Here is a 54,925-nt window from a genome sequence, read left to right on the forward strand (position 1 = left end):
GAGCCTGAGCGCCTGATCAACCAGATTGGTGAGAATCAGGATATCGGCGAGCACATCACCGACCTGATGAATCGCGGTCTGCGCGGCTCGCTGAAAACCGGTAACCTGGTGACCGGCGCACTGTATGTCGATATGGACTTCTATCCAAAAGCGCCGCCGATTACCGGTGTGCGTGAATTTGGTGGTTACAAGATCATCCCAACGGTAAGCAGCGGTCTGGCCCAGATCCAGCAGCGTCTCATGGAAACGCTGGATAAAATTAACAATCTGCCGCTGAACCCAATGATTGAGGCGGCGACAGGTTCGTTACATCAAAGCCAGGCGACAATGCAGCGCCTGCAGACCACGCTGGATAACATCAACAAGATTACTGCAAACCAGAGTATGCAGCAGCTGCCGCAGGATATGCAGAAAACGCTGCGCGAGCTGAACCGCAGTATGCAGGGCTTCCAGCCTGGCTCGGCGGCGTACAACAAGATGGTGGCAGATATGCAGCGTCTCGATCAGGTCTTGCGTGAACTGCAGCCGGTTCTGAAAACGCTCAACGAGAAGAGCAACGCGCTGGTGTTCGAAGCGAAAGATAAAAAGGATCCTGAGCCGAAGAGGGCGAAACAATGAAAAAATGGCTAGCGATTGCAGGAGCGATGGTACTCACGGCCTGTAGCTCCGGGAGCGAAACGAAAAGCTACTACCAGCTGCCTCTGGTGACGCAGGCGGTTACGCAAAGTTCCGCCTCGCAGGGCAACCGTCTGCTGTGGGTTGAGCAGGTCGCCGTGCCGGATTACCTGGCTGGCAACGGGGTGGTCTATCAGACCAGCGATGTACAGTACGTTATCGCCAACAACAACCTGTGGGCCAGCCCGCTGGACCAGCAGTTACGCAATACGCTGGTGGCGAATCTGGGCAGCCAGCTTCCGGGCTGGGTTGTTGCCTCCCAGCCTTTGGGAAGCGATCAGGACACGCTGAACGTCACGGTAACGGGCTTCCACGGCCGTTATGACGGTGCGGTTGTCATCAGCGGCGAGTGGCTGTTGAATCATCAGGGACAGCTGATTAAGCGTCCTTTCCATCTGGAGCTGAAGCAGCAGAAGGATGGCTATGATGAAATGGTGAAAGTGCTGGCTCAGGGTTGGGCGCAGGAGTCAGCCAGTATCGCCAGGGAAATTTCCCGGCTGCCATAAGTAAAATTCATCGTCAAAAACCGCAATCGGCCTGGTGCTGATTGCGGTTTTTTTTTCGTTTTTGCGTCAGGTTGTTACTTGTGCCGGGTCACAATTTTTGTACAAATGATCTTCCAGCTAGCTCACAAATATGACACCCGTATGAATTTTGAACATTGACGCTGGGACTAATTCGGGGTATTCGTTATCTGTGCCTGCGCATCTGGCGCGGACACTGTTTTCTTTCCACCAGACAAAAGAATGAGGGAAACGAGGCATGAAGAGACAGAAACGAGATCGCCTGGAACGGGCTCATCAACGTGGTTATCAGGCCGGCATCGCTGGACGTTCGAAAGAAATGTGTCCTTATCAGACGATAAATCAAAGGTCACAATGGCTTGGAGGCTGGCGAGAAGCCATCGGCGACAGGGCACTTATAGCCTGATAACGTCTCTTTAAAAAAAGAAACCTCCGCACTGCGGAGGTTTCGCCTTTCCGGGGTCGCTTAAAGCGATATCAGAACGCGGAAGTGTCCTGGAACAGACCCACTTTCAGGTCGTTCGCGGTATAGATCAGACGACCATCTACCAGCACTTCGCCATCCGCCAGGCCCATAATCAGGCGACGGTTAACGATGCGCTTGAAGTGAATACGATAGGTGACTTTCTTCGCCGTAGGCAGAACCTGACCAGTGAATTTCACTTCGCCCACGCCCAGCGCGCGGCCTTTACCTTCACCACCCAGCCAGCCCAGATAGAAGCCAACCAGCTGCCACATGGCATCCAGGCCCAGGCAGCCAGGCATTACCGGATCGCCAATAAAGTGGCAACCGAAGAACCACAGGTCCGGGTTGATATCGAGTTCTGCTTCTACGTAACCCTTATCGAAGTTGCCGCCGGTTTCGGTCATTTTCACGACACGGTCCATCATCAGCATGTTCGGGGCCGGTAACTGTGGGCCTTTCGCGCCAAACAGTTCTCCGCGACCAGAGGCAAGAAGATCTTCTTTTGTATAGGATTCGCGTTTATCTACCATGTTCTCAGTAAGCCTTATTTTAGTGAAGGACGCAGGATAGCTAACACGTGTACGCTGAACAAGTCCGATCAGTTCGAACTGAACCAGCCCAGCCAGCGTAACGGCCATGGATAACGATGGCGAGCATCCTGCTGCGTCGCCTGAGCAATGCGCTCCTGGATAGTCTGCATCAAAGTTGTCTGACCTTCGCCATCCCAAACCAGGTTTGTCAGTAAGGGTAGTGCATCCTCAATCCCTTCGATGGCCCAGATGGCGAATTGTTCCTGTTCAACCGCGTCCAGAATATCCTGGCACAGGCTGAGATGGCGTACGTTAGGCGCCGGAATAATCACACCCTGTTTGCCGTTTAAACCGCGCTGCTGACAGACAGAGAAGAAGCCTTCAATTTTTTCGTTCAGACCGCCAACGGGCTGAGCACGACCAAATTGATCGACCGAACCGGTAATAGCAATGTTCTGGTTGATCGGCACGTCTGCCAGGGCGCTGATTAAGGCGCACAGCTCCGCCATTGAGGCACTATCGCCATCCACTTCGCTGTAGGACTGCTCAAACGTCAGCGAGGCGGAGAAGGGGATTTGCTGCTCAAGCTGCAGCTCAGACATCAAAAATGCCTGCATGATCATCATGCCTTTGGCGTGAATGTTGCCGCCCAGTTCGGCCTTGCGTTCAATATCGGTAAACTCGCCGTCGCCAATATGCACAACGCAGCTGATTCGCGAGGGTTCACCGAACGCGCGCGGATGGCCAGGAAACTCGATCACCGAGAGGGCGTTGATCTGCCCAACGCGTTCGCCTTCTGTCTCGACCAGAATTTGTTCCAGCAGAATTTCATCCTGCATGCGGTCAGCAAGATAGCCTTCGCGCCACTCTCGCTGCGCCAGCATCTGCGTGAACTGTTCACCAGTAAACGCACCGTTACCACTGATCGTACCGACTTCACGCAGCTGCTTGCCGATCCAGAGCGGGCAGAGCGGCAAGGTTTCCTGGTCACCGGTATAGCGAACAGCTTCGCGGATTAAACCCGGCCACGCATCGGCGGCAGGCGCTGGCAATGCAAAACGTTCCGCTACGGCCATCACCCACTGACACCACTGCGCCATGTCGTCCGCATCGGCAATCTGAATGTTGTCTTCGTATTCGCTGTAAACTGCCTGTTCGGCCAGTTCCGGCTCCATCTCCTGGAAGTCCGCCAGCGATTCGCGGTCACCCATCAGCACGACGGTCAGCGACAGCGGCATTGACGGCACGGAGACAGGAAGAGGACGAGACTCGTCGTAACCGACCCAGTCAAAGCGCTGTTGGGTCACAACGGTTTTCAGACGCATCCACAGCAGCGGCTGCGAGAGCAAAGTGCGCAGAGAGATAATGAGCACGCCGCCGTTTGCACGATGGACCAGCCCCGGCTGCAGGGAAAGCTCGCCGTTAAACTGGCGCAGACAGCCAAACAGCTGTTCAGCCTCGACCCAATTAGCGGTAATTACCTCGCCGTTAGCAGCAAAACGACCGTCGGCCTGGTCCGCCGGTCCGAAGGTAATATTATGCCCCGCGATACGATACTGGCCGCCAAATACCGCAGTGGTGTCTGGCCGCAGCTGGCGCGTGGCATCCCCAAGCAGCGACAGATATTCCGCTTCTTCCGGGGCTTTCAGCAGCATGAAGGGCGATGTCGCCCACGGGCTTAACGTCTGCTCCAGCGCATAATGTAAGCGTGGTTGCGTATCGCTAAGGATGAATTCGTGTTCTTTTGCGAGATCGGGCTGTGCAAACAGTTCCTGATAGCTCTCGGCATCCGGAACAAGGTCACGCCATGCTAGTTTCGTAATGGTCAAAGTTGATGTTTTTTAGTCAGATGTAAAAGCGTGGAGTATACCGTAAGCGGGGGTCTCTACCCAAGCAGGATTGGTGTTTCAGCAGGCGGATTGGCTGCAGTCACTCACAGGATATGATTTCTTTTCAGCAGATTGCTAAAAAACTGATATTCTGAACAGAGTTACGTGGTAACACTGAGATCGCAATGAAATATCAACAACTGGAAAATCTCGAAAGCGGCTGGAAATGGAAGTACCTGGTCAAAAAGCACCGTGAAGGGGAGCTGATCACCTGCTACATCGAAGCCAGCGCTGCGCAAGAAGCCGTGGATATTTTGCTGACCCTCGAAAATGAACCGGTACAGGTCAATGGCTGGATTGAGAAGCACATTAATCCTGCGTTGTTAAACCGGATGAAGCAAACTATCCGCGCGCGACGTAAACGGCATTTTAATGCTGAACATCAGCATACCCGGAAAAAATCCATCGATCTGGAGTTCGTGGTCTGGCAGCGTCTGGCCGGGCTGGCACAACGGCGTGGTAAGACCCTGTCGGAAACCATCGTGCAGCTGATTGAGGATGCCGAACATAAAGAGAAATACGCCAACCAGATGTCGTCGCTGAAAAACGACCTTCAGGCGTTGTTGGGCAAAAAATAGCTTTTAGTTTTCTTCAGACAATAAAAAACCCCGCATGGCGGGGTTTTTTTATAAGACGATAACTTATGCCGCTGGCTGAGTTACAACGTCTTTAACGCCTTTAACTTCGATCTCTACGCGACGATCTGGTGCCAGGCAGTCGATCAGTGCAGCGCGAGCTTTAACGTTGTCACAGGTGTTGCCAGTAACTGGGTTAGATTCGCCCATACCACGTGGGGAGATCTTGTTAGCTGGGATACCTTTAGAGATCAGGTAATCAACAACAGACTGAGCACGTTTCTCAGACAGTTTCTGGTTGTAAGCGTCAGAACCGATGCGGTCGGTGAAGCCCAGAACCACTACAGAACCGTCTTTAGGATCCAGGTTGCTCAGCTGGGTGTACAGCTGATCCAGTGCCTGCTGACCTTCTGGTTTCAGGGTCGCTTTGTTGAAGTTGAACAGAACGTCAGACTTCAGAGTGAAGTGCTTGGTCTGTACTTCTGGAGCTGGAGCCGGCGCTGGAGCAACAACTGGTGCTGCATCTTCCTGCTGGCCGAAACGGTAGGAAACACCTACGCTCAGCATGCCGTTGTCTGGACGAACGCCAACGGTAGCACCGTCACCGATGTTGTTAACCCACTGGTATTCCAGACGGGTAGCGATGTCACGGGTCATAGCCCACTCAACGCCACCAGCGAATACTGGGGAAACGCCAGTGTCATGGTCGTCGCCAGCGATGTTGTTGCTGGAGTCTGCACGCCATACCATGCCGCCCAGACGGGTGTACACGTCCAGATCGTCAGTTACTGGGTAACCCAGTTTAGCGGTCAGCTGAACGCCCTGAGCTTTGAAAGCGCCATTGATGGTGTCGCCTTTGTATGGCATACGACCTAACCAGTCGTAACCCATTTCAAAGCCAACATACGGGTTAACCTGATAGCCACCGAACGCACCTGCACCAAGCTGGCTCTCGTGAGTAGGGCCATCGTTGTTCAGGCTGCTGTTGTACCAGCCAGTGTCATGGAACTGAGACCAGCCCAGTTTACCACCTGCATACCAGGTATTATCTTTCGGAGCGGCCTGCGCTACGGTAGCGAAGCCAGCCAGTGCCACTGCAATCGCGATAGCTGTCTTTTTCATTTTTTGCGCCTCGTTATCATCCAAAATTCGCCATGAAGGTCTCAAGAGAGAATCACGGTTAAATCCTTCACCGGGGGGCGTGGTCAAATATAAATCTACCGATATCTTCGGCTTAGGCCGAGCACCCCTGGCGATGTAAAGTCTACAACGTAGCTGAAAACTTACAAGTGTGAAGTCTGTCAGGCATATGAAAAAAAAAGTTCCGTATACCTATTATTTAACATTTTTAGAACGAATTTTGTGCAATAAAATTAAGGAGAACCGCACCAGACAAGCCTTGCCGCAATTTTGAGGCCGGGAACTAAAACCGCATCCTGCGGTCAAAAAAAATTCCAGGAAAAATCTTAATTTCACTCAATGATACAAATTTGAGTGAATTTTTAGCCCAGAAAGTTGTCCTTTGCGATAAGAATCTGGACGAACCGGGCGCATGATAAACCCGATCGCATTCCCTTCTTCAGCCGCTTCGGTCAGACGAAAATGTTCCTCTTCCGTCAATTCTTCCGGTAACCACCCGATCACCACGCTGTAATTTCCGGTGCGTAACGCACGAATCATCGATTCGACGGTATCGCAGGGAGAAAGCTGGTTGATCTGCATAACCTTTGCCAGCGGCAGGCCCGCAGACTGCACCCATTGGCGGCTCAGTTTTTGCTGCGGCGTCAGCCAGAGCTGCCAGCGTGATTGCTGACCAAGCTGCTGTAATAACGGAAGCAGCAGGAGTTGGGTCAACAGAGGCTGGTCTTCACGGTAAACCACTTCACTAATAAGCCCCGTCGAAGCACCCCCAACGGTGTTCTGCGCGACAGTGCCCGCGGTAGAGGAGAGAGAAGTTGAGCGATTTGCATAGCCTGAAGTGTACATATTCATTCCAGCCCTGTAGTTACTGTATGGATATACAGTAACCCCTGTATGCATAAAGATCAACCTCATTTTCGGAAAGCGACTCGCAAAATTCATTCAATGTTGATGCCCTTCGAAAAATCATCTTGCTCAACGACGCTAAGTTGCCTATTTTCCTGCTAACGGATCCGCTAGTAAGAAATTTCGTTGTTACTTTATGATTTTGAAGGGAAATATCATGAAAAAGATATCTTATGAACGGATTTATAAATCCCAGGAATACCTGTCACCACTGGGTGAAATTCATCATCGCGCGCTGTTCGGCGGCTATACCCTGGCAGTGGATGATGCGGTTTTTGCCATGGTGTCAGAAGGTGAGCTCTACCTCCGTGCCTGTGAAGAAAGTGCGAAATACTGTGTGAAAAATGCCGCGTCTTTTTTGACCCTGATGAAGCGGGGCCGTCCGGTGCTTCTCAACTATTACCGGGTGGATGACGGGCTATGGCAGGACAGGGAGCGTCTGCTTCAGCTCTCCACTTTCGCACTTAATGCGGCAAGAAAAGAGCGTTACCAGCGGCATCAGCGCAATCGACTTAAGGACCTGCCAAACCTGACCTTTCAGCTGGAAGTGTTGCTCGTTGAAGCGGGCATCACCAACGAAGAAACGCTGCGGGCGCTTGGCGCAAGGGAGAGCTGGCTGAAGATGCGGGCGAAAAATAAAGCGCTGAGTATCAAAGTGCTATTCGCGCTGGAAGGGGCGATCGAGGGGCTGCATGAGGCGGCACTCCCGGCCGGCATTCGCCGGGAGTTGACGGAGTGGTTTAATGCGCTGCCTGAGCCACAGGAGAATCACTCCTCCAGGTAGCGATTTGCTGTTGCAGCCGGCAAATTTCTGGCAGCAGGGCGATGAGCAGGCCAATCTGCTGTAACACCAGGGGCGCTTTGCTGTCGTTTCCAGGCTCAAGATGCGCAATACGTTGGGTAAGTTCATCCAGCGCCTGTCTCACGCGCGGTTCATCGGCTGGCCGGTGATGCAGTGCATCATCGACATAACAGACCGCGTCATCCAGCAGATTGAGGATGCCCGGGTTGGTGAGTTTTTCGCGGTGGGCGCCCAGCGTGGAAATATAGCTGGTGAAGGTATGGTTCAGGCAGAGCAGCCGGAAAGCCGTCTCACGAATCTCGGCCGTGGCGCGAGGCTCCGTTGACATGTTAGAGACCACCGAGGCCAGTTCCGCATCGCTGTTGTGCGCATCGCGGCGCGCTATCCGGTAAGCCAGGCGGTTATCGCGGCCCTGATGATACTGCTCAAGGATGGCATCCAGGTATCGGCAGTTGGCGTTCATAGCCCTGTCTAACACGCGCGGTAGATTACGGAAACGCCAGTCCGGCCAGATAAAGCTGACGGCGGCCCAGGCGATAGCGCAGCCAATCAGGGTATCGAGTACGCGGGGCAGGGCGACCTCGAACCCTTCACCCAGCAGGTTAAAGCAGAGCAGAACCAGCAGAGTGATGAACATTGTGGCATGGGCGTACTGCACGTTGCGAAACGCGAAGAACAGCACGCCGGTGATCACGATCAGGATCAGCTGTCCTTCAATGGACGGCACGAAATAGAGCACCGGAAGGCCAATGGCGACGCCGACCAGGGTGCCGATAATACGCAATGCCAGGCGGTGTCGGGTGGCGTTATAGTTCGGCTGACAGACAAACAGGCTGGTCAGCAGGATCCAGTAGCCGTGGTGCAAACCGGTTATCTGGATAAAAGCATACCCCACGCATAAGACCAGGGACATTCGCACCGCGTGACGAAACAGCGCCGACTCCGGCGTGAAGTTGCGGCTCAGCCTTAGCCACATATCGCTCACGCTGTGCACGCTGTCATCTGCAAGCTGGTTATCCACCTCGCTGCCCGGCAGTGCCATCGCCTGCTCGGACTCAATCGTCGCCAACTGAGCATCAATCGCCCGCAGGTTGTTGAGCAGAAAACCCAGCGCTTTGATCTGTTCCGGTGACGTTCCGCTGGCCTGCACGCGGTCGAGCGCCGCATCAAGATGGCTAAACACGCGTTCGAAGCGGGAGTCGTGCTGATAGGGCGTGCGCAAAAGAATGGAGCGCGCGAGCTGCTGGCATGCCTGTGACTGCATGGACAGCAGGCGCTGAAAGCGGAACATGACGTCGCTGTAGCGGAACTTCTCGCGCAGGGCGGCATACTGAACGTGCGAGGAGCTGGCGCGCTCATGAATGTCCTGAGCGGCAAAATAGTAGTGCAAGGTTCTGCGCGTGCCGCGCTGGCCGCGATCCCCGCGCAGACGGGTAAGCAGCGAGGCTTTCGTCTGGTTAAGGGTGGCGACCAGCTGGCCGTTTGCCAGCGCCAGATCGTAAAGCGGCGCCTGGCTTTCTTCCTCAATATCCGGGTCGAACAGCCGGGATTTCAGTTCCAGATAATGGGCTAGCTGCTCATAGCTGCGGGCAAGGTTATCCTGCAGAGGACGAACCGGGAAGATTAGGTGGCCGGTTAACGTCAGCAGGTTATACCAGATAGCGCCCAACAGCAGCAGCACAGGCTGCTGATACCACTGGTCGTACAGGGAAACGCCCAGCATGGTGTAGATGGCGATCAGCAGGGCCCCAAAGGCGATAGTGGCATAGCGCTGCCCTAGACCGCCCAGCAAAATAAACCCGCTGGTGGAGAGTGTAAGGCCAAGGGCAAACAGCCACGGCCAGGGGAAAAGTAACTCAACGGACGCGGAGGCGATAAAAAAACAGACGAGCGTAATGACCAGATTCCGCAAACGCCCGGCCAGGCGATCGTCCAGATCCGCCAGCGCTCCGGCCACCACCCCCAGCGTGAGCGGGATGGTGAGCTTGACATCATTCAGCCACCACGGCAGGGCAGCCGTGCCGCAAAGCGCGATAAATATCCTGACGTTGTAGAGCCAGGCGCTGTTCCAGGTATAACGGCGAAGCAGTGGACTTAGCATAAACGCGGCCAGTCCTTATTTACTGAAAACGACGACGTGCGTTCGCTTCACGCGCCGCCTGGGCCACTTCGACCGGAACCACCCTGCGCCCGACGGGCCAAAGGGCGATGGCGGCGATCTTAAAGTTCGCGAGCCCGACTGGAATACCAATTATTGAGATGCACTGCGCAATACCGGCAAAAATATGCATGATGCACAGCCACCAGCCGAAGAAAATCAGCCACAGAATGTTCAGCAAAGTTCCCCCCGTATTCATTAGGGCGCTTTTGCTCTCCGGGTTCAGCTCGTTAACGTGGATAGCTTCATTACCGTAGGGGATGAACGAGAGTTTCGTGATTTCCCAGCAGGAACGGGTCAGGGGAAGGGTGAAGATCAGGACGATGCTCACCAGCGTGGCAAAAAGCCAGGAAAGGGTGGTGGCAAAACCGCCCAGCACAAAATTCAACACATTCAGAACGGTACGCATAAACCCTCACTTCCTTTCGATAAAATTAACGCCCAATGATTGTAACGTTTTTTTAGGCTGGAGCACCTTAAAACTGGCAGTTAAACTGTCAGGTAAATTATCTCTTCGTGGATTTGGCGGGACATGGAACTGAAAGCAACTTCTTTAGGCAAACGCCTGGCGCAACACCCCTATGACAGAGTTGTTCTGCTCAACGCCGGGGTTAAAGTCTCCGGAGAACGCCACGAATACCTTATTCCGTTTAATCAGCTTCTGGCTATTCACTGCAAGCGCGGGCTGGTGTGGGGCGAGCTGGAGTTCGTTCTGCCTGACGACAAAGTCGTGCGCCTTCACGGTACCGAGTGGGCGGAAACCCAGCGTTTCCACCATCACCTGAACGCGCTCTGGCAGCAGTGGAGCCACGACATGAGCGTGATTGCCGCTCGGGTGCTGCAGCAGGTGCTGGACGATATCGCGCAAAGCAACGCGCAGCAAACGTGGCTGACGCGCCAGCAGACCGCCGGTCTGCAGCAAAAGATTCGACAGGCACTTTCGGCGCTGCCGCTCTCCGTGACGCGTCTTGATGAGTTCGACAATTGTCGCGATGCCTGGCGTCAGTGCCAGGCCTGGCTGAACGATATGGATAAAAGCCGGCTGGCGCATAATCAGGCCTGGACGGACGCCATGCTCACCCAATACGCCGACTTTTTCAGTACGGTGGAGTCTTCACCGCTCAACCCTGCTCAGGCGCGCGCGGTGGTGAACGGCGAGCAGTCGCTGCTGGTGCTGGCGGGGGCTGGAAGCGGTAAAACGTCGGTGCTGGTGGCGCGTGCGGGCTGGCTTCTCACCACCGGGGAGGCCGTTGCCGATCAGATCCTGCTTCTGGCTTTTGGCCGTAAGGCGGCACAGGAGATGGACGAACGCATCCAGGAACGGCTGCACACCCGGGATATTACCGCCAGAACCTTCCATGCCCTCGCGCTGCATATCATTCAGCAGGGCAGTAAAAAAGTGCCTGCCATCAGTAAACTGGAAAACGACGCGCAGGCGCGACAGGCGTTGTTTATTAAAACGTGGCGTCAGCAGTGCAGTGAGAAAAAGGCGCAGGCGAAAGGGTGGCGTCAATGGCTGGAAGAGGAACTCAACTGGGAGGTACCGGAGGGCAGCTTCTGGCAGGATGAAAAACTGGCTCGTCGGCTCGGCTCGCGTCTTGACCGCTGGGTCAGCCTGATGCGGATGCACGGCGGCTCGCAGGCAGAGATGATTGAAAGCGCGCCGGAGGCGATCCGCGATCTATTTTCAAAACGGGTCAAGCTGATGGCTCCGCTATTGAAAGCCTGGAAAACCGCGCTGAAAGAGGAAAATGCCGTTGATTTCTCCGGTCTTATCCATCAGGCGATCGTCATTCTGGAGAAGGGGCGCTTTGTCAGCCCGTGGAAGCATATTCTGGTGGATGAGTTCCAGGATATCTCACCCCAGCGTGCGGCACTGCTCTCGGCGCTGCGGGCGCAAAATAAACATACCTCGCTGTTCGCGGTGGGGGACGACTGGCAGGCCATCTACCGTTTCAGCGGGGCGCAGCTCTCGCTGACGACCGCCTTCCACCACTATTTTGGCGAAGGCGACCGTAGCGATCTGGACACGACCTACCGCTTCAATTCACGGATTGGTGAGATCGCCAACCGCTTTATCCAGCAGAACCCGCACCAGCTGGCCAAGCCGCTAAACAGCCTGCGGGCAGGGGATAAAAAAGCGGTCACCCTGCTGGCGGATGACCAGCTGGAGCCGCTGCTGGACAAGCTCAGCGGCTATGCGAAACCCGATGAACGTATCCTGGTGCTGGCGCGTTATCATCACCTTAAGCCTGCTGCGCTGGAAAAAGCCGCTACCCGCTGGCCGAAACTGCAGCTTGAATTTATGACCATTCACGCCAGCAAAGGGCAGCAGGCCGATTATGTGATTGTGGTGGGGCTGAAGGAGGGCAGCGACGGATTCCCGGCTCCGGCTCGCGAGTCGGTCATGGAAGAGGCCCTGCTGCCGGTGCCGGAAGACTTCCCGGATGCCGAAGAACGGCGTTTGCTGTACGTGGCCATCACCCGCGCGCGTCACCGCGTGTGGCTGCTGTTCAATAAAGAGGAGCCATCCGTGTTTGTCGATATTCTGAAGAGTATTGATGTGCCGGTGGCGCGGAAGCCATAACGGCGTCAGGCAAGATTTCCAGGCCGGGTAGACGTAGCCGCCACCCGGCAAAAAAAGCTACTTCAGTCTCTCGGAAAGATAGCGCTGATAGTCCGGAATAAGGATCTCAACCGGCGAGTTAAACTGCGGTGATTCAATGATGAAATCCGCCGTTGACAGGTTCGTCGCCACCGGAATATTCCACACCGTTGCCAGACGCAGCAGCGCTTTGACATCCGGATCGTGCGGAACCGCATTCAGCGGATCCCAGAAGAAGATCAGCACATCAATTTTCCCTTCGGAAATCTGTGCCCCGACCTGCTGATCGCCGCCCATCGGGCCGCTCAGCATCGCATTCACCTCCAGACCCGTTTCGCGCTGGATCAGGTTACCGGTAGTGCCGGTCGCCGAGAGGGCATGCTTTTCCAGCAGCGGCTGATGGCGGCGAACCCAGTTAAGCAGCATTTGTTTACAGTGATCGTGCGCCACCAGCGCAATGTGTTTGCGTTCAGGCAGCGTGCGTGTTGTCAGTTCCATAATCATATCCATCAGGTTAACTGACTACACGATGACGGGAACCGTCTGACGCTGCAAGAGAAAGGCGTAAAAAATGTGGCTTAAGATGAAGGTTGTTGCTTTGCCCACTGTAAAAACCGGGCCCGCGTGTCGGGATCGGCCTGCTGGAACCAGAATTTAAGGCGCTGTTCCGTCAGGCTCTGGGACTGGGGCGGAATGACGTCCAGTTCCGAGACGCCGGATAGCAGCGTACTGTCGTCCGCCATCATGGTGGCAAACTGCGGAAGGGAGGCGCGTTTGCCGGCTTTGTTATAGACCTGCGTTGCGGCCTCGTAGTCCGGGCTTTTTGTGGCGCTGGTCAACGCCAGAATATCCAGCTTGACCGGGATCGGCATTGCATTCCCGTCCAGCAGCTCAACGCGCGGCGAGGCGTCGAAGGCCGCTGATTCCTTCTCCGTTTCAAGGCGAGGCAGGGTAATGTTCACCTGGCTGATTTGCCGGGTATTAAAGCTGACAATCAGCGGCGGAGAGATGTACATCCGCTGCTCATGGTTAGTCAGGCCGATCGCTTTTTCGACCCGGAACACCAGCTGATGTGGCCCGTTATCTAACTCAATGCTGTCAGCCCCGCGCAATAACGAGCTGGAAACCTTTTTCCCATCCAGAACCAGAAGATCAATATCGCCAGAGAGCCGAAGCGTGGTGGCAAAAACGCAAACCGGCATCGCTAACGCAATCAGAGCAGTGGCAAAACCGGTTTTCATAGAAGGCTCCCGTCAGAGATACTGTCGCCGCATTAATGTATCTAAATCTTTCGATAATCACGTTTACTAACATATAGACATATTTTGCCGTTTTGCCCTCATACATCTGTATGGGATGGATGGTTGAGATGTGCGCTTTGGCGTACACTTTTAAAAAAGCCAGGAGAAAAACCATGAAAGAGAACGATATTGCCGAGATTCTGACATCCACGCGTACCATTGCGCTGGTGGGCGCGAGCGATAAACCCGACCGTCCCAGCTATCGGGTGATGAAATACCTTCTCGATCAGGGCTATCACGTCATCCCGGTCTCACCAAAAGTGGCGGGGAAAACCTTACTGGGCCAGCAGGGTTATGCCACGCTCGCTGACGTGCCGGAAAAAATTGATATGGTCGATGTCTTCCGTAATTCCGAGGCGGCGTGGGAAGTGGCGCAGGACGCGATTGCCGTCGGGGCGAAAACATTGTGGATGCAGCTGGGCGTGATTAACGAGCAGGCTGCCGTGTTGGCGCGGGATGCGGGATTGAAGGTGGTTATGGATCGCTGTCCGGCGATCGATATCCCCCGTCTGGGGCTGGCGAAATAATAAAAAAAAGCCCGTTCATCGGGCTTTTTTTACACGCTTAGTTCCGCAGGCGCGGAGCCTGTAACTGTTTGCGGATAGTCTGAGCAAGTTCATCCATCGTGGGTTGTTCCGGATGCTCTTCCTGCAGCTCGCTACTTAGCTGCGCTTCGGCAAGGTAGGTATGTACGGGTTGTCCGTCGTCACCTTCCATCACCACATGGTACCAGGGTGCAGCGCGAAGCTCTGCGTTCACCGCCAGTTCGTCCGCTGACGGTTCATCAAGGGAATACTCCGGGTCGATATCCACGACCACACCCAAATACCCAAGCAAAGTGTGGCGGACCTGCTGGCCGATACCGAATTTGCTGGCAATCATAGTCACCTCCCGGGAAATACGACTTACACATTAAGTGCGGGCAATATTTCTCTTTTCAAGTTACATGACGCGACAGGCAAACCCTTTCAGATACAGTCCTTCCGGGTAGGTAGCAATCACGGGGTGATCGGCTGCCTGACGGAACTGCTCTATAAATTGTACATCACGACCAGCATCTATTGCGGCATCGGCGATGATTTTTTGGAATAAATCGGTGGTCATCAGCCCGGAGCAGGAGAAGGTGAGCAGCACCCCACCCGGGTTCAGCAGCTGGATGGCCAGCATGTTGATATCCTTATACCCACGGCAGGCGCCCATCAGCTGGCTTTTGTTTTCCACAAACTTTGGCGGATCCATCACGATGACGTCGAACTTCTCGCCCTGATCGCGATATTTACGCAGCAACTTGAAGACGTCGTCGCGTATAAATTCGGCTTTGCTCAAGTCCAGTTTGTTCAGCTCGACGTTCTGTTTTGCCACGTCCAGCGCTTCCTGCGAGGTATCCACGCTGACCACCTGGGCACAGCCGCCCATCAGCGCCGAAACGGCAAAACCGCCGGTGTAGGAGAAGCAGTTCAGCACGCGTTTGTCGGCAACGTACTGACGCGTAGCCAGGCGGCTGTCGCGCTGGTCAAGGTAGTAACCCGTTTTGTGCCCGCCCTGAATATCCACCAGCAGCTTCATGCCGTGCTCTTCAATCGGCAGCAGGGCAGGCGGCAGCTCACCCTTGACCGGGCCCTGCGTCAGCTCCATGCCCTCTTTTTTGCGCACCGCCACGTCGCTGCGGTCGTAAATAGCGCATTCCGGGAACAGGGTTTGCAGGGCGCTAATCAGCGCGGCACGCTGATACTCCGCCCCTGCGCTGAGGAGCTGCAGCACCAGGAAGTTGCCGAAGCGATCGATGGTCACGCCCGGCAGGCCGTCGGACTCACCGGCGATCAGGCGATAGCTGTCCAGCCCGTCGCGCTTTGCCAGCCACTCGCGCCACTGCTGTGCCTGCTGCAGGCGGCGGACGAAGAAGTCAATGTCGATGGTTTCGTCTTTATCGAAGGTCCAGACGCGCGCGCGGATCTGGGAGGCTGGCGAGTAAGCGCCTCGCGCTAACCATTTCCCCTGATGGTCAACAATATCAATGGTTTCACCGAGGCTGGCTTTGCCTTCCATACGGGCAACTGCGCCGGAAAAGACCCAGGGATGACGGCGCAGTAATGATTTCTCGCGCCCTTTGGCTAACACTAAACGTACACTCATAATTTGCTGTTCTGTCGATTTCAGGGAAATGGCGCGTAGAGTAGCACATTCAGCCAGGCGCAATCATCTGCGGATGTCGTTGAGCGTTTCGGCAGATCGTGGAGGAGGTGAGAATGGCCGTGGCGCTGTCACAGTTACAGTCGACTCGCTTACCGATCGGTGAAATCGCATTACAATGTGGGTATCTTTCCAGCTCTCGTTTCACCGCCCGTTTCCGGCAGCACTATGGCTGTTTACCGAAAACGCTACGTTAAGGAGAAGAAAAATGTCAAAAGTCTGCACCATTGCCTGGGTCCACGGCCTTGTTCAGGGCGTCGGGTTCCGCTACAGCACCCAGCGCGAAGCGATGACGCTTGGGCTAACGGGATACGCGCGAAATATGGACGACGGCAGCGTTGAGGTGGTCGCCTGCGGCGACGCGGAGCAGGTTGAAAAACTAATGGCGTGGCTGAAAGCAGGCGGGCCGCGCAGCGCCCGGGTTGATAAGGTCTTAACGGAACCGCATCAACCCGGCAGGGAATATGTGAACTTCGGTATTCGGTATTAAATACACTTCACCGGTTTAGGCAGGCCGGCAATTTTGGTGGCCTGTTTTGCCGGGCCTTTCGGGAACAGGCGATACAGATAGCGGCTGTTGCCTTTTTCTTCGCCAAATTTGTTGGCCATCGCCTTGACCAGCATGCGGATGGCCGGAGAGGTGTTGAACTCGAGATAAAACTCGCGCACAAAACGGACCACCTCCCAGTGTTCGGGGGAGAGGGCGATACCTTCGTTTTCGGCGATTTTCTCCGCCAGCGGCTCGCTCCATAGCGTGGTGTCTTTCAGATAGCCTTCGCTATCGGTCTCAATTTCCTGGCCTGCAAAAATGAACATAGTGCTCTGTCGATAAAGTAAAAAACGCCCCTAGTCTAGCAAATAAGGGGCGGCGTGAGAAACCTCGACCTACAGAAGAAGCTGGAGCAGATTGTTGGCATTAAGCTTTTTCAGCGCGTTGCATTTATACGTCGACACCTGTTTTTCACTCATCTGCGTCATATGCGCGACATGCCGTACCGATTGTCCGTTCACCAGCCTGTCGAGCACGTTGAACTCCATGCCTGTCAGGCAACAATTCAGGGTGCGCACCCGGCGGGGCTCTCTGGCAAGCAGATACGCCGCATCCGCAACGGCAATCCGGTCATCAATGATATATAAGGTCAGCGTGGCAAACCGCTTTCGCAGATGGGTAGCCAGTGCCCAGCCTTTTTCATTGCATACCAGATACACCGTTCCTTCCCAGCGCCTGGCTTCCAGCTCCAGAAGAATGTCGACCAGCGCCAGATGCGTCCCCGCGACGGAAAAGCGGCAGCGAACAACGAGGGTGTCGCAGACCAGCAGCGAACGGCACCACTTTACCGTACCGCTCTCAACCTGAGTCTGAGCGTTACGGCGCAGAAGGGCGTAGCGCAACCCTTCGGCATAAAAACGATTGTTGTCGAGGATGGCGTAACTCACAATGGCCTCTTTATAAGGTACTGGGCGTATAGATAACGCGTAGGGTGCCGGTGTAATCCCCGGCATTTTTGCTGCTGGCAGCAAACGCGGGCGTTTTCAGAATGATGGGGGCGGGGACACAAAGTACGCTCTCCCGTCCACCCGGCAGCACAACCTGACGCAGATATTGCGGGTCATTAGTGCTCTGCCAGATCAGCGTTTTGCCATTCGCCGCGGTTTCTGCTGCGCCCGTTACCGGGTTGATCACCGTAACCTGATAATCGAGCCGATCCCGTGCTTCGGTCTGGCTTCCACCGCGTCGTCTGACGGAAAACGCTCCCTCAGTACGGCCCGTGGCCGCTAAACCGTCATCCTCAAAGCGCAGATAGACGCGCGTGCTGGCGCTGTTTTTACCGTCATACAGGCACATATCCAGCGCGCTCTCGCCCTGGATTTCGCTGCCGCCGGGCCGCCCCGGAAAATTGGTCAGATTGAGGTTAACCAGCGGGGTTGAGTGGGGGAACGCCGGCAGATAAATCTGCTGGTTACCCGGATCGACCACCTCAATGCGTATCGTCGCCTGCCAGCGGGCTATGGTGAGGTAGCCCGGACACCCGACGTTGACATCGTTAAAGTTGCCCCCGCAGTCGGCGCTTCCCCATTCGCGCAGGTTCTGCTTCAGCGTTGCGGTCCAGATGCCCGGCTGGGCGAGCTTATCCAGTTCGCCTTTAACGATGTAAAAATCAAAATAGGGTTCCCGGTTCCAGGCCGAGAGATCGGCGGTACCGCCGCTGACAAAGCTGGCAAAGGTGAAAACTTTGTTGTTGATAAACATATGTTTTTCCCCATAGACCTTCACATCTGCTGTTTTATTTGTCGACGTGTGGGTAAAACGCAGCGTAATGGCGTAGGGGGCGGCCGGGTTCGCGCTAAACCAGACCGGCGCTGTCATACACGCTCCGTTCGTCGGGTCGGTGCGGGACTCGCAGGTCAGGGTGTTGCGTCCCCACTTTTGCGGGTCGATAGTGTCGTAACCGCTCGGTTCATGGACCCAGATATCAAAACGCGCAGGCGGCACCGCGCGATCGTAGCTAATCCCTACGCTGGAATTTCTTCCGGCAGGGACGCCCGCCAGCGTCTGACAGCTCCACAGCGTCAAAAAAAGTAAAACAAAGAGGTAGTTGTTCACATCATTTCCCTTTGGTGAGGTGCTCTGCATTCATGGCCGTTGGCCCCGTAGGCACGTTCCGCCCGGCGAGCATCAGTTGCGCCTGGTGCTGGACCGAATCCGGCAGGGCGGAGAAAGTGAGTTCCCGACACGGGATCGACCCAACGTAACGCACCACGTCGCGCATGCTTTTCACGCTCAGTTCACACTGATAAAACTGCTGCTGACGCACCAGATAAAGGTTGCGCAGCAGGGCGTCGCTCTGGGCGCTGAAACCGCCATTGCCGAGATCGTTCCAGCCGTTCACGTTCAGCGGTACGCCGCCCACGAACGGCGAATGATGTTCGTCAGTGAGCTGGCCGAGCCAGGTGTAGCGGGTGGTGGTTTGCACGTCCCGGCGAAGCATTTTGCCCGGCACCATAAAGAGCGTCCGGCTCCCGGAACCCTGCGTGATTTCACTGCTTGCGCCTGATGAGACGTTCAGCGACTCATTAACTGTCAGCGTTGTTGGCTGATAACCCGGCACCGCAAAAAGGGCACGGCTGTTGGCCGGGATATCCGCGGTGCCGCCGTTATCCAGCGAGACGGCGACGCGTGAATCCCGGGAATCCTCAGGCGTAGCCACGTTTACCGCAACGGCAGAAGCCGGGCGTCCATCGCCCCAGCGGCCAAGCCACAGCCCTGAACGCGACAGGGCGAGGGTGGAGCTGTAGTTGCCGCTGCTGCTTAACGTATGGCGCCCATCCTGGCGGTCCCATGCGTCGCTCACCGTCAGGCTGGCGTTACCAAAACGTCCACCCTGGCGCGTATACGCCGAGGCATTGAGCGAATCGCTGTTAATCCCCGACGCGCTCAGCCCGTATTCATTCTCGCCGCGCGCGTCGGCATACCAGTTGTGCGCCACGTTGTAGCTCAGCTGGTTTTTCTGATGCTGCTGGTGCTGCCAGGTTGCACCAAGCGAGGTATAGCCTGACGCATCACCCTGACGCTTATGCGCCAGTGAGAGGCTAACGCTCAGATAGCCGCCTTTGTCTTTCCCGTCGCGAGAGTGGTCGTTGCGCATAAACAGGTTAATGCTGCTGTTGATGTTCAGACCGCGCGCGCTAAAGGTATTACTCAGCCCGCCCTGCCAGGCCTGCGTGCGGGAGCGGGTCATATACACCGGCTCCCACGGCAGGCCGGCATCGTGACGATCGTCATGGTCAGGCAGTTCCCGGCGCGTAACGTAGCGCCCTTCGTTGCGGTTATCCGAATACCCCAGGTTGGCGTACCACGAGCCGACAGGCACGGAGAACATGATCGAGAGGCTACGATAACAGCCGTTGACGGCGTCAAAACCTGCGCTGCGGGTATCACAATTTTCTGCGGATAACGCGTTGCGGTAGAAGCTCAGCGAAAACCCGTCGTTATAGCTGATTTGCTGAATATTGCCGCGTTGGCCCTTGCTGCCGTAGAGGTAGCTAAAGCGTGTGCTTAATACCCCGTCGATCGGGCCCGCGTTAAAGCCGCGGCTCCAGTCGAGGGCATTTTCCAGGAAGTGCTGCCTTTTCATGACGGTTGCGCCGCTGGTCAGCGCCAGCGTCGGGGTGACGGGCAGGCGTATACCCGACTGTGCGACCGGGCTGCGTTCATCATTGCGATCGTTATTAGCCGTTTCCCCTGCCTGCATAAACCACTCGACGCGGTCGAATGGCGTAATGCCCGTACGGGTAAACGGAACCTGCTCGGTACGCGTCAGTCGGTTGTTTTCGTATACTGACAGCGTCACGGTATAGCTTCCATCCGGAAACGCGCGCGTATCCAGAGTTTGTGCCCCGGCATTGAGGTAAAAGCTAGCCAGCAGCTCCTTGCCGCGGCGCGCGTCGATACGCGCATCGTGCGAAAGCAGCACCGTAATGGGCGTGCCCTTCGATTGCTGAACCGGGTTGATCCATGCCCGGGTCGAGCCCGTGCGCAGGCCACGTATTTTGCCCAGCGGCAGCTGGCTGAGGTTAATATTCCCCCCGGCGTTGCTGAACAGGTCGCGGGTATCCATCTCGCCTATCTGTAGATAATATTCACGCCATAAATCCTGGCGGAACCAGGCATTGTTAACGGTCATTTCCTGCTGCTGCTGATGACGCGAGCGTTGCCCCAGCCAGGTCCAGTCGAGGTTAAGATAGCCGTCCTGGGTCAGCGCCAGCGCCCCGTTGCCCTGAACGGTGGCAGACTGATAATCCCTGTCGGCAACGAAATTGATATTTTGCTGATGAATCAACGCGTTTTCGCTGTCCTGGGTGGGCTGATACCACTGGTTTTCCTCCGAGGGCTTTGGCAAAAAGCGCTTATCAAAAAACAGGTTTATGCGAGCATTGTTTTCGTCATAGATGATGGCCGCACGGCGGGTTTCGAGATAATCACACCCCGTTGCGGAGCCGTTGCTGCTGCAGGCCAGGTTGCCGTTACGGGCAAGCGGAACGGCCAACGCTGCGGAAACGGAGCCGATAAGGGCAGGATCGTCGTTAAACTGACGTTTGATGGCCGCGACCACGGTTTCAGGTGCGACAAAACTGACCGTTTCAAGATTGATATCGGTTTCGAAAAGGCCAAGCGACTCGCCGTATAAGCTCACCTCTGTCCACATGCGCTGCGTTTTCGCCAGGTCCTCGAATCCGGCCGGGACGGCCATCTCAGCGCAGGCGAGGTGGACAGATGCGGGTAATAAAGCAACAAAAAGGAGAGTATTTCTGTGAAACGCCATGAACGAGCCTCGACATCATCCTGACGTCAGAGGGCGGGCGCCCTCTGACGTTATTCCTTAGGTGCTATGGTGTTACGCACCGCCTTCCGTGGTGGTCGCCTGAGTCAGCATCAGGCTTACAACGCCGCTGTACTGGCCGGTTTTCAGAATGCCTTTGGTGGTCTGGGAAATGGTCAGAGGCAGAACCGCAGAACCGTTTTCAATGCTGCCCGGGAAAAGTTCGGTTCCGGTAAATTCGGCATCGGTGGTGGACAGGGTTTTATCACCCAGAAGAACCGTCATCGGTACAATCTGATCCCCATCCGTGTTGGTGAGCTTAGCTGCGCTAACGAGGCGTACTTTGACGTTACTGGTAGCGGAGTTGGACCATACCTTGGTGTTCAGGCGGTAGCTTTCCAGGCCCCGACCCGGCAGATACTGCATGTCGATGCTGGCTGGCAGCGGCGTGTTATCGGCCTGGGTCATATCCAGCTGTGAATCAACGCTGGCGTTGACGGTAATATCTTTCTGAATCGCCAGCGCGCTGGCAGATGTGGTCATCGCGGCAACGATCATCAGAGGTTTAATAAATTTACGCATTGATATCTCCATATTTTACAAATGAGCACCCTGGCTCTTTAAACAAACCACAAGGGTTTTTACAGTGACGTCGTGTTATTGCACGACGGGTAAGTCAGCTTCTTCAGCGGTTTTTTTCACCCAGTTGAAGTAGCGGAATTTGTATTTCTTGCCGTTTACCTGATTAAGCGTTTTTAATTTCCGCTCGGTATCCGGATAAATCGTGGCGTCTTCTTTAATCCATTTACAGACGTCGTCTGACTGACAAATACCGATCTCCCTGAGCGGCACGCGCAGGGTGCCGGCGTTGGTGACGGTCCCCCGTGCGGGATCGATATGCAGCGAAACGCGCTCCGTGGCAGGGGCCAGATGTACCAGCGCCCCCCAGATAACATTGACCCCAAGCTTTGCCGTCGCTGCCGTGCTTTCGGGCTGACCGGGAATAATGCTGTCCGGCTGTTTCACCCCTTCAAAATAGACTCGCCAGGTGGTCTCTTTTTCCGGCGGCGTCAGTGAAACAAGGCGCACCACGCGCATTGCGCCTGCCGCCAGGGCAAATTTATCGGGCGTCACCACGACGCCGCCTTCTTTCCACGAAGCAACGTCAATCTCTTTTTCCTGGGCCGTTCCGGGGTTAAGAATTTTCTTTTGCCTCACCCGAATGAACTGAATATCATCCGTTTTCGATGCCACTTTTATTTGCGCTGCGCCGGCGCTATCCACGTTAAGTTCCATGGGATAGACGCTCATATTGGCCCTTGTCATTTCTGAGAAAAATGACAGCGACAGCGCGGCGACATAAAACGCGGTTGTCATATTCACTTTTTGTTTCTGTTTCACATTCAGCCTGCCTGCTCTGAGTTCTTGTGCGGTTTTTAACACCAGGACACCGTCTGCTTTCGTATCGCTTCAGGGCAGGGAAACTTTAACCAGAACAGCAGGTTGTGAGAATTTGTATTAGTTAACCGCTGATATACAGTGATTTATCCTGATTTGCTGGTCTTAAAGTTGTATAGTTAAAAGAAAATGCCGCTACCCAGGATGGGAAGAAAATTCCTGTTGATGAAAAAAGAACCAGCTCAGGAAGCGATTTTCTTGCCGATGTCACAGGGATAAAAAAGCCTGCGGTAATAGCTGAGAGTGAAATATGTTTTTTATATGCAATAATTCGTTGTTATTTGATCCTGAAGCACATGCAATTAGTCTTGTTGGTCAACCGGAGTCTGTATTAACGCTCTCGGCGCCAGCCGTTCGCCTTTTACAGGAGTTTATTCGTCATAAAGGGCACGATCTGAGTCGGGAGGAATTAATTACGCGCGTCTGGGAGGAGTATGGCTTTACGCCGTCTGGAAATAACCTCAACAAAGCGGTCAGTGAATTACGCAAAAGCTTCCAGTCTCTTGGGGAACATCATAATTTCATTGTGACGATACCCCGGTATGGATTCCGTTTTGTTGCCGATGTGATTTGCCAGCCTGCGCAAATTGTTCAACCCGCTGAAGCACAGCCGATCTCTTCCGTCGTGCCGCCAGAGGCAAAACGTCAGCGTATTTCCCTTAAATGGGGCGCCTCGGCAGCGGCATTGTTAGCATCAGCACTGGGGTTAGGCCTGCTGTTTAACCAGCAGCAGAAGATCGCTATACCGATGACGCCAAAGCCCGTCGCGCAGAAAATAGCGGGCTGTAGCATCTGGCTTATTAACGATCATGGCCGGCCGCTGGTGCTCTCGAAACTGGCGGGGCTGCTGGAGGCGAATAATGTGGCGTGCGCGCGCGAAGCGTACAATATCTACTATTTCAGCGCCCGCTTTAACCTTGCAGTTGCGGATGAAGTGTTCATTGGTGCATGCCCGGTCAATAAAACGAGCCTGTGCAAAACCATTCGCTATAAAAGCGGGGCAGAAAAATGAAAATGAGGCTTCTGTTTGCTGCGGGTGGGGCGCTTGCTGGCGGCGCGCTGGCGCTCTTTATTTATTCCGGGGGCATATATAAGCGTGATGCGCTGGCCTGCAGTACGGAATTTAACTTTACGCGTAACGAGGGAAAAGCGAATGAGGTCCGGGTCAATACCGTGGCCCAGTTCTATTTTCATCGGGACGGCACCGGCTTAACAACGTACAAAGGTGCAGCTATGGCTGAAGGCCGGGGCATGATCGTTGACAGGGATGTGGATTTTACCTGGTCGCGACGGGACGATGATAACGTTATCGTGTTGAGCTACACCAAAACCTGGCGTCGGCATAATGACAATACCCCGGACGAAAAGTGGGGAGGCTTTGCGAGGCCGACAGCCCGCTATTACCTGACGATCTCCGAGCTCGCGCCCGCCGTGTGGCTGATACAGGACCGGCTCTATCCCACCTATATTTGCCGCGGTGACTAGGGCATAAAAAAAGGAGAATGCCTGAGGTATTCTCCTTTTTGTTTCAGCAGGTCTGCTTAATCGCGGCTGGCGAAGCCCAGGATGCTCAGCAGGCTGACGAAGATGTTGTACAGCGACACATACAGGCTCACGGTCGCGCGGATGTAGTTGGTCTCACCGCCGTGAATGATGTTGCTGGTTTCATACAGGATCGCGCCGGATGACAGCAGGATAAACACCGCGCTAATCGCCAGGTGCAGGGCAGGCAGCTGCAGGAAGATGTTTGCCACCATACCAATCAGCACCACCACGATACCCGCCATCAGCATACCGCCGAGGAAGGACATATCCTTGCGCGTGGTCAGCACGTAGGCCGAGCAGCAGAAGAACACCAGCGCGGTACCGCCCAGCGCCATGCCAATCACGTCACCCATACCGGCAGACAGATACGCGTTCAGGATCGGCCCCAGGATATACCCCAGGAAGCCGGTGAAGGCGAACGCGGAAAGAATACCGACCGGTTTATCAGCGGTTTTGTAGGTCAGGAACATCAGACCGTACATCCCCACCAGCGTCAGGATCAGGCCCGGAGATGGCAGCATCAGCACGGTGCTGGCGGTAGCGGTGATCGCCGAAAACGCCAGCGTCAGGCTGAGCATGAAATAGGTATTGCGCAGCACCTTGTGGGTGCTGAGTAGCGATGTGCGGTCGCGTGAGGAAGTAATTATACGGTCCATGAGTCACTCTCTTATGACAGATGTAATTAACGGAAAGAATAGGAAACGGCGCGCCAGTCTCAAAGTGGTTTTACCCATCTTTACTCAGCACGTTAGCGCTGAAGGTGGTCATTTCTTCTGCAAAAGCATGTGTAACCAGTATGAACGGCGGTTTAAAAGTATTTACCAGATCAACCTCTTATAGGTTACTGAAAAATATTGCGTTATTGCCTTTCGGGCGCTAAGAGTTATCTCCGGATCGTCATAAAACAGACAATAAGGCGAAGGAAATGAAACCACAAACACGCACGCGCTTTACGCTCTCTTTACTCACCGCCGGGATCCTGTGCGCCAGCACGGCGACCTGGGCGGCTAACGTGCCAGCAGGAACAGCGCTGGCCGAAAAACAGGAACTGGTCAGAAACAATGGCAGCGAACCGGCCTCGCTCGACCCGCACAAAGTCGAAAGCGATGTCGAATTCAATATTATCAGCGATTTATTCGAAGGGCTGGTGAGCGTCTCCCCGTCAGGAGAAATCCAACCCCGGCTGGCTGAAAAATGGGAGAACAAGGACAACACCGTCTGGACGTTCCACTTACGTCCGGGCATCACCTGGAGCGACGGGACGGCCATTACCGCAGAGGATGTGGTCTGGAGCTGGCAGCGCCTGGTTGATCCAAAAACCGTTTCACCGTACGCCAGCTATCCCGGCAACATGCATTTCGTCAACGCGGCCGATATCGCTCAGGGGAAAAAATCCCCCGACACGCTGGGCGTAAAAGCAATTAACGATACCACGCTGGAAGTAACGCTCACCCAGCCCAACGCGGCGTTCCTGGCGATGCTGGCGCACCCGTCGCTGGTGCCGGTGGATAAAGTGCTGATTGGCCGTTTCGGCGAAAAGTGGACCAAACCGGAGCATTTTGTCAGCAGCGGAGCGTATAAGCTGTCCCAGTGGGTGGTCAACGAACGCATTGTGGCGGAGCGTAACCCGCGCTACTGGGATAACGCGCATACCGTTATTAACAAAGTCACCTATCTGCCGATCACCTCCGAGGCCTCGGATGTGAACCGCTATAAAGCGGGCGAAATTGATATTGTGTATACGGTACCCATTAACCAGTTTGCTCAGCTGAAGAAAACGCTGGGCAGCCAGCTGGACGTCTCCCCGCAGCTGGCGACCTATTACTACGAATTCAACACCACGCGCCCGCCGTTCAACGATGCCCGCGTGCGCAAGGCGCTGAACATGGCGCTGGATAAAGACATCATCGCTGAGAAGGTGATGGGGCAGGGGCAGCGCCCGGCGTGGCTGATTAGCCAGCCGGACATCGGCGGGGTCAAGCTGCAGAATCCGGATTACGCCAGCTGGCCGCTGGACAAGCGTATTGCTGAGGCGAAAAAACTGCTCAACGAGGCCGGGTATAACGAAAGCCATCCTCTGAGCTTCAACCTGCTCTATAACACCTCTGAATCGCACCAGCGCATCGCGATTGCGGCCAGCTCTATGTGGAAGAAAAACCTCGGCGTAGACGCGAAGCTGCAAAATCAGGAGTGGAAAACCATGCTGGATACCATGCACACCCACAACTTTGACGCGGTGCGCTACGCCTGGATTGCCGACTACGACGACGCGGCGACCTTCCTGAACAACTTCCGTACCGGCGACAGTGAAAATACCAGCCAGTACAGCAACCCGGACTACGATCAAGCCTTGATCAACGCCGCAAAGGCCAAAACGCCGGCAGAGCGGGGTAAGTTCTACCAGCAGGCGGAAGACCTGTTGGGCCGTGATGTGCCTGCCATTCCGGTTTATCACTACGTCCGTACGCACCTGGTGAAACCGTGGGTGGGTGGCTTTACGCCGGATAAGCTGGGGTACTATTTCACAAAAGATATGTACATCAAAAAGCACTAAGCGAGAGGGCTGGATTTTATGCTGAGAAAATCGCCGATGTGTTGTCAGTTCAACCGATTAAGCACATTTTGGCTAATTTTAAAGCGAACGATTGCAGCCACTCTTTACAGCATGCTGTGAGGTGTTTATAGTTCGCCTCAATCAGGAAGTGTGGCCGAGCGGTTGAAGGCACCGGTCTTGAAAACCGGCGACCCGAAAGGGTTCCAGAGTTCGAATCTCTGCGCTTCCGCCAGATATAAACCCCAGCTTACTCGTTAAGCTGGGGTTTTTCTTTTGTCTTATCTCAGAGTTGCCTTTTACCAGATTCTGGCCATTCCTTCGCTTGCCGGGCGAACGAGAGTGAAGCCAAATTTAGAATACAGCTCGGGGACATCCGCCATTAAACAAACGTAGGCCCCTCTACAGGCATTGTTATCCAGCCATGCCACAAGCGTTTCCATGATGAGTCTACCGAGCCCCTTTCCCTGATGAAGAGGGTCAACGGCGACGTCGACAATATCAAAATTCAACGCACCGTCTCCCACGATTCGCCCCATACCCACGGGTTTTCCCTCACACAAAATATGCATGCCATAACAACTGCCAGGCAGCGCTTTGCGTGCTGCCTCCAGCGGACGAGGGCTAAGACCCGAGATTTCGCGCAGGCGGCAAAACGCTTCTGCGGAGGGGACGGTTTCAACTACGGTATAGTTTTCATGCATAAAAAGCTCCAGTCAGTATCTCTCGGTGTGTAATCCCCTCGGGCTAAACAGCGTTAGCCCCCGGCGGCGTTTCGCTGGCACAGGCTTACAATGAAACGTGCAACGTCTTAATATTATTGCAGAATGTAGGCCGGGTAAGCGTAGCGCCACCCGGCAAGAAAGGCGAGGTTTATGAACGGATAAAGGCCAGAATGTCCGCGTTAATGGTATCCGCGTGGGTGGTATGCATCCCGTGCGGGAAGCCCGGATAAATTTTCAGTACGCTGTTCGCCAGCAACTTATCCTGCAGCAGGGCAGCATTCTTATACGGCACGACCTGATCGTCGTCGCCCTGCATCACCAGAACGGGAACCGTGATGGTTTTTAAATCTTCAGTCTGGTCGGTTTCTGAAAACGCCTTAATCCCCTCGTAGTGGGCCCTGGCGCTGCCGATCATGCCCTGACGCCACCAGTTCTGAATGGTGCCCTCTGAAACCTCAGCCCCCGCCCGGTTAAACCCATAAAAAGGACCGCTGGCGACGTCGAGGTAAAACTGGGCGCGATTCGCGGCCAGCGCTTTACGAAAGCCGTCGAAAACCTCTACAGGTGTCCCGCCAGGGTTGTTTTCTGTTTTCACCATCAACGGTGGAACGGCGCTCACGAGTACCGCTTTGGCAACGCGCCCCTGCGGCTGGCCGTACTTCGCAACATAGCGGGCCACCTGGCCACCGCCGGTTGAGTGGCCGACGTGCACCGCATTGTGCAGATCCAGGCTTTCGACCACGGCCGACGCGTCAGCCGCATAATGATCCATATCGTGCCCTTCGCTGACCTGGTCCGAACGCCCGTGACCACGGCGGTCGATTGCGATAACGCGATAGCCTTCCGCAAGGAAGAAGAGCATCTGGTTATCCCAGTCATCGGCACTCAATGGCCAGCCGTGATGGAAAACAATGGGCTGAGCCTCTTTCGGACCCCAGTCTTTGTAGTAAATATTTACGCCGTCTTTCGTTGTTACGAATGCCATACCGCAGACTCCTCTGTTAAAGACGCAACGATCGCTGGCTGAGCGCAGAGCGAACCATTATTGTCTTCATGATGTTGGCTTGTTTTATTTCCCGTACCGACAGTACCCCTAAAGTGTAGGAGAAATAGTAAAACCGGTGGGTTTCATTCGTGTGAATGGTATCCAGAAGGGGAAAGCGAATGATGGACTCTGGAGTGAGTCCCAGAGCCATCAGAGGAGGGGGCGTTAACGGTTCTCTTCAATATAACGGGCGAGATCGGCCGGGGTTTTCAGCACCGTCGCCACGTCGGTAGGCGGGATCATACAGCCGTAAACGTCCTGCACCTCCAGCACCATGTCGACTGCCAGAATGGAGTCGAGAATGTCGGATTCAATCAGCTCATCGTGAAAGCCAACCTTGCGGGATAACACTTTTTCAAACAGGGCGAGAATATCGTGTTCCATCATTTTTCCTGGGATAATTAATGTGTGCGGGCGTAAGCGTCCAGCAGCTTGCGGTCAATTTTGCCGTTAGGATTTAGCGGCAAAGCGTCTTTTACGATAATTTGTGAAGGCACCATGTAGTGGGGCACCACTTTTGCCAGCGAGGTTTTGATTGCATCCGGTGCCAGCTCCGTCACGCAGAACGCGGCGATGCGCAGCACGCTGCCGCAGGGTTTCATCAGCGGCATCACCACCGCTTCGCTGATGCCGGACATGGCCAGCAGGCGGTTTTCAATCTCGCCGATCTCGATGCGGTAGCCATTCAGCTTGACCTGGCTGTCGTTGCGGCCCTGGCAGTAGATGAGCCCGTCTCCATAACCCAGATCGCCGGTCCGGTAGCCGCGGAACGCATCATTTTCCCGACGCAGCAGTTTAGCCGCGTTCTCCTGCGGCAGGCCGAGGTAGCCGCGCATGACGTTTTTGCCCCAGATAATCAGTTCGCCCTCGGCGGAAATTTCCATTCTGCTGTCCGGCATCATCACGCCCACCGGCAGCACCGCGCTGTCGCTGTTAAGGATCTCATCCGTGATCTCAACCACGGTTGTCGCAATGGTCGCTTCCGTTGGGCCATAGGAGTTGATGATTTTGGCCTGCGGGAAACGGCGGCGGAGCTGTTTCACCAGCGCTTTATTGAGCACTTCACCAATGAAGATAAAGACGCTGAGTGCAGGCAAATACTCGCTGTTAAAGTGCGGAGAAAGCAGTTGCTGGTAGGCAAAAGAGGGGGTGGAAACCCAGGCGGAGACCGCGTTGCTTTGCAGTCGCTCGAGCCAGTTCTCTTTCTGGATATCCTCTTTGGCATTCAGCACGATGTGGCCTCCCATCGCCAGGTTCGCCAGCAGAGGGATCAGGGAGAGGTCAAAGCTGAACACCGCGTGGTTCATCAGCACCGGTTTTTCCGGCAGCGAAAAGTCCTGGCTGACCCACTTCATGAAGTGCCATACGCTTTCACGTCCAATCTGCACGCCTTTCGGTTTTCCGGTGCTGCCTGAGGTAAACATGATATAGGCCAGATCCTGCTCCTCCAGCACCTTGCCCGCCTCGCCGGTGGCGATGAACTGCCGCGTCGCCACGTCGTAGTAGTAAGGGGCGCCGGTCAGGTTGCAGATCTCGCGAAGCCGCTCCTGAGGGTAGATGCAGTCCACCGGGATGTACGGAATGTTGTGCAGCAGGCAGCTATATATGGCCACGGCGAACTCGGCCTGCTGATGGCCGTACAGCACGATCGGCGTACCGTCTGCGGGCTGGCAGCGTCGATAACGCTCTGCCCAGTTCGTCACGGCAGAGGAAAGCTGGAGCCAGCTTAAGGTTTCGTCGCTGCCGCTGATGGCCAGCTGCTGCGGGGAGGCGGGATCGCGCAGTGCCGCACGCAAGAAATCCTGCAGTTCCTGAAGATCGGAGTGATTTTTCATAGAGGTGACATTCCACTGAAGATGTAAAGGGATCCTGCGGCGCTTCCCAGCGTCAGAATTCGTCCCAAAAACGCAACGGCCGGATACTGCAATCCGCGGTGTAACGTTGGGCTGCGTTTGGCTGACCACAGCAGCATGTTGTGCGCGACGGAAATCGCGCCAAACAGCGCGCCGCTGATGACGTAATGGCGTTCCAGGCCATTCCACGCCCCCATGCAGAACAGGGTGCAAAAAATACCGATATTTTGCGCCAGCGTTTTGTTCTGGCGGAAAAAGTTAAACTTCATCAGGTTCATATAGACGGGCATAAAGACCACGTCGCGCAGCCATTCAGACAGGCTGATGTGGAAGCGGCGCCAGAAATCCTGCGGGTTCTTCGCAAGAAGCGGCATGTTGAAGTTTGCCGGAATATTCAGCCCAAACAGCCGACCCGCGCCGATGGCCATATTGCTGTAGCCCGCAAAATCGAAGTACAGATAGGCGCTGTAGGCAATCGACATCACCACGCCCACGGTCAGGGTAAACGGCTTATGGCTCCAGGGCTGCACGACGAGCGAATCGATCAGCATGGCAAACAGGAACTTCTGAATGATGCCGGTAATAATTTGCTCCAGCGCCGTTAAAAACTGCTCGCGGTTCAGGACAAATGCCGGCTTATTCACATCGCTCATCCATGTCCGCCAGCGATACATCGGGCCGGCCAGAATAATAAAGGGCATAAAGAGATAGCAGAAATAGTGCAGGAAATTCTGGCCCTCTTTTTTACTGCGATACAGCAGTACATCCACAGCGCGGAAGGTCATAAAAGAGAGACCGATTGTGCCGAGGTGATAATTAAAATGTAATTTCACCAGAACCAGAGGCAGCAGCGTTAAAACGACCGCCTGCCAGGTTTTTAATCTGCCTTTTTCTTTTAACGTGGCGACAAGATAAAACCAGCAAAAGACGGCCACGGGAACACTGTAATTGCCCTGAAAAATATAACCCCAGCCTAATGCTGTCACCACGGATAAGGAAACTAGCCAGGTCAGACGGTGGCGTAAAACACGATTAACCATCGCAAACGCCAGCGCGGATGAAAATAAACAGACAAAAAACATTCCTGAGCTGTACATCATTTCGCCTCAGAATTTTTGATATTCAAAATGCAGCTGCATGCTCATGCTGTCATCGACAGCGGTCCATGCAACGACGGTGATCGCCAGCAGTAAATAAAGGCAAAAAAGACGGATCGCGATTTTCATTATTTAAAACTCTGTGCAATAAAGCGAAGCATTGGCACCCAGGCCAGTTCGGTAGGGTGCAGACGATCCCAGTTCCAGCCGTTCTGATACGGCATGGCGTACATATCCAAATACGGGATCTGGTTCTCTTTCAGAATGGTTTGAATCTGCTTATCGAACGGGCGGAAGGTGTCGGTATTGTAAAGTGCCCAGGGGTTAACCGGGTCGACGATAGCTATCACCTGCACGTGATGCGCTTTCAAAAGCTGAACGGTTTTCCTGAACGCGGCGAACTGCCCCGGCACCACCGGCGTGTCATCCCACTGCTGCGGCTTACCGTCCTCGTCGTAAATCGTTTTGTCCATCCACAGCGTGGCCGCGCTCTGATGGCGCTTTTTATTCAACTCGCGGGCATTCGCCAGCGCTTTATCCCAGTCAGGGGAAAGACGGGCGGTTGGCTGCTGAGGCCAGGGCTGCGCCGTCTGTGGCCTGATGTTGAGCAGCGACAGCCAGTCGTTTTTAATCAGGGTGCAGAAGTTTGCAAACTGAAAACTCAGCTCGTCCCACATCAGCGCCGGATGCCAGCCATACACACGCATTTGCCTGAAGGTTAAATGGCTTATCTCTTTCGCATCAATATGCTTCAGGTAATTAACCAGGAACGGGCGCGCCTGCGGATCCTTCATCAGGGGATTAAAAATCGAGCCCGGAAAATTATCCGCATAGATAGCGGGCGGCAGGCCTTTTGAATAAAAACCGTCAGGCGCCAGAAGCAGCACCACTTTGCTGTTTGCGTTAAGGCTATCTTTAAAACGCGAGAGAAGTAAAAATTGCGTTTCGTCATCGACAAACGCATCGCCATAGGCCACGACGGGCTGGTGCAATTGCTTATTAAAATAATTAAATACGGCGTAATGTTCCTCTTCTGAGGTGGCGACCTCAGACGCACCAAGGAAGAAAATAGCATTCCCTTCTAAAGCATGGGAAATTGTGGCTATTTTTTCCGCCTGTTCTTTTGTCGTCCCTGCCATGGACTTGATCAGCGGCTGGAATTTAAGCGGCGGATCAAAGCTTGTCACCAGCGGGTGAAAACTCAGGACTAAAATGGCCAAAACGGCCATCAGGATATGTAAGCAAAACGTATTTTTGATTTTCATCATCAACCAGTAAGGCGCTATGACAGTAATGCGTTAAAACCCGCATTACCCGGATTTATTACCATTACAAAACACATGGCCGTCTATTTTTTTTGGCATTCTATACCACGGTGATTTAAAAGGATGAGCGTTGCTGTGTAACGGTATGTACAAGGGGAGAAGGGGGGAGGGCTGGTAAGCGTCCGGGTGACTTTTTGCGCAGTCAAACGCCTGCAGGCAAAAATAGAAAAATTCCTGCTTTACAAGGCGCTAATAGATGTTTATAGTGCGCCTCACTTTGGAAGCGTGGCCGAGCGGTTGAAGGCACCGGTCTTGAAAACCGGCGACCCGAAAGGGTTCTAGAGTTCGAATCTCTACGCTTCCGCCAAATTCGAAAACCCTGCGATAGCAATATCGCAGGGTTTTTTCGTTTTACAGCGCAATCACCAGCTCCCCGGAGTGACTCCGCGAACAGCAGAGCGCCACCTGCTGGTCAGCCGCGCTTTTTTCTGCCTCCGACTGCACGCTATCCCTGTGGTCCACCACGCCGTCAATCACCGGCGTCAGGCAGGCGCCGCAGATCCCCATTTCGCAGGACAGCGGCACGTCCACGCCGTTTTCCTGTAATACCTGAGCGATGGTCTTATCCGCAGGCACCGGCCAGCGCTCGCCGGTAGAGGCAAGCTTGACCGTAAAGATCTCGCCTGCGACGCCGCTTGTGACAGGGGGAGCGGGCTGAAACGCCTCGCTGTGGATATGGGCGTCATTCCATCCCTTCGCCGCCGCCACATCGCGCGCTTTCTCCATAAACCCCGCAGGTCCGCACACCCACGCGTGCAGCCCCGCTTCAGGCGCGGGGAAATGCTCCGCCAGCGTGGTTCGTGGGGTGCTGGTATGAATAATGCAGTCACCGCACTGCGAGAGTTCGCGCGCAAACGCCGCGTTTTCCCGGTTTCTGACGTAATAGTGCAGCGTAAAGGGCGTTCCGGTCGCTTTCAGCTGCAATGCCATCGCATACAGCGGCGTAATGCCAATCCCTGCTGCCAGCAGCAATACCCGCTCAGCCTGATGCAGCGGAAACAGATTGCGCGGGGCCGAGATTGAAAGCCTCTGGCCCGGACGCAGCGTTTCGTGAACGTAGCGCGACCCGCCGCGCGAGGCGGCTTCTCGCCCCACGCAGATAAGATAGCTCTCGTCGCCACATGCCCCGGTCAGAGAGTACTGGCGGACCACGCCGCAGGGCAGGTGGACATCAATGTGCGCGCCGGGTCGCCACGCCGGTAGCGCGTCGCCGTTTTCGGCCACCAGCCTGACGGCGAGGCTTTTATCCCCCTCGCGCCACAGCCCGTCAACGATCACGTTCAGCATATTGGCCTCCGTCATACCAGGAAAAATTCGCCAAAGCCCATCTTCTTCAGTCCCCGACGGTAGGCAATCGAACTCTTATCTGCCGGAATATGGGCTTCCAGAGTGAGATCCAGCGGCAGACTTTCCGGGCGCTGGGTTTCGACCATCAGGCGATCCTCTTCAAAAATGCGCAGGTTAAAGGCATGCACGTCCTCCACCGGAATATGCAGATCAAAGTTGCGCGCGATGGGCGCGAACATGCGGGTCACCCGTGACGAGACGGGCGAGGCGGCGTTCATAATCACCAGCCGCGATTCACCCGGAAAATGAATCGTCAGGGTGGCGGTAAACGGCAGATGCATTTCAAAATGGCGCAGCCACTGGAACCCTTCTGGCGCCTGCACGGGTGAACTGGCGGGATAGTTGCTCACGGAACTCCAGTAATCGGCCACGAAACCGAAGGGCGTCTCCTGCGGCTGATAGATAGGGACAAGCTGATTATTGGGATCGGCAAAGGTATCGGTATGGATCCACGCAAAGTGGGCAACATCCAGAAACCCTTCCACCTGGCGCCCGGCGAAGCCGTTCACCTCAAACGCCGGGCAGTTGATCTGCTGAAATCCGTCGTCGCTCCAGTGCGGCATGGTGGGCAGCGGCACGGGATTGTCCGGGTCAAACGCCAGGCAGGTCCAGATCAGGCCGAAGCGCTCTTCCACCGCGTAGTTAATCAGGTTCAGCTTCGCCGGAACGGGCTGGTCGGGGCTGGACGGAATGCGGTTGCAGCGGCCGTCTTCACCAAAGCGTAAGCCGTGGTAGGGGCAGATAATCCCGTGATCGTCGTGAAAGCCGAGCGTCAGCGGCACGCCGCGGTGCGGACACACGTCCCGGGCAACCACGACCTGGTCGTTAATTCGGTAAATCACCAGCTGTTCATCCAGCAGGGTGGCCTTGACGGGGGCCGGGCCGACGTCGCAGGCGCGCGCAACCGGATGCCAGCATTTCGCCAGGCGCAGCCAGTCCTCTGGCTCAAACGTGCAGTGGGCGGGTGGTGTCGGTTCTCTTTTCATCGTTGTCCCTCTTGTTCAGCCTAACGGGCCGCCCTGAATGGTCTCGCACAGACCGTTGATAATGCGTTCCCCGGTCTCCTCTTTGAGCTCCTGATACCAGGCCTGCGTCAACGCCATATCTTTCCCGTGGGTGACGTCGCAGCGTTTACGCGCTTTCAGCACCAGGTCACGCACCCGGTCGCAGCGCAGGGCTTCGTACTGCCGCAGCGCCAGCGTAATGTTGTGGTTTTCACGCAGGCATTCGCCCAGTACCACGGCGTCCTCCATGGCCGCGCAACCGCCCTGGCCGATATCCGGCGTGGTGCTGTGCCCGGCATCGCCGAGCAGCGCGACGTTGCCGCGTACCAGGCTGTCGAACGGCTCGATGTCATGGATTTCAATGCGGTTGGTGGTATCGGGATCCAGCGCGGCGATAAGCTTCTGCACCGGCGGCGCCCAGCCGCGGAAGTAGCCCGTGAGATCGGCGCGCAGGGTGGTGCGATCCTCCGCCAGGCCCGCGGGAAGCGGCACGTCAAAAAAGAAGTAGAAACGACCGCCGGAGACGGGCATCAGCGACACGCGTTTACCCTCGCCAACGAAGGTGGTCCACTGGTGCGCCGGGGCAATCTCTTCATCAATCTTCACCAGCCCGTTCCAGTTCACGTATCCGGCGTAGCGGCGCTCCGGGGTATAGCCCAGCACGTACGGACGAACCGCCGAGTGGCTGCCGTCGGCGGCAATCACAAAATCGCCTGTTGCCGTGGTGCCATCGGTAAAGGTCACGCTTACGCCCGCGTCGTCTTCGTGGACGTGTTCCACGCGCTTGCCGAACTGCACCTTGTCGCGACCCCAGAAGTCCAGCATTTCGCGCTGGAGTTCAGCGCGCGAGACGGGGCAGGGACGCCCGCCGGTACGCTCAACCAGCGGGGCAAGGCTAAAGCGGGTCAGGGTCTCGCCGCGCCGGTAATCTTTGTAGGCCATAAAACGCATCGGACCGCCGTAGGTTTCGATAATGTCGCCCATGCCGAGGTGTTGCATACACTTCACGCCGTTAGGCCATATGGAGATGGCCGCCCCGACGGGCCGGATCTCTTTTACGGCTTCGAACACGGTACAGTCGATGCCCGCTTTCTTTAGCGCGACGGCAGCGCTCAGGCCGCCAATACCCGCGCCAATGACGATTGCTTTCATGCTTCTCTCCTTTTGCAGGGTGTAAAAACATTCAGCAATTTGCGTACCAGGCTGCAGAGTGGCGAAAACGGCGTTGTGGGAGGTGAGTTTGCACTGCTAAGGTGCGCAAACACGGTGAATATGCCTTTTTATGAATCAATAATTTCCTGTCCAGCCATACAGAATCGACTGTTTCACATCGGCGACAAGAGTGGCGTGGTTTGTGCAACAACCCGGGGGAGGACAATAAAGGAGACACTATGATCGCACTGCACGACTTCAATCATCTTCCTGAGAAAGAGGCTCTCGCGCTGCTCACCCCCTGCGTGGCGCTCCCCGGCTGGGCTGAGGCGCTGGTTTGTGGACGGCCTTACCCGAGCCGGAGTGAATTGACGATCGCGGCGCAGGCGCTGATGCAGCGCTGGGACGAAGTGGCGTTAGCGCAAGCCCTGAGCGCGCACCCGCGCATCGGGGAAAAGCCCGCGGGTGCACAGGTGGAGGCGGCGCTGTCGCGCCAGGAGCAGGGCGCGGTGAATGACCGGGACGCGGCGCTTGCGCAGGCGCTGCGCGAAGGTAACGCCCGCTACGAGGCCCGCTTTGGGCGCGTATTTCTGATCCGCGCGAAGGGCCGCAGCGGCGAGGAGATATTACAGGCCCTGCGCGCGCGGCTGGAAAACAGCGACGCGCAGGAAGTTCAGGCGGCGCTGGAACAGTTGCGGGAAATTACGCTGCTGCGGCTGGAAGGAGTGATTAGCGAATGAGCACGCTCAGCACCCATATTCTCGATATTTCAACGGGCAAACCCGCCGCGGGCGTGACGGTTCACCTAGAACGGGAGGGCGAAATCATGGCGACGGGCGTGACCAACGTTAATGGTCGCATCACCGAATTTGTCCCTTTCCTGCCCGCAGGCCGCTATCGGCTGGTGGCGGAGATCGGCAGGTGGTTTCGCGCAACCGGCCGGGAGACGATCTACCCCTGCGCGCAAATTGAGTTTGTGACGGGAGAAGCGGCAGACGAGCACTTCCATCTGCCGTTTGTGATTGCGCCAGGCGGGTGGTCAACCTACCGGGGCAGTTGACCACACCCGCTCGCCGTTGACCCAGGTCTCACTGATGTTGCGCTCGTCGCCCAGGGTCATCAGCACAAATAGCTGCTCGTAGATATCCTGACAGCGGCGATTGCGCAGGCGCTGCAGCGGCGTCACGTCAGGATCGATAACCACGAAATCCGCCTCTTTGCCGGGGGCGAAGTTGCCAATCTTATCGTCCAGCCTGAGGGCGTGCGCGCCGCCCAGCGTGGCGTGATAAAACGCCTCGCTGGCGCGCAGGCGGTAGCTCTGCAGCTGGCCGACCTTGTAGGCTTCTCCCAGGGTGCGCAGCATGCTGAAGGTGGTGCCCGCGCCGACGTCGGTGCCGATGCCCATCCGCACCTTGTGCTGCCAGCAGGCGGGCAGGCGAAACAGCCCGCTGCCGAGAAACAGGTTCGAGGTGGGGCAAAACGCCACCGCCGAACCGGTGTCGTGCAGGCACTGCCACTCGCTGTGGTGCAGATGAATCGCGTGGGCAAACACGCTGCGCTCTCCGGTCAGGCCGTAGTGGTGATATACGTCCAGATAGCGCTCGTGCTCCGGCCAGAGATCGTTCACCCAGGCCACTTCGTTTGGGTTTTCGCTGAGATGGGTCTGCAGCCAGGTATTCGGAAACTCCTCTCTGAGCAGGCTGACCGCGGCGAGCAGCTCGGGTGAGGACGTTGGGGCAAAGCGCGGCGTAATGGCATACCCCAGCCGCCCCCGATGGTGCCAGCGCTGGATCAGCTCCCGCGTCTGCCGGTAGCTCTGCTTTGCATCTTCGCTCAGGTAGTCCGGCGCGTGCCGGTCCATCATCACCTTTCCGGCGATAAGACGCATGTTGAGGCGCAGGGCTTCGGTAAACAGCGCTTCGACCGATTGCGGATGCAGCGTGCAAAACACCAGCGCGGTGGTGGTGCCGTTGCTCACCAGTTGGTTAATGAAAAATTCGGCGATCTCTTTCGCGTAGGCTTCATCGGCAAACTGGCTCTCCACCGGGAAGGTGTTGGTGGTTAGCCACTCCAGCAGCTGTTCGCCAAAGGCGCCGATCATCTCCGTTTGTGGATAATGAACGTGGGTGTCGACAAAACCGGGCAGCAGCAGCCTGCCGCGCAGGTCCGTGTAGCCTTTGTGGGGGTCGAGATACTGCTCGCCCTCCTGCCACGCCATCTGCGCCAGAATTTTTCCGTTCTGGATAAACAGCAGCCCGTCCTCAAGGTAGCGCGCGTGCTCGGCAATGGCGTCTGCGCTGTCGCAGACCTGCGCGATATCGAAAAATGCACCGCGTATCGCAGTCTGGTATTCCATCGTGGGTCCTGCCTTAGTGTTTGCGTAGCGGGGTGAAAAAGCTCAGCAAGAACGGTGCCAGAATGAACGGGCCGCAGATAAACTGCGGCCGGAGGGAGGGGTTACTCTTTTTGCGTCGCTACGCGGGAGCTGAACGAGGCCGCGCCTGCCGTCTCGCGCTCTTCCCGCGCCAGCCAGCGGTAGGTCACGCCGCCGAGGAAGACGCCGATAAACCAGCTGAAGTTTGCCACTTCATGCAGGGCCGGGAGAAAGCCAATCACCAGACCTACGGCAACGGATGGGATCAGCGCGCCAATGGCCTTCGGGTTAAAGCCGTTGCGGTACCAGTATTTGCCCTTTGGCGTGTCGTCGAACAGATCGTCTACCGACACCTTGCCGCGCTTAATCAGGTAGAAATCGGCAATCAGAATGCCGAACAGCGGGCCGATAAACGCCCCGAGCACGTCCAGGGTGTAATGGATGAGCTCCGGTGAGTTGAACAGGTTCCACGGGGTGAGCAGGATCGAGCCGACGGCGGCAATCATGCCCCCGGTGCGGAAGCTGATTTTCTGCGGCGAGCAGTTAGAGAAATCAAACGCCGGTGAGACAAAGTTCGCGACGATGTTGATCCCGATGGTGGCGGTGATCATCGTCAGCAGGCCAATCGCCACGGCCAGATCGTTACCTACGCGGCTGACGGTTTCGATCGGGTCGGTGATCATGCGGCCAAACAGCGACTGGGTACCGGAGACAATCACCACAGTGACGATGGAGAACAGCAGGAAGTTAAACGGCAGCCCCCAGCGGTTGCCGCGGCGGATCTCACCCATGCTTTTGCCGTAGCGGGAGAAGTCGCCAAAGTTGAGCAGCGGGCCGGAGAAGTAGGAGACCACCAGCGCGGTCGCTGTGATCATCTGCCAGGTCTGCTCGCCCGCGCTCAGGGATTTGCTGGCGAGGGTGAAAGAGATCCCGTCAAAACCGGTCTTGTATACAATCCAACCCGCAAGGGCCAGCATCACCACATAGACCGCCGGACCGGCGATATCAATAAAGCGCTTAATGGCGTTCATGCCGTGCCAGAAGACCATCGCCTGAAGAACCCACATGATGGCAAAGCAGATCCAGCCCAGCGGCGACAGGCCCAGGAAGGCACCGGTGGTAAGGCTCGCCAGAGAAGGCCAGAACTTCAGCACCACCAGCATCAGCGCGTTGGCGGCAAGCCAGGTCTGGATGCCGTACCACGCAAAGGCGATAAGCCCGCGGATCACCGCCGGAATATTGGCCCCGAAGACGCCAAACGCCTGACGGCTGATCACCGCATAGGGCACGCCCGCCATCTGGCTCGGTTTGGCTACCAGGTTGGCGCACAGCTGCACAATGCAGATCCCCACCAGCAGGCAGAGCAGCACCTGCCAGCTTGCCAGCCCGAGCGTAAAGAAGCTCGCGGCAACAACGTAACCCCCCATGCTGTGAACGTCGGACATCCAGAAAGAAAAGATGTTGTACCAGCTCCAGTTCTGGTCACGCGTCGGTGCCAGATCCTCATTGCAAAGACGTGGGCTGTAAACCGCACCGGAATCAGCGGCCGTACTCTGCTGTGCGTTTTGACTGTTTGGCATGAAACCTGCTCCTGTGAATGAAAACCCGTTGAGTGGGAGTGCAAACGGTGTTGCAGAATTCAGGCCAAAATAATAAATCTTGTATGCAATATTTTATTTTTATGTATACGATTCGATAACGGAAAGTAAAATTCGGAGTGGTGAATGAACAATATAAACGCCCTGCAGACCGCGCCAGACCTGCATGACAAAGACGAAACCATCTTCCAGGCGCTGATGACCGCGATTGTGGAACATCAGCTGCTGCCGGGGAGCAAATTGCCGGAAGAGGCGCTGGCCGAGGTGTTTGGCGTGAGCCGCACGGGCATCCGCAAGGTGCTTCAACGACTCGCCGCTGTGCAAATGGTCACCCTGACGCCCAAACGTGGTGCACACGTCGCCAGCCCGACGGTTGAAGAGGCGCGGCACATCTTCCGCACCCGCGCGCTGCTGGAGGTCGCAAACCTGCCGGACGTGCTGGCGCACTGTCAGCCGCCGCACCTTGCCGCGCTGGAGGCCATTATTCGTCAGGAGCAGCAGGCGCACGAGGCGTACGACGGCCCGGCGGCAATCCGACATTCCGCCAGTTTCCACATACAACTGCAGGCCATCTCCGGTAACCAGGTGCTGACGGAGATGGTGACAAGCCTGAGCCAGCGCTCCTCGCTGGTGATTGCTACCTGGGGCGCGCCGTGGCGTCAGGGCTGTCGCTGCAACGACCACGAACAGCTTGTAGATCTGCTGCGTCAGAAGGCGCTGCAGCCGCTAAGCGATGCCCTCATGCACCATTTTGAACATATCGTTGCCAGCCTCTGCTTCGAGCGGGCGGGCGAGTGCCTGCCTGATTTTGCCCGGCTGTTTGCCGGCCACAAGGAGTCGTAATGTCTGTCTGTATACAAGTGATCAACCCCAACACCAGCCTCGCGATGACGGAAACCATCGGCGCGGCGGCCCGCGCGGTGGCGGCGACGGGAACGGAGATCCTCGCGGTTTGCCCGGGCGCGGGCGTGCCGTCTATCGAGGGCCACTTTGATGAGGCCATCGCCGCCGTTGGTGTCCTGGAACAGATCAAAAAAGGCAGGGAGCAGGGCGTGGACGGTCACGTGATTGCCTGCTTTGGCGATCCGGGACTGCTGGCGGCGCGCGAGCTGGCGCAGGGGCCGGTTATCGGCATTGCCGAAGCCGCTATGCATATGGCGACGCTGGTGGCGACGCGCTTTTCGGTGGTCACCACGCTGCCGCGCACGCTGATTATTGCCCGCCATCTGTTGCACCAGTATGGCTTTCAGGACCACTGCGCGGCGCTGCACGCCATCGACCTTCCGGTGCTGGCGCTGGAGGACGGCAGCGGTCTGGCGCAGGAGAAGGTGCGCGCGCGCTGTATACAGGCGCTGAAAGAGGATGGCTGCGGCGCCATCGTGCTCGGCTGCGGCGGCATGGCGACGCTGGCGCAGGAGCTGACGCGCGAGCTGCGCGTGCCGGTGATCGACGGCGTCAGCGCGGCGGTGAAGATGGTGGAATCGCTGGTGGCGCTGGGGCTCTCGACCAGCAAGCATGGGGATCTGGCCTTCCCGGAGAGCAAACCGTTAAGCGGGCAGTTTCAGGCATTGAATCCATTTTAACTTTTGGGGGTGGTATGGGGCTTTTCGAACAGGATTATCCGCGGGATCTGCGCGGCTACGCGGGCAACCCGCCGCACGCGCGGTGGCCGAATGAGGCGCGCATCGCGGTGCAGTTTGTGCTCAATTATGAAGAAGGGGCGGAAAACCACGTTCTGCACGGCGATGCCGGGTCCGAGCAGTTCCTGTCGGACATCATCGGCGCGGCCAGCTACCCGGATAAACACATGTCGATGGACTCCCTCTACGAATACGGCAGCCGCGCCGGGTTCTGGCGGATCCACAGTGAATTTCAAAAACGCGGCCTGCCGCTGACGGTCTTTGGCGTGGCGATGGCGCTGGCGCGTCACCCGGAGATTGTTGAGGCGATCAAAACCGCGGATTACGACGTGGTCAGCCACGGCTGGCGCTGGATCCACTATCAGAATATGGACATCAGCCAGGAGCGCGACCACCTGCATAAGGCGGTGCAGGTTCTTACCGACCTGTTCGGCAAGCCGCCAACCGGCTGGTACACCGGGCGCGACAGCCCCAACACCCGCCAGCTGGTGGTGGAGCACGGCGGCTTCGACTACGACAGCGACTACTACGGCGACGACCTGCCCTTCTGGACGGAAGTGGCCTGCGGCGACGGCACCCAAAAGCCGCACCTGATCGTGCCCTATACGCTGGATGCGAACGACATGCGCTTCGCGACCGCGCAGGGGTTTAACACCGCCGAGCAGTTTTATACGTACCTGAAGGACAGCTTTGACGTGCTGTACGAGGAGGGGGAAAGCGCGCCAAAGATGATGTCCATCGGCATGCACTGCCGCCTGCTGGGAAGGCCGGGGCGTTTTCGCGCGCTGCAACGGTTTCTGGATTACGTGCAGCAGCACGATCGGGTGTGGGTCTGTACCCGCCAGCAGATTGCCGACCACTGGCGGGAAGTGCATCCGTTTCAGAAGTAATTGTGCGATGTTTTGCCGGGTGGCGGCTGCGCCTTACCCGGTCTATACCATCAAACTCACCTGCGCCGCAACAATGCGCCACCCGTAGGCAAATCGCACCCACGTCTGCTGCTGGCGGCCAATCCGCTCCGTACCTTCACGGGTAAACTCGGTGCTGCACACGGCATAATCCTCCCCGAAGGTGGTGATGACGGTATGACGCAGCGTCCGCTGCAGCCCGGCGGCGGGGCGCGCCGCGCGAAAGGCGCGGATTTCATCGATACCGTACAGATTTTCCCCCGCCCCCAGACGCACCGTGTTTTTGTCGTGCCAGAACAGCTCGTCCAGCACGGCAATGTTGTTACTCACCAGCGCGTCTTCATAGCGATAAAACGCGGCGGTCACCTCGGCAACCACCCACGGCAGGTTAATGTCATCGTGATTGATCATGCTGCAACCTCCGCCGGGCGGGCATCGGTGATGCCGCTCTCTTCCAGCACGCGCGCGACGCGCAGGCAGGCCTGCTCGTTAAACGGCGCGGCAATCAGCTGCAGGCCAATCGGCGCGCCATGTGCGGTGCGCAGCGGAACGGTGGTCACGGGCAGGCCCAAAAATGAAATCGGCTGGGTCAGCATCCCCATGCTGGCGCGGATGGGGAGCGGCTGACCGTTAATCTCCATGGTTTGCTCGCCGATCCGCGTGGCGCTGCGCGGCGTCGCGGGGGCGATCAGCACGTCGGCCTGGGCAAACAGTGCGTGAAACGCCTGCCGCGCCTGCGCGCGGAACCGCTGGGCCTGAATATACCAGGCGGAGGGGATCATCGCGCCTGCCAGCAGTCGCTCCCGGGAGTGCGGCTCAAAGCGCTCGGGCTCGCGGCGAAGCGCGGGCAGGTACTGATTTCCCCCTTCGGAGGCGCTGATGATAAACGCCGCGGAGCGCGCCAGCTCGGCGTCCGGAAACTGCAGCTTATCCTGCACGTCGAGCGCCTTCGCCACCCGCGCCACGGCGTCTCTGGCCTGTGCGTCGCACCAGGTGGTGAAGTAGCCGCCGAGCACCGCGCAGCGCAGGCCGTCAAGCCCGCGGTCTAGCAGGGGGCGCGTCTGCTCGCGCGAGCTCTCTGCCTGAAAACGGTCGCTGCTGTCCCGGCCCTGCAGCGCGTCGTACACGGACGCCAGGTCGCACACGCGGCGGGCGAAGGGGCCGATATGATCCAGGCTCGCGACAAACGGATGGCTGCCGGATCGTGACAGGCGGCCAAAGGTGGGCTTGAGGCCATAGATGCCGCACAGGGAGGCTGGAACGCGAATCGACCCGTTGGTGTCGGTGCCGAGCGAAAAGTGCACCAGCCCGGCGGCTACGGCGGCGGCTGAACCGCCAGAGGACCCGCCCGCAATGCGCGTCAGGTCGTGCGGGTTACGCGTCGCGCCGTAGTGGCTGTTCTCGGTGGTAAAGCCGTAGGCGTAGGCGTCCATATTCACCATGCCGGACAGCAGCCCGCCCGCGCTGCGCAGCTGGCGCACCGCGAAGCTGTCAGCGGCCGCAGCGGGACGCTGGCTGAACAGCTCGGCGCCCGCGAGGGTGGTGTGTCCGGCAACGTCGAACAGGTTTTTCACCGCGTAGGGCACGCCCGCCAGCGGCGGCAGGGGGCGCTTCTCGCGGCGCAGGGTGTCGATGTTCTCGGCCTCGGCGAGCATGCGTGCTTCCGTCACGGTGGTCCAGGCATTGATCTGCGGATTAACTCGCTCAATCGCCTCCAGCGTCTGGCGGGCAATCTCATGGGCGCTCAGCTCGCCCACGCTCAGCGCCTGTTGAATGTCGCTGATACTCATCTCGTGTAGCGTCATGCTTTATACACTCCTGCGATCTCCAGACGGTCGTCGAGCGGCAGCGCCATCAGCGGGGCGGCCATGCTGGCAATGCGGCTGAACTGCAATTGCAGCTCAGCGCGGCGGGCATCGTCCAGCGTCACGCCGAGCACGGACTCCATTTGCGCAAGATACGCCTGCCAGTCGGGTTGTTGTGTCGTCATTGTTTTCTCCTCAGTATCCGGCGGCCGCGCCGTTGCTGCGCGGGTCAAACGCCCCTTCAAACAGCCCGTTGGGGTGGCGGACAATCGCGCCCGCGTGGCCCATCGCTTCGCTAAAGTCCGGGAAGCGTTCGACCTCATGCCCCCGCGCCCGCAGTTCAGCGATCGTCTCAGCGCTAAAGCGTCCTTCCAGCTTTAACGTGTCTGAGGTTTGTCCCCAGGTGCGCCCCAGCAGCCAGCGCGGGCGGGAAATGCTTTCCTGCAAGGGCACGCCCTGAACCACGTAGCGGGTAAAGAGCGCGGCCTGGGTTTGCGGCTGTCCGTCACCGCCCATCGATCCGTAGACCATTACGCGCCCGTCCTTAAGACGCGCCGCCGCCGGGTTCAGGGTATGGAAAGGCTGTTTGCCCGGCGCGAGGGCCAGAAGATGAGTGGGGTCGAGGCTGAACGACGCCCCCCGGTTCTGCCAGACGATGCCGGTATCGGGCAGCACCACGCCGCTGCCGAACTCGTGATAAATACTCTGGATAAACGACACGGCAAGCCCGCTGTTATCCATCACCCCCATCCACACCGTATCGCCGGGCCCTTTTCCGGTTCCCCACGGCGCGGCGTGGCCGTCGTCAACCCTGTCGGCAAGCGCCTGCAGGGCGGCGGGATCCAGCAGTTTCTGAATCTCGGTTTTCAGCTCACGCGGGTCGGTAATGTGGGCATCGCGCAGGCCAAAGGCCAGCTTGGTGGCTTCAACGATGCGGTGAATGGTGTCCGCGTCGTCGGCCTCCGCCATATTCAGGCGGTCGGTGATGCCGAGTATCGCCAGCGAGACCAGCCCCTGCGTCGGCGGGGCGTGGTTAAAGATCTCCCCCTGCTGATGCTGCAGCTTCAGCGGCGCGGTGCGCCGGGCAACGTGCGCGTTAAGATCGGCCAGCGTCACGGGCATTCCCAGCGTCTCCATGCCGTGCGCCACCACGTTCGCCAGCGGGCCGCGATAAAAGCTGTCCAGACCGTCCTCTACGAGGCGCGTCAGGGTTGAGGCCATGGCGGGCTGGTAAAAACGGCTCCCGACCTGGGGCGGCTTACCGTTCACCAGCCACGTTTCCGCGAAGCCGGGGATGGCCTTCAGCTCGTCGAATTTACTGGCCGTGGCATGGGCCTGTGAGTCCGTGACCGGGGTGCCGTTCTGCGCATAGTCAATGGCGTCGGCCAGCAGGCGGGCCAGCGGCAGCGACTTGCCGGTCATCTCGCGGGAGACCTTCAGCGCCTCGTCCCAGCCGCTCACCGTGCCGGCGACGGTCAGCGCCGCCTGCGGTCCGCGATGAGGAATGTGCGTGTGCCCGTCGTAGGCGGCAAGCGTTGCGCGCGATCCCGCCGCGCCGCTGGCGTCAACGGCGATGGGGTCGCCTTCTGGCGGCACGATAAGCCAGAAGCCATCGCCGCCCAGCCCGTTCATGTGGGGGTAAACCACGGCGATGGTGGCCGCCGCCGCGACCATCGCTTCAATCGCGCTGCCGCCTTCGCGCAGCACCGCCAGCGCGCTTTGGCTGGCAAGATGGTGGGGCGCAACGGCCATGCCGTGCGTGGAGACGTTGCTTTGCATGAGAAGTCCTCGTAACGCTGAAAGTCACAAGGCGCTGCAAAAGCTGTTCCAGTTCTGAAAGAAAAGTTTCAGTAAGCTGGCACGTATAATGAATACGTATAAAGAAAGGTATAATGTGATGAAACAAAAGTTACAGAGGCGCTATGGAACAACTGGATGAACGTCTGAAAGCACAATACCCGTCGCTGTCGCCGCAGGAGCAGCGGGTGGCAGACTTTATATTCGACCATTTTGACGACCTGATCAGCTACAACAGCGCCGAGCTGGCGCAGCTGAGCGGAGTGTCGAAAGCCACGGTCAGCCGCCTGTTTAAGCGTCTGGGCTATGAGAAATATAAGGATATGCGCGACGAGCTGCGCACCCTGCGCCAGAGCGGGATGCCGCTCACCGATAACCGCGACGCGGTGCAGGGCAACACGCTGCTGGCGCGCCACTACAAGCAGGAGATGGCGAACCTGACCCAGTGGGTCAATGCCCTTGACGCGCAGCAGTTTGCCGACGCCATGGCCTGCATGGTCAAGGCGCGGCGCATCGTCATTATCGGCATGCGTAACGCTTATCCGGCGGCGCTCCACCTGCGCCAGCAGCTGCTGCAGGCGCGCGGTCAGGTGCTGGTGCTGCCGCAGCCGGGCCAGAGCCTGAGCGAGGAGCTGGTGGACTTAACGCCGGACGATCTGGTGGTGATGATGGCCTTCCGCCGCCGCCCGCGCATCATTCGTCCGCTGATGCAGCAGCTTCAGAGTAGCGGTATTCCGGTGCTGCTGATGTGCGAGCCGCAGGCCCACAGCCTGTTTCCGCTGGCGAGCTGGCAGCTCTGCGCCCCGCTGGACAGCGTCTCCGCCTATGACAGCTACTCCTCGGTCAACAGCCTGATCAACCTGCTGGCGAACGCTTTCCTGCATGACATTCTCGATAAAGGTCGCCCGCGCATTCACGAGATTGCCTCCCTCTACCAGCAGCTGGACGAACTCGAACAACGATAATGGGGCATCAGACTGGTGCTTTGCATTGAAATGGTGCAAATGAACGGGGCGAAAATAGAGAGTATTTTCGCCCCGTCCACGTTTTATCAGGCTTTAAGAGAAAATTCCCCGCTTCGCCTTATCTGGCACATTAGTTGCAAAATCACATTCAAAGAATCTTTTGTTTCATGTTAACGTTACGGGGAAGCACCATGAAAAAACTGTTAATTGTACTGGCCGGGGCCGCCTGTCTCTTCACTCAGCTGCCCGCAAAGGCTGACCAGCTTCAGGATATCGAGAAGCGCGGCACCATTCGCATTGCCGTTCCGCAGGATTTCCCGCCGTTTGGCTCGGTGGGGACCGATCTGCAGCCGCAGGGCTACGACATCGATATGGCGCGCTATCTGGCGAAACAGATGAAGCTCAAGCTGCAGCTGGTGCCGGTGTCCAGCGCCAACCGCGTGCCGTACCTGCAAACCGACAAGGTGGATCTGGTCATTTCCAGCCTCGGTAAAAACCCGGAGCGCGAGAAGGTGATCGACTTCAGCCGCGCCTACGCGCCGTTCTTCCTCGGCGTGTTTGGCCCGAAAGGGGCCGAGCTGAAGGACGCCGCCGCGCTGAGCGGAAAAACCATCGGCGTGACGCGCGGGGCGGTGGAGGATATGGTGCTGACCGGCCTGGCACCGAAAGACGCCAACGTGAAACGCTACGAAGACAACAACACCACGCTCTCGGCCTACCTCTCCGGCCAGGTGCAGTACGTGGCGACCGGCAACCTCGTGGTGGCGGCCATTTCGCGCCAGAATGCGGATAAAGCCCCGGTGCCGAGCTTTATGCTGAAAGACTCACCGTGCTTTATCGGCCTGAAGAAGAACGAACCGGCCCTGAAGGCGAAAGTGGATGCGCTGATTGAGCAGGGCATCAAGGACGGCACGCTGAACGGCCTGTCCGAGCAATGGCTGAAGGCCCCGCTGCCGGCAAACCTTGGCGCCTGAGCCGATGACGGAGCAACTTGATTTTTCAGCCCTCTGGCCGCACTGGCCGGAGCTGCTGGCCGGGCTGTGGGTCACCATTCAGCTGACGGTAATGGCAACCGTCGGCGGGCTGGCAATCGGGATTTTCGGCGCGGCGATCCGCAGCGGACGCACCACCTGGTACAGCCGGATCTGGGGCGGCTACGTGGAGATCATCCGCAACACGCCGTTTGTGGTGCAGCTGTTTTTCATCGTCTTCGGCCTGCCGAATCTTGGCCTGAAGATGACGGCGGGGGAGGCGGCGCTATTGGCAATGGTGGTGAACCTGGGCGCGTACAGCACCGAAATTATCCGCGCGGGCATTCAGGTCACGCCGAAAGGACAGTGGGAGGCCGGGCGCGTGCTGGGGCTAACCCGTCTGCAGACGTTTATTCGCGTGGTGCTGCCGCCCGCGCTGCAGCGCATTTATCCGGCGCTGGTGAGCCAGTGCATCATCGTGATGCTCGGTTCGTCGGTGGTGTCGCAGGTCTCGTATGAAGAGCTGACCTTCGCCGCTAACCTCATCCAGTCCAGAACGTTTTTGAGCTTTGAGGTCTATCTGGTGACAACCGGGATTTACTTAGCGCTGTCGATTACCCTGCGCCAGCTGATGATGGCGGCAGGACGCAAATGGCTGGGGGTGCAGGCATGATGACCACCTTTACCGACTGGGACATTATTCGCAACCTGCTGCTGGCCGGACGCTGGACGGTACTGCTGTCGCTGGTGGCGTTTGTTGGCGGGGCAGTGGTAACGCTGCCGCTCCTGCTGCTGCGCCTGACGGGCGGGCGCACGGTGAAGCGCATTATCCGCGGCTATATCGAGCTGTTTCAGGGCACCCCGCTGCTGATGCAGCTGTTCCTGGCCTTCTTCGGCGTGGCGCTGTTCGGCATCGACGTCTCGCCGTGGACCGCCGCCTCGCTGGCGTTAACCTGCTACACCAGCGCATTTCTGCTCGATATCTGGTACGGCAGCATTCGCGCCCTGCCGAAGGGGCAGTGGGAAGCCTCGCGCTGCCTGGGCCTGACCTTCGGCCAGACCCTGTTTCGCGTGGTCGCTCCGCAGGCGCTGCGCATCGGCATCGCCCCGACGGTGGGCTTTGCGGTGCAGGTAATCAAAGGCACCGCGCTGGCGTCGATTATCGGCTTCATCGAGCTGACCAAGGCCGGCACCATGCTGACCAACGTGACCTATCAGCCATTTAAGGTCTTTGCGCTGGTGGCGCTGGGCTACTTTATTCTGTGTTATCCGCTGTCGCGCTACAGCCGCTATCTGGAGACCAAATTCAATGCCTCTCATCACCATTAATCAGGTGCAGAAGTACTACGGCGATAACCACGTGCTCAAGGGCGTCGATCTGGATATCGACATGGGCCAGGTGATCTCCATTATCGGGCGCAGCGGATCGGGTAAAAGCACGCTGCTGCGCTGCATCAACGGCCTGGAAGGGTATCAGGACGGAAGCATCAAGCTGGGCGGCATGACCATTACCGACCGGGATTCTCAGGCGCGCGAAATCAGCCGCTCGGTCGGGATGGTGTTCCAGAGCTTCAACCTGTTCCCGCACATGACGGCGCTGGAGAACGTGATACTCGCCCCGCGTCGGGTGCTGAAGAAAAGCGCCGCCGAATGCCGCGAATTGGCCCAGCGCATGCTGGAGAAAGTGGGGCTTGGCGATCGTCTGGATTACTACCCGTCGAGCCTCTCCGGCGGCCAGCAGCAGCGCGTGGCGATTGCCCGCGCGCTGGCGATGTCGCCTAAAGTTTTACTCTGCGACGAGATCACCTCCGCGCTCGACCCGGAGCTGGTGGGCGAAGTGCTCAAGGTGCTGGAGCAGCTGGCGGCCGAGGGGATGACCCTGATTCTCGTGACCCATGAAATGAATTTTGCCCGCGAAGTGGGCGACCGCGTGGTGTTTATGCACCAGGGGAAAGTCTGGGAGCAGGGCGACAGCAAAACGCTGTTCGCCAACCCGCAGACCACGGAACTGAAGCAGTTCATCTCCTCCGTGCGCGGCCTCAACTGATAAGGACTTAACAATGGATATCGCACACTTTCCGCAAATCAACCCGCCCCAGCGCCTGCTGATGGGGCCTGGGCCGATCAACGCCGACCCGCGCGTGCTGCGCGCCATGTCGAGCCAGCTGATCGGGCAGTACGATCCGGCCATGACCCACTACATGAACGAGGTGATGGCGCTCTATCGCGGTGTGTTTCGCACCGAGAACCGCTGGACGATGCTGGTGGACGGCACCTCCCGCGCGGGAATTGAGGCCATTCTGGTCTCCGCCATCCGCCCGGGCGATAAGGTGCTGGTGCCGGTCTTTGGCCGCTTTGGCCACCTGCTGTGCGAAATTGCCCGCCGCTGCCGCGCGGAGGTGCACACCATCGAGGTGCCGTGGGGCGAGGTGTTTACCCCGGACCAGGTGGAGGATGCGATTAAGCGTATTCGTCCGCGCCTGCTGCTGACCGTGCAGGGCGACACCTCCACCACCATGCTGCAGCCGCTTGCGGAGCTCGGTGCCATCTGCCGCCGCTACGATGTGCTGTTTTACACCGATGCCACCGCGTCGCTCGGCGGCAACGCGCTGGAGACCGACGCATGGGGGCTGGACGCCGTCTCGGCAGGGATGCAGAAGTGCCTCGGCGGCCCGTCGGGCACGTCGCCGATCACCCTGAGCGCGCGCATGGAGGAGGCGATCCGCCGCCGCAAATGCGTTGAGGAGGGCATTCGCACCGACGCCCACCGCGACGGCGATGAGGAGATGATCTACTCCAACTATTTCGATCTCGGCATGGTGATGGACTACTGGGGGCCGGAGCGCCTCAACCACCACACCGAAGCGACCACCGCGCTGTTTGGCGCCCGTGAGTGCGCGCGTTTGATCCTGCAGGAAGGGCTGGATAACGGCATCGCCCGCCACAGGCTGCACGGCGATGCGCTGCTGAAGGGCATTCAGGCGATGGGGCTGGAGACCTTTGGCGATCTGAAGCACAAGATGAACAATGTGCTGGGGGTGGTCATCCCGCAGGGCATCAACGGCGACCAGGTGCGTAAGCTGATGCTGGAGGATTTCGGGATTGAGATCGGCACCTCGTTTGGCCCGCTGCACGGCAAGGTGTGGCGCATCGGCACCATGGGCTATAACGCGCGCAAGGACTGCGTGATGACCACCCTGAGCGCGCTGGAGTCGGTGCTGAACTACCTGAAATTCACCACCACGCAGGGTGCGGCGATGCAGGCCGCGTGGGACCACTATCGCCGCGAGACGCCGCAATGAGCCCGGCGGCAGAACGGGTGATGGCCCGCGCCGACGCGCTGGCCGCCATCAGCGAAACCCCGGATGCGCTGACCCGGGTCTATCTCTCGGTGCAGCATCAGCAGGCCAACCAACTGGTGGGGCAGTGGATGAGCCAGGCGGGCATGACCGTCTGGCAGGACAGCGTGGGCAACATCTGTGGACGCTATGAGGGGGCGCTGGAAGGGGCGCAGGCGGTGCTGCTTGGATCGCATCTGGATACCGTGCGCAACGCGGGACGCTACGACGGCATGCTCGGGGTGCTCACGGCCATTGAAGTGGTGGACAGCCTGCATCAGCAGGGGGTGCATCTGGCGCAGGCCATCGAGATTGTCGGCTTTTGCGATGAAGAGGGCACCCGCTTCGGCATTACGCTGTTAGGCAGCCGGGGGCTGACGGGCACCTGGCCGCAGGGCTGGCTGGAAAAAACTGACGCCAGCGGCATCAGCGTGGCGCAGGCGATGACACAGGCGGGGCTCGATCCTGCCCGCGTGTCGCATGCCGCAAGGCGTCAGGAAGATTTCAGCGCCTATCTCGAGCTGCATATTGAGCAGGGGCCGTGCCTTGAGCAGGAGGCGCTCGCGCTTGGCGTGGTGGAAGCCATTAACGGTGCCCGTCGCCTGAACTGTCGTTTCACCGGCGAGGCCGGACATGCGGGAACCGTGCCGATGCTCCACCGCAGAGACGCGCTGGCCGCCGCCGCCGAGTGGATGGTTATCATTGAAAACGCTACCCGACAGCAGGGCGGCAACCTGGTGGCGACGGTCGGGGAATTGCGCTGTCTGCCGGGAGCGGTGAACGTGATCCCCGGTGAGGTTCAGCTCTCGCTCGATATTCGCGGCCCGCAGGATGCACCGCTGGACAGGTTGCTCAACGACCTGCTGGAACATGCCCGGGCGATCGCATCGCGCCGCGGGCTGGCATTTAGCGCCGAGGAGTTTTACCGCATTGCCGCCACGCCGTGCGATCTGCACTTGCAGAACGTGCTGGGGGAGGCCGTAAAATCGGTACAGGGACGCTCGCTGTCGCTGCCCAGCGGCGCGGGCCACGATGCGATTGCCATCGCGGAACGCTGGCCGGTGGGCATGCTGTTCGTGCGCTGCAGGGGCGGAGTCAGCCACCACCCGGCGGAATCGGTGATGGCTGAGGATGTTGCGCTGGCGATTGAGGCGTTTTCGCTTGCGGTGATTCAGCTGGCGGATCGCGTTACTCCAGCCCCAGCGTATACTGCGCGATCTTAAAGTAGATAATCAGCCCGGTACCGTCGATAAGCGTCGCGATAAACGGCGCGGAGACGACCGCCGGGTCAATGCCGCAGCGCTTGAGCACCATCGGGATCACTGACGACACAATCGCGCTCCAGAGCGTAATGCATACCAGCGTCAGGCTGACGATAAGCGTGATTTCCAGCCCGATACCCATCATCCAGGCGCGGATGCACCCGGCAATACCGAGCGTCACGGCAATCATCAGCGAGGTGGTCATCTCTTTGCGCAGCACGCGGCCTACGTCGCGCAGATGCACTTCACCCAGCGCCATGGCGCGCACCAGCGTGGAGGTGATCTGCGTTCCGCTGTTGCCACCCGTGCCGATCAGCAGCGGAATAAAGAACGCCAGCGCGATGGCAGACTCCAGCGCCTCTTCGAAGTGCTGGATCACCGAGCTGGTGTAGGCTTCCGCGACAAACAGCAGCAGCAGCCATACGGAGCGTTTCTTCCACAGGCTGAAGGCGCTGGTTTCCAGATAGGGCTTCTCCAGCGGCAGCGTCGCCCCCTGAAGCTGGGCGTCTTCGGTGACGTCATCTTCCAGCAGATGGGCGATTTCGCGCTCGGTCAGGCAGCCGACGAGCTTGCCGTGGGTCACCACCGGCACGACGTCCGCGTCGCCGTGGGCCAGAAGTCCGGCGACATCGGCTCGTTCATCTTCCGGTTTGACCTGCAAAAACTGCGAAATCATCAGGCTTTTAATTGGCTGCACGGTATCCGTGACCTGCAATAATTTGCGTACCGCAATCATGCCCGCCAGGCGTCCATGGTCTTCAATAAAAATATGCGACGGAATATCATCGTCTTTTAATTTTTCGAAGAATTGCTCGCGCGCCAGCGCCACGCATAATGAAACGTCGAGGACAATAAAATCGGTATTCATATATTGCGCGACCGCGCGGTCATTGAATGCCAGGTTGTGATTGTGAATAGCGTAAGACATAGTGAATTCCCTTTGAATAATAAAATCTCTCAGGGGCGAGCAAGACAGGGCATGTCGGAAAGGAGATCCCCACGTCCTGGGTTCAGCACTGTACACCGTATCCCGCAAGGGAAGTTATACTGACAAAGCCTTGATTCGACAGTGCCTGTTTTACCCTGTGCCGGTTCTCTCGAACCCACCAGAGCGATAACGTGTATTTGTACAGGAGCCTCGCCATAACGAGATCGTTGTAAAGCGTGAGGAATAATACGCTTGTTTAAATTTATCGCTCAGGAAATTAAATAATGTTTAAGAAAGGTTTAGGTAAATCTTATTGATAAAATGTTGAGGGTTTATTTAAGGTTATTCCTTTTAAATGGGGGATTAATTAACGGGGGAAGGAAAATGGCGTGGTTTGATAATCTGCTGAATCATTTTGCGCTTTATCCGGCACATCTGTTCGCGCTGTTATTCGTAATGGCGCTGAGCAAGTCCACGGTGTTGATCTCCTCCGTGCTGCCACCCGCCTCGGTGATGCTGCTGGCGGGCATCGGCGTCAGCCAGGGGAGCATGCACCCGGCGCTGGCGTGGCTCGCCGTGGTGCTGGGGGCAACGGCGGGATCGGTGCTGAACTACCATATCGGCCAGCTGATGGGGCACACCCGGCTGGTCGCGCGCTTTACGGCGAAGCATGCCGCTACGTTTTTACGGGTTCAGCATCAGCTGCAAAAAAACGGTGTCATCGTACTGTTTACGTCGCGCTTTCTGGCGGTGTTGCGTTATGTCGTGCCGCTGGCGGCGGGGATGCTCAGGCTGAACGCCGTCAAAGTTTACATCGTCAGCCTGCTTTCCGCCTGTGCATGGGCGGCGCTGTATGTCGGCGCGGTCACCGGCATCAGCGCCTTTTGAGTTACAGGCTTCCCATTCCGCCGTCCACCAGCAGTTCCGTTCCTACCGTGTAGCTCGACTCGTCGGACGCTAGGTAGAGCGCGGCTTTTGCCAGCTCCGTCGTCGAGCCCATTCTGCCGAGCGGCACCAGCTTGAAGATCTCCGCCATCATCGCGTTAAGCGTCTCTTCGCTTAAGCCCGTCTTCGTAAATGCCGGCGTTTCCACCGGACCGGGGCTCAACCCGTTGACGCGGATCCCGCGCGGCAGCAGCTCCGCCGACAACGTAC

57 protein-coding genes, 2 tRNA genes, 2 pseudogenes and 1 riboswitch (2 of these 62 cut by a window edge) are annotated in these 54,925 nt (G+C 57.5%); of the genes and pseudogenes, 27 read left to right on the plus strand and 34 right to left on the minus strand.

The features are described 5' to 3' along the window. From pqiB to rmf, 3 genes are all read left to right on the plus strand, one after another. Positions 1-618 carry the end of an intermembrane transport protein PqiB gene (pqiB, locus tag IM303_RS00730; protein WP_193359494.1) on the plus strand. Its footprint begins 1,023 nt before the window's first position, so only the last 618 of its 1,641 coding nucleotides appear in the window; its start codon lies beyond the left edge, outside the window; the stop codon is at positions 616-618. Continuing rightward, entirely contained in the window at positions 615-1,181 is a 567-nt protein-coding gene (pqiC, locus tag IM303_RS00735) for a membrane integrity-associated transporter subunit PqiC (protein ID WP_028012599.1), read from the plus strand. Before pqiB ends, pqiC begins: the two co-directional genes overlap by 4 nt. A 256-nt stretch (positions 1,182-1,437) precedes the next feature. After that, positions 1,438-1,605 (plus strand): ribosome modulation factor, encoded by a 168-nt coding sequence (rmf, locus tag IM303_RS00740; RefSeq protein ID WP_013097261.1) that lies wholly within the window; start codon positions 1,438-1,440, stop codon positions 1,603-1,605. A gap of 71 nt (positions 1,606-1,676) precedes the next feature. Here rmf and fabA read toward each other — a convergent pair whose 3' ends face one another. Continuing rightward, entirely contained in the window at positions 1,677-2,195 is a 519-nt protein-coding gene (gene fabA / locus IM303_RS00745; protein WP_000227926.1) for a bifunctional 3-hydroxydecanoyl-ACP dehydratase/trans-2-decenoyl-ACP isomerase, read from the minus strand. A gap of 68 nt (positions 2,196-2,263) precedes the next feature. After that, entirely contained in the window at positions 2,264-4,024 is a 1,761-nt protein-coding gene (locus IM303_RS00750; protein ID WP_048999388.1) for a Lon protease family protein, read from the minus strand. A 185-nt stretch (positions 4,025-4,209) separates the two neighbouring features. Here IM303_RS00750 and matP point away from each other — a divergent pair, with 185 nt between their 5' ends. Beyond that, positions 4,210-4,662, plus strand: a complete 453-nt coding sequence (gene matP, locus IM303_RS00755) for a macrodomain Ter protein MatP (RefSeq protein ID WP_023332611.1) — start codon at positions 4,210-4,212, stop codon at positions 4,660-4,662. Positions 4,663-4,725: 63 nt separating this feature from the next. On the opposite strand, the gene ompA is transcribed toward matP, so the two are convergent. Continuing rightward, positions 4,726-5,781: a porin OmpA gene (gene ompA, locus IM303_RS00760; protein ID WP_108780329.1), complete on the minus strand. Its 1,056-nt coding sequence runs from the start codon at positions 5,779-5,781 to the stop codon at positions 4,726-4,728. 354 nt (positions 5,782-6,135) lie between these two features. Continuing rightward, complete coding sequence (gene sulA / locus IM303_RS00765) at positions 6,136-6,645, minus strand: SOS-induced cell division inhibitor SulA (RefSeq protein ID WP_028012602.1); 510 nt, start codon at positions 6,643-6,645, stop codon at positions 6,136-6,138. Between the two features lie 217 nt (positions 6,646-6,862). On the opposite strand from sulA, the gene IM303_RS00770 reads away from it, so the two are divergent. Next, positions 6,863-7,489, plus strand: coding sequence for a TfoX/Sxy family DNA transformation protein (locus IM303_RS00770; RefSeq protein WP_048999389.1), 627 nt, complete (start codon positions 6,863-6,865; stop codon positions 7,487-7,489). On the opposite strand, the gene yccS is transcribed toward IM303_RS00770, so the two are convergent. Beyond that, positions 7,446-9,608, minus strand: a complete 2,163-nt coding sequence (gene yccS, locus IM303_RS00775) for a YccS family putative transporter (RefSeq protein WP_041910602.1) — start codon at positions 9,606-9,608, stop codon at positions 7,446-7,448. The two genes, IM303_RS00770 and yccS, sit on opposite strands and share 44 nt — an antisense overlap. A 19-nt stretch (positions 9,609-9,627) precedes the next feature. Next, entirely contained in the window at positions 9,628-10,074 is a 447-nt protein-coding gene (locus IM303_RS00780) for a YccF domain-containing protein (protein WP_041910601.1), read from the minus strand. 123 nt (positions 10,075-10,197) lie between these two features. On the opposite strand from IM303_RS00780, the gene helD reads away from it, so the two are divergent. After that, positions 10,198-12,252: a DNA helicase IV gene (gene helD / locus IM303_RS00785; protein ID WP_048960451.1), complete on the plus strand. Its 2,055-nt coding sequence runs from the start codon at positions 10,198-10,200 to the stop codon at positions 12,250-12,252. A gap of 57 nt (positions 12,253-12,309) precedes the next feature. Here the strand turns inward: helD and mgsA are convergent, their stop codons facing one another. Continuing rightward, a complete protein-coding gene (gene mgsA, locus IM303_RS00790; RefSeq protein ID WP_041912035.1) occupies positions 12,310-12,768 on the minus strand; it encodes a methylglyoxal synthase in 459 nt (152 codons plus the stop codon). Between the two features lie 80 nt (positions 12,769-12,848). After that, complete coding sequence (locus IM303_RS00795) at positions 12,849-13,511, minus strand: DUF2057 family protein (protein ID WP_041910599.1); 663 nt, start codon at positions 13,509-13,511, stop codon at positions 12,849-12,851. A gap of 173 nt (positions 13,512-13,684) precedes the next feature. Here IM303_RS00795 and IM303_RS00800 point away from each other — a divergent pair, with 173 nt between their 5' ends. After that, entirely contained in the window at positions 13,685-14,098 is a 414-nt protein-coding gene (locus IM303_RS00800; RefSeq protein WP_028012609.1) for a CoA-binding protein, read from the plus strand. Between the two features lie 37 nt (positions 14,099-14,135). Here IM303_RS00800 and hspQ read toward each other — a convergent pair whose 3' ends face one another. Further along, complete coding sequence (gene hspQ, locus IM303_RS00805) at positions 14,136-14,453, minus strand: heat shock protein HspQ (protein ID WP_008499919.1); 318 nt, start codon at positions 14,451-14,453, stop codon at positions 14,136-14,138. A 60-nt stretch (positions 14,454-14,513) separates the two neighbouring features. Next, positions 14,514-15,704, minus strand: a complete 1,191-nt coding sequence (gene rlmI / locus IM303_RS00810; protein WP_192970873.1) for a 23S rRNA (cytosine(1962)-C(5))-methyltransferase RlmI — start codon at positions 15,702-15,704, stop codon at positions 14,514-14,516. Between the two features lie 22 nt (positions 15,705-15,726). Between rlmI and IM303_RS22350 the strand changes: the two are divergent. Further along, a pseudogene (locus IM303_RS22350) lies at positions 15,727-15,958 on the plus strand (helix-turn-helix transcriptional regulator); the annotation flags it as partial. An 11-nt stretch (positions 15,959-15,969) separates the two neighbouring features. Beyond that, positions 15,970-16,251: an acylphosphatase gene (gene yccX / locus IM303_RS00820; RefSeq protein ID WP_048999181.1), complete on the plus strand. Its 282-nt coding sequence runs from the start codon at positions 15,970-15,972 to the stop codon at positions 16,249-16,251. On the opposite strand, the gene tusE is transcribed toward yccX, so the two are convergent. From tusE to IM303_RS00850, 6 genes are all read right to left on the minus strand, one after another. Next, positions 16,248-16,577, minus strand: coding sequence for a sulfurtransferase TusE (gene tusE / locus IM303_RS00825; RefSeq protein ID WP_028012611.1), 330 nt, complete (start codon positions 16,575-16,577; stop codon positions 16,248-16,250). The genes yccX and tusE overlap by 4 nt on opposite strands. 69 nt (positions 16,578-16,646) lie before the next feature. After that, positions 16,647-17,198: a LuxR C-terminal-related transcriptional regulator gene (locus tag IM303_RS00830; protein WP_045261700.1), complete on the minus strand. Its 552-nt coding sequence runs from the start codon at positions 17,196-17,198 to the stop codon at positions 16,647-16,649. Positions 17,199-17,208: 10 nt separating this feature from the next. Next, positions 17,209-18,366 carry a CfaE/CblD family pilus tip adhesin gene (locus tag IM303_RS00835; RefSeq protein WP_192970874.1) on the minus strand — a complete coding sequence of 386 codons (1,158 nt, stop codon included), beginning with the start codon at positions 18,364-18,366 and terminating at the stop codon, positions 17,209-17,211. Between the two features lies 1 nt (position 18,367). After that, positions 18,368-21,085 (minus strand): TcfC E-set like domain-containing protein, encoded by a 2,718-nt coding sequence (locus tag IM303_RS00840; RefSeq protein ID WP_192970875.1) that lies wholly within the window; start codon positions 21,083-21,085, stop codon positions 18,368-18,370. 72 nt (positions 21,086-21,157) lie between these two features. Further along, positions 21,158-21,664, minus strand: coding sequence for a CS1 type fimbrial major subunit (locus IM303_RS00845; RefSeq protein ID WP_028012615.1), 507 nt, complete (start codon positions 21,662-21,664; stop codon positions 21,158-21,160). Between the two features lie 75 nt (positions 21,665-21,739). Continuing rightward, positions 21,740-22,483 carry a fimbrial protein gene (locus IM303_RS00850; protein ID WP_069732526.1) on the minus strand — a complete coding sequence of 248 codons (744 nt, stop codon included), beginning with the start codon at positions 22,481-22,483 and terminating at the stop codon, positions 21,740-21,742. A gap of 307 nt (positions 22,484-22,790) precedes the next feature. Here IM303_RS00850 and IM303_RS00855 point away from each other — a divergent pair, with 307 nt between their 5' ends. Further along, the gene (locus IM303_RS00855) at positions 22,791-23,552 is read left to right on the plus strand and encodes a winged helix-turn-helix domain-containing protein (RefSeq protein ID WP_193359495.1); all 762 of its coding nucleotides are present in this window, start codon (positions 22,791-22,793) and stop codon (positions 23,550-23,552) included. After that, on the plus strand, positions 23,549-24,025 hold the full coding sequence (locus IM303_RS00860) for a hypothetical protein (protein ID WP_047368236.1): 477 nt from the start codon (positions 23,549-23,551) through the stop codon (positions 24,023-24,025). Before IM303_RS00855 ends, IM303_RS00860 begins: the two co-directional genes overlap by 4 nt. Before the next feature lie 56 nt (positions 24,026-24,081). On the opposite strand, the gene yccA is transcribed toward IM303_RS00860, so the two are convergent. Beyond that, a complete protein-coding gene (gene yccA / locus IM303_RS00865; RefSeq protein WP_013097244.1) occupies positions 24,082-24,741 on the minus strand; it encodes an FtsH protease modulator YccA in 660 nt (219 codons plus the stop codon). A 269-nt stretch (positions 24,742-25,010) separates the two neighbouring features. Between yccA and IM303_RS00870 the strand changes: the two genes are divergently transcribed. Beyond that, entirely contained in the window at positions 25,011-26,639 is a 1,629-nt protein-coding gene (locus tag IM303_RS00870) for an ABC transporter substrate-binding protein (protein ID WP_193359496.1), read from the plus strand. Positions 26,640-26,783: 144 nt separating this feature from the next. Continuing rightward, positions 26,784-26,871 (plus strand) — tRNA-Ser (locus tag IM303_RS00875). A 64-nt stretch (positions 26,872-26,935) separates the two neighbouring features. Here the strand turns inward: IM303_RS00875 and IM303_RS00880 are convergent. The 6 genes from IM303_RS00880 to IM303_RS00905 all read right to left on the minus strand — a co-directional run bounded on the left by IM303_RS00880 (position 26,936) and on the right by IM303_RS00905 (position 32,621). Then, complete coding sequence (locus IM303_RS00880; RefSeq protein ID WP_047368238.1) at positions 26,936-27,340, minus strand: GNAT family N-acetyltransferase; 405 nt, start codon at positions 27,338-27,340, stop codon at positions 26,936-26,938. A gap of 169 nt (positions 27,341-27,509) precedes the next feature. Next, on the minus strand, positions 27,510-28,346 hold the full coding sequence (locus IM303_RS00885) for an alpha/beta fold hydrolase (RefSeq protein WP_048999094.1): 837 nt from the start codon (positions 28,344-28,346) through the stop codon (positions 27,510-27,512). A gap of 225 nt (positions 28,347-28,571) precedes the next feature. After that, on the minus strand, positions 28,572-28,790 hold the full coding sequence (locus IM303_RS00890) for an acyl carrier protein (protein ID WP_028012621.1): 219 nt from the start codon (positions 28,788-28,790) through the stop codon (positions 28,572-28,574). A gap of 17 nt (positions 28,791-28,807) precedes the next feature. Then, on the minus strand, positions 28,808-30,241 hold the full coding sequence (locus IM303_RS00895) for an AMP-binding protein (protein ID WP_048999092.1): 1,434 nt from the start codon (positions 30,239-30,241) through the stop codon (positions 28,808-28,810). After that, on the minus strand, positions 30,238-31,356 hold the full coding sequence (locus IM303_RS00900; RefSeq protein WP_045630046.1) for an MBOAT family O-acyltransferase: 1,119 nt from the start codon (positions 31,354-31,356) through the stop codon (positions 30,238-30,240). The genes IM303_RS00895 and IM303_RS00900 overlap by 4 nt, the downstream gene beginning before the upstream one ends. A gap of 128 nt (positions 31,357-31,484) precedes the next feature. Then, on the minus strand, positions 31,485-32,621 hold the full coding sequence (locus tag IM303_RS00905) for a D-alanyl-lipoteichoic acid biosynthesis protein DltD (RefSeq protein WP_048999091.1): 1,137 nt from the start codon (positions 32,619-32,621) through the stop codon (positions 31,485-31,487). Between the two features lie 279 nt (positions 32,622-32,900). Between IM303_RS00905 and IM303_RS00910 the strand changes: the two genes are divergently transcribed. Further along, positions 32,901-32,988 (plus strand) — tRNA-Ser (locus IM303_RS00910). Positions 32,989-33,032: 44 nt separating this feature from the next. Here IM303_RS00910 and IM303_RS00915 read toward each other — a convergent pair. The 3 genes from IM303_RS00915 to hpxO are packed head-to-tail and all read right to left on the minus strand — an operon-like array spanning position 33,033 to position 36,184. Then, positions 33,033-33,968, minus strand: coding sequence for a PDR/VanB family oxidoreductase (locus IM303_RS00915; protein WP_045261693.1), 936 nt, complete (start codon positions 33,966-33,968; stop codon positions 33,033-33,035). A gap of 11 nt (positions 33,969-33,979) precedes the next feature. Beyond that, the gene (gene hpxD, locus IM303_RS00920) at positions 33,980-35,014 is read right to left on the minus strand and encodes a molybdenum cofactor-independent xanthine hydroxylase subunit HpxD (protein ID WP_041910590.1); all 1,035 of its coding nucleotides are present in this window, start codon (positions 35,012-35,014) and stop codon (positions 33,980-33,982) included. A gap of 15 nt (positions 35,015-35,029) precedes the next feature. Beyond that, positions 35,030-36,184: an FAD-dependent urate hydroxylase HpxO gene (hpxO, locus tag IM303_RS00925; RefSeq protein WP_049001590.1), complete on the minus strand. Its 1,155-nt coding sequence runs from the start codon at positions 36,182-36,184 to the stop codon at positions 35,030-35,032. A 239-nt stretch (positions 36,185-36,423) separates the two neighbouring features. Between hpxO and uraD the strand changes: the two genes are divergently transcribed. Both uraD and uraH read left to right on the plus strand, forming a co-directional pair. Then, positions 36,424-36,924 carry a 2-oxo-4-hydroxy-4-carboxy-5-ureidoimidazoline decarboxylase gene (gene uraD / locus IM303_RS00930; protein ID WP_048960330.1) on the plus strand — a complete coding sequence of 167 codons (501 nt, stop codon included), beginning with the start codon at positions 36,424-36,426 and terminating at the stop codon, positions 36,922-36,924. After that, positions 36,921-37,244, plus strand: coding sequence for a hydroxyisourate hydrolase (gene uraH / locus IM303_RS00935; RefSeq protein ID WP_049001593.1), 324 nt, complete (start codon positions 36,921-36,923; stop codon positions 37,242-37,244). The genes uraD and uraH overlap by 4 nt, the downstream gene beginning before the upstream one ends. Here uraH and guaD read toward each other — a convergent pair. Together guaD and IM303_RS00945 are read right to left on the minus strand one after the other, a co-directional pair. Then, the gene (gene guaD, locus IM303_RS00940) at positions 37,224-38,540 is read right to left on the minus strand and encodes a guanine deaminase (RefSeq protein ID WP_193359497.1); all 1,317 of its coding nucleotides are present in this window, start codon (positions 38,538-38,540) and stop codon (positions 37,224-37,226) included. The genes uraH and guaD overlap by 21 nt on opposite strands. A gap of 101 nt (positions 38,541-38,641) precedes the next feature. After that, the gene (locus tag IM303_RS00945) at positions 38,642-40,138 is read right to left on the minus strand and encodes an NCS1 family nucleobase:cation symporter-1 (protein ID WP_193359498.1); all 1,497 of its coding nucleotides are present in this window, start codon (positions 40,136-40,138) and stop codon (positions 38,642-38,644) included. A gap of 144 nt (positions 40,139-40,282) precedes the next feature. Here IM303_RS00945 and IM303_RS00950 point away from each other — a divergent pair, with 144 nt between their 5' ends. From IM303_RS00950 to puuE, 3 genes and pseudogenes are all read left to right on the plus strand, one after another. Beyond that, complete coding sequence (locus tag IM303_RS00950; RefSeq protein ID WP_045630054.1) at positions 40,283-40,999, plus strand: GntR family transcriptional regulator; 717 nt, start codon at positions 40,283-40,285, stop codon at positions 40,997-40,999. Then, a pseudogene (gene hpxA / locus IM303_RS00955) lies at positions 40,999-41,833 on the plus strand (allantoin racemase). Before IM303_RS00950 ends, hpxA begins: the two are co-directional and overlap by 1 nt. Then, a complete protein-coding gene (gene puuE / locus IM303_RS00960; protein WP_370528594.1) occupies positions 41,787-42,686 on the plus strand; it encodes an allantoinase PuuE in 900 nt (299 codons plus the stop codon). Before hpxA ends, puuE begins: the two are co-directional and overlap by 47 nt. 42 nt (positions 42,687-42,728) lie before the next feature. Here the strand turns inward: puuE and hpxZ are convergent, their stop codons facing one another. The 4 genes from hpxZ to hpxW are packed head-to-tail and all read right to left on the minus strand — an operon-like array spanning position 42,729 to position 46,288. Further along, complete coding sequence (gene hpxZ, locus IM303_RS00965; RefSeq protein ID WP_028012635.1) at positions 42,729-43,115, minus strand: oxalurate catabolism protein HpxZ; 387 nt, start codon at positions 43,113-43,115, stop codon at positions 42,729-42,731. Continuing rightward, positions 43,112-44,509: an AtzE family amidohydrolase gene (locus tag IM303_RS00970; protein ID WP_193359500.1), complete on the minus strand. Its 1,398-nt coding sequence runs from the start codon at positions 44,507-44,509 to the stop codon at positions 43,112-43,114. Before IM303_RS00970 ends, hpxZ begins: the two co-directional genes overlap by 4 nt. Beyond that, complete coding sequence (hpxX, locus tag IM303_RS00975; protein WP_028012637.1) at positions 44,506-44,694, minus strand: oxalurate catabolism protein HpxX; 189 nt, start codon at positions 44,692-44,694, stop codon at positions 44,506-44,508. The genes IM303_RS00970 and hpxX overlap by 4 nt, the downstream gene beginning before the upstream one ends. A gap of 10 nt (positions 44,695-44,704) precedes the next feature. Further along, complete coding sequence (gene hpxW, locus IM303_RS00980; protein WP_193359501.1) at positions 44,705-46,288, minus strand: oxamate amidohydrolase; 1,584 nt, start codon at positions 46,286-46,288, stop codon at positions 44,705-44,707. 143 nt (positions 46,289-46,431) lie between these two features. Here hpxW and hpxU point away from each other — a divergent pair, with 143 nt between their 5' ends. From hpxU to hpxK, 7 genes are all read left to right on the plus strand, one after another. Continuing rightward, positions 46,432-47,271, plus strand: a complete 840-nt coding sequence (hpxU, locus tag IM303_RS00985; RefSeq protein ID WP_045261682.1) for a MurR/RpiR family transcriptional regulator HpxU — start codon at positions 46,432-46,434, stop codon at positions 47,269-47,271. A gap of 191 nt (positions 47,272-47,462) precedes the next feature. After that, positions 47,463-48,245, plus strand: a complete 783-nt coding sequence (locus IM303_RS00990; RefSeq protein ID WP_193359502.1) for a transporter substrate-binding domain-containing protein — start codon at positions 47,463-47,465, stop codon at positions 48,243-48,245. A 4-nt stretch (positions 48,246-48,249) separates the two neighbouring features. Then, positions 48,250-48,915: an amino acid ABC transporter permease gene (locus tag IM303_RS00995; protein WP_041912033.1), complete on the plus strand. Its 666-nt coding sequence runs from the start codon at positions 48,250-48,252 to the stop codon at positions 48,913-48,915. Continuing rightward, positions 48,915-49,571, plus strand: coding sequence for an amino acid ABC transporter permease (locus IM303_RS01000; RefSeq protein ID WP_080351084.1), 657 nt, complete (start codon positions 48,915-48,917; stop codon positions 49,569-49,571). Before IM303_RS00995 ends, IM303_RS01000 begins: the two co-directional genes overlap by 1 nt. Further along, positions 49,552-50,289: an amino acid ABC transporter ATP-binding protein gene (locus IM303_RS01005; RefSeq protein WP_192985926.1), complete on the plus strand. Its 738-nt coding sequence runs from the start codon at positions 49,552-49,554 to the stop codon at positions 50,287-50,289. Before IM303_RS01000 ends, IM303_RS01005 begins: the two co-directional genes overlap by 20 nt. A 13-nt stretch (positions 50,290-50,302) precedes the next feature. After that, a complete protein-coding gene (locus tag IM303_RS01010) occupies positions 50,303-51,544 on the plus strand; it encodes an alanine--glyoxylate aminotransferase family protein (protein WP_032651243.1) in 1,242 nt (413 codons plus the stop codon). Beyond that, complete coding sequence (gene hpxK / locus IM303_RS01015) at positions 51,541-52,803, plus strand: allantoate amidohydrolase (RefSeq protein ID WP_193359503.1); 1,263 nt, start codon at positions 51,541-51,543, stop codon at positions 52,801-52,803. Before IM303_RS01010 ends, hpxK begins: the two co-directional genes overlap by 4 nt. Here hpxK and IM303_RS01020 read toward each other — a convergent pair. Further along, entirely contained in the window at positions 52,769-53,770 is a 1,002-nt protein-coding gene (locus IM303_RS01020; protein ID WP_045261677.1) for a magnesium transporter, read from the minus strand. The two genes, hpxK and IM303_RS01020, sit on opposite strands and share 35 nt — an antisense overlap. Positions 53,771-53,830: 60 nt before the next feature. Further along, positions 53,831-54,000, minus strand: a riboswitch (M-box (ykoK) riboswitch). Positions 54,001-54,154: 154 nt separating this feature from the next. Here IM303_RS01020 and IM303_RS01025 point away from each other — a divergent pair. Beyond that, positions 54,155-54,658 (plus strand): DedA family protein, encoded by a 504-nt coding sequence (locus IM303_RS01025; protein ID WP_193359504.1) that lies wholly within the window; start codon positions 54,155-54,157, stop codon positions 54,656-54,658. A 1-nt stretch (position 54,659) separates the two neighbouring features. Here IM303_RS01025 and IM303_RS01030 read toward each other — a convergent pair whose 3' ends face one another. Then, a protein-coding gene (locus IM303_RS01030) for an SDR family oxidoreductase (RefSeq protein ID WP_192985928.1) crosses the window boundary here: on the minus strand, positions 54,660-54,925 show its end. The gene runs 484 nt beyond the window's last position; the window shows 266 of its 750 coding nt (coding positions 485-750); its start codon lies off the right edge, out of view; its stop codon occupies positions 54,660-54,662.

The sequence above is a fragment of the Enterobacter cloacae complex sp. P38RS genome, from assembly GCF_014930775.1.
Classification (GTDB): Bacteria; Pseudomonadota; Gammaproteobacteria; order Enterobacterales; family Enterobacteriaceae; genus Enterobacter; species Enterobacter bugandensis.

Excerpts from the sequence above, each read along its gene's own strand:
- IM303_RS00890 (WP_028012621.1), bottom strand. The coding sequence starts at position 28,790 with ATGGAACACGATATTCTCGCCCTGTTTGAAAAAGTGTTATCCCGCAAG.
- IM303_RS00800 (WP_028012609.1), top strand. The coding sequence starts at position 13,685 with ATGAAAGAGAACGATATTGCCGAGATTCTGACATCCACGCGTACCATT.
- hpxX (WP_028012637.1), bottom strand. The coding sequence starts at position 44,694 with ATGACGACACAACAACCCGACTGGCAGGCGTATCTTGCGCAAATGGAG.
- IM303_RS00795 (WP_041910599.1), bottom strand. The coding sequence starts at position 13,511 with ATGAAAACCGGTTTTGCCACTGCTCTGATTGCGTTAGCGATGCCGGTT.
- IM303_RS00840 (WP_192970875.1), bottom strand. The coding sequence starts at position 21,085 with ATGGCGTTTCACAGAAATACTCTCCTTTTTGTTGCTTTATTACCCGCA.
- hpxK (WP_193359503.1), top strand. The coding sequence starts at position 51,541 with ATGAGCCCGGCGGCAGAACGGGTGATGGCCCGCGCCGACGCGCTGGCC.
- IM303_RS00990 (WP_193359502.1), top strand. The coding sequence starts at position 47,463 with ATGAAAAAACTGTTAATTGTACTGGCCGGGGCCGCCTGTCTCTTCACT.
- IM303_RS01025 (WP_193359504.1), top strand. The coding sequence starts at position 54,155 with ATGGCGTGGTTTGATAATCTGCTGAATCATTTTGCGCTTTATCCGGCA.
- yccS (WP_041910602.1), bottom strand. The coding sequence starts at position 9,608 with ATGCTAAGTCCACTGCTTCGCCGTTATACCTGGAACAGCGCCTGGCTC.
- IM303_RS01000 (WP_080351084.1), top strand. The coding sequence starts at position 48,915 with ATGACCACCTTTACCGACTGGGACATTATTCGCAACCTGCTGCTGGCC.
- IM303_RS00870 (WP_193359496.1), top strand. The coding sequence starts at position 25,011 with ATGAAACCACAAACACGCACGCGCTTTACGCTCTCTTTACTCACCGCC.
- guaD (WP_193359497.1), bottom strand. The coding sequence starts at position 38,540 with ATGGAATACCAGACTGCGATACGCGGTGCATTTTTCGATATCGCGCAG.
- IM303_RS00880 (WP_047368238.1), bottom strand. The coding sequence starts at position 27,340 with ATGCATGAAAACTATACCGTAGTTGAAACCGTCCCCTCCGCAGAAGCG.
- helD (WP_048960451.1), top strand. The coding sequence starts at position 10,198 with ATGGAACTGAAAGCAACTTCTTTAGGCAAACGCCTGGCGCAACACCCC.
- IM303_RS00950 (WP_045630054.1), top strand. The coding sequence starts at position 40,283 with ATGAACAATATAAACGCCCTGCAGACCGCGCCAGACCTGCATGACAAA.
- IM303_RS00915 (WP_045261693.1), bottom strand. The coding sequence starts at position 33,968 with ATGCTGAACGTGATCGTTGACGGGCTGTGGCGCGAGGGGGATAAAAGC.
- IM303_RS01005 (WP_192985926.1), top strand. The coding sequence starts at position 49,552 with ATGCCTCTCATCACCATTAATCAGGTGCAGAAGTACTACGGCGATAAC.
- IM303_RS00970 (WP_193359500.1), bottom strand. The coding sequence starts at position 44,509 with ATGACGCTACACGAGATGAGTATCAGCGACATTCAACAGGCGCTGAGC.
- hspQ (WP_008499919.1), bottom strand. The coding sequence starts at position 14,453 with ATGATTGCCAGCAAATTCGGTATCGGCCAGCAGGTCCGCCACACTTTG.
- uraD (WP_048960330.1), top strand. The coding sequence starts at position 36,424 with ATGATCGCACTGCACGACTTCAATCATCTTCCTGAGAAAGAGGCTCTC.
- IM303_RS00770 (WP_048999389.1), top strand. The coding sequence starts at position 6,863 with ATGAAAAAGATATCTTATGAACGGATTTATAAATCCCAGGAATACCTG.
- yccA (WP_013097244.1), bottom strand. The coding sequence starts at position 24,741 with ATGGACCGTATAATTACTTCCTCACGCGACCGCACATCGCTACTCAGC.
- pqiC (WP_028012599.1), top strand. The coding sequence starts at position 615 with ATGAAAAAATGGCTAGCGATTGCAGGAGCGATGGTACTCACGGCCTGT.
- fabA (WP_000227926.1), bottom strand. The coding sequence starts at position 2,195 with ATGGTAGATAAACGCGAATCCTATACAAAAGAAGATCTTCTTGCCTCT.
- IM303_RS00895 (WP_048999092.1), bottom strand. The coding sequence starts at position 30,241 with ATGAAAAATCACTCCGATCTTCAGGAACTGCAGGATTTCTTGCGTGCG.
- IM303_RS00900 (WP_045630046.1), bottom strand. The coding sequence starts at position 31,356 with ATGTACAGCTCAGGAATGTTTTTTGTCTGTTTATTTTCATCCGCGCTG.
- IM303_RS01020 (WP_045261677.1), bottom strand. The coding sequence starts at position 53,770 with ATGTCTTACGCTATTCACAATCACAACCTGGCATTCAATGACCGCGCG.
- rlmI (WP_192970873.1), bottom strand. The coding sequence starts at position 15,704 with ATGAGTGTACGTTTAGTGTTAGCCAAAGGGCGCGAGAAATCATTACTG.
- uraH (WP_049001593.1), top strand. The coding sequence starts at position 36,921 with ATGAGCACGCTCAGCACCCATATTCTCGATATTTCAACGGGCAAACCC.
- mgsA (WP_041912035.1), bottom strand. The coding sequence starts at position 12,768 with ATGGAACTGACAACACGCACGCTGCCTGAACGCAAACACATTGCGCTG.
- tusE (WP_028012611.1), bottom strand. The coding sequence starts at position 16,577 with ATGTTCATTTTTGCAGGCCAGGAAATTGAGACCGATAGCGAAGGCTAT.
- IM303_RS00845 (WP_028012615.1), bottom strand. The coding sequence starts at position 21,664 with ATGCGTAAATTTATTAAACCTCTGATGATCGTTGCCGCGATGACCACA.
- yccX (WP_048999181.1), top strand. The coding sequence starts at position 15,970 with ATGTCAAAAGTCTGCACCATTGCCTGGGTCCACGGCCTTGTTCAGGGC.
- IM303_RS01010 (WP_032651243.1), top strand. The coding sequence starts at position 50,303 with ATGGATATCGCACACTTTCCGCAAATCAACCCGCCCCAGCGCCTGCTG.
- hpxW (WP_193359501.1), bottom strand. The coding sequence starts at position 46,288 with ATGCAAAGCAACGTCTCCACGCACGGCATGGCCGTTGCGCCCCACCAT.
- IM303_RS00780 (WP_041910601.1), bottom strand. The coding sequence starts at position 10,074 with ATGCGTACCGTTCTGAATGTGTTGAATTTTGTGCTGGGCGGTTTTGCC.
- IM303_RS00855 (WP_193359495.1), top strand. The coding sequence starts at position 22,791 with ATGTTTTTTATATGCAATAATTCGTTGTTATTTGATCCTGAAGCACAT.
- sulA (WP_028012602.1), bottom strand. The coding sequence starts at position 6,645 with ATGTACACTTCAGGCTATGCAAATCGCTCAACTTCTCTCTCCTCTACC.
- hpxU (WP_045261682.1), top strand. The coding sequence starts at position 46,432 with ATGGAACAACTGGATGAACGTCTGAAAGCACAATACCCGTCGCTGTCG.
- ompA (WP_108780329.1), bottom strand. The coding sequence starts at position 5,781 with ATGAAAAAGACAGCTATCGCGATTGCAGTGGCACTGGCTGGCTTCGCT.
- IM303_RS00905 (WP_048999091.1), bottom strand. The coding sequence starts at position 32,621 with ATGAAAATCAAAAATACGTTTTGCTTACATATCCTGATGGCCGTTTTG.
- matP (WP_023332611.1), top strand. The coding sequence starts at position 4,210 with ATGAAATATCAACAACTGGAAAATCTCGAAAGCGGCTGGAAATGGAAG.
- hpxZ (WP_028012635.1), bottom strand. The coding sequence starts at position 43,115 with ATGATCAATCACGATGACATTAACCTGCCGTGGGTGGTTGCCGAGGTG.
- IM303_RS00995 (WP_041912033.1), top strand. The coding sequence starts at position 48,250 with ATGACGGAGCAACTTGATTTTTCAGCCCTCTGGCCGCACTGGCCGGAG.
- hpxO (WP_049001590.1), bottom strand. The coding sequence starts at position 36,184 with ATGAAAGCAATCGTCATTGGCGCGGGTATTGGCGGCCTGAGCGCTGCC.
- rmf (WP_013097261.1), top strand. The coding sequence starts at position 1,438 with ATGAAGAGACAGAAACGAGATCGCCTGGAACGGGCTCATCAACGTGGT.
- IM303_RS00860 (WP_047368236.1), top strand. The coding sequence starts at position 23,549 with ATGAAAATGAGGCTTCTGTTTGCTGCGGGTGGGGCGCTTGCTGGCGGC.
- IM303_RS00945 (WP_193359498.1), bottom strand. The coding sequence starts at position 40,138 with ATGCCAAACAGTCAAAACGCACAGCAGAGTACGGCCGCTGATTCCGGT.
- IM303_RS00885 (WP_048999094.1), bottom strand. The coding sequence starts at position 28,346 with ATGGCATTCGTAACAACGAAAGACGGCGTAAATATTTACTACAAAGAC.
- hpxD (WP_041910590.1), bottom strand. The coding sequence starts at position 35,014 with ATGAAAAGAGAACCGACACCACCCGCCCACTGCACGTTTGAGCCAGAG.